The sequence below is a fragment of the Dictyoglomus sp. NZ13-RE01 genome (genome assembly GCA_002878375.1).
In the GTDB taxonomy this organism is placed as follows: Bacteria; Dictyoglomota; Dictyoglomia; order Dictyoglomales; family Dictyoglomaceae; genus NZ13-RE01.
This window is the reverse complement of sequence record NIRF01000003.1, coordinates 1-57,671: the sequence shown is the minus strand read 5'-3', so window position 1 is coordinate 57,671 and position 57,671 is coordinate 1. Positions and strand designations below refer to the sequence as shown.

The 57,671-nt window shown below is 32.9% G+C and carries 53 protein-coding genes and 1 pseudogene (1 of these 54 running past the window's edge); 36 read left to right on the top strand and 18 right to left on the bottom strand.

All coding sequences use genetic code 11. The features are described 5' to 3' along the window. The 17 genes from CBR30_03805 to CBR30_03725 all read left to right on the top strand — a co-directional run. Positions 1–270: the 3' portion of a hypothetical protein gene (locus CBR30_03805; GenBank protein ID PMQ01806.1), read on the top strand. The gene continues 195 nt to the left of window position 1, outside the view; only the last 270 of its 465 coding nucleotides appear in the window; its start codon lies off the left edge, out of view; the stop codon is at positions 268–270. 233 nt (positions 271–503) lie between these two features. Beyond that, complete coding sequence (locus CBR30_03800; protein ID PMQ01805.1) at positions 504–740, top strand: hypothetical protein; 237 nt, start codon at positions 504–506, stop codon at positions 738–740. Continuing rightward, positions 737–1,108, top strand: a complete 372-nt coding sequence (locus tag CBR30_03795) for a hypothetical protein (protein PMQ01804.1) — start codon at positions 737–739, stop codon at positions 1,106–1,108. Before CBR30_03800 ends, CBR30_03795 begins: the two co-directional genes overlap by 4 nt. Before the next feature lie 204 nt (positions 1,109–1,312). Beyond that, on the top strand, positions 1,313–2,716 hold the full coding sequence (locus CBR30_03790; protein PMQ01803.1) for a mannose-1-phosphate guanylyltransferase/mannose-6-phosphate isomerase: 1,404 nt from the start codon (positions 1,313–1,315) through the stop codon (positions 2,714–2,716). A gap of 116 nt (positions 2,717–2,832) precedes the next feature. Next, a complete protein-coding gene (locus CBR30_03785; protein PMQ01802.1) occupies positions 2,833–4,722 on the top strand; it encodes a capsule biosynthesis protein CapD in 1,890 nt (629 codons plus the stop codon). Then, positions 4,685–5,809, top strand: coding sequence for a UDP-N-acetylglucosamine 2-epimerase (non-hydrolyzing) (locus CBR30_03780; GenBank protein PMQ01801.1), 1,125 nt, complete (start codon positions 4,685–4,687; stop codon positions 5,807–5,809). Before CBR30_03785 ends, CBR30_03780 begins: the two co-directional genes overlap by 38 nt. Continuing rightward, complete coding sequence (locus tag CBR30_03775; GenBank protein PMQ01800.1) at positions 5,810–8,566, top strand: hypothetical protein; 2,757 nt, start codon at positions 5,810–5,812, stop codon at positions 8,564–8,566. 32 nt (positions 8,567–8,598) lie between these two features. Continuing rightward, complete coding sequence (locus CBR30_03770; protein ID PMQ01799.1) at positions 8,599–9,552, top strand: oxidoreductase; 954 nt, start codon at positions 8,599–8,601, stop codon at positions 9,550–9,552. Between the two features lie 221 nt (positions 9,553–9,773). Then, positions 9,774–10,355, top strand: a complete 582-nt coding sequence (locus CBR30_03765) for an N-acetyltransferase (protein ID PMQ01798.1) — start codon at positions 9,774–9,776, stop codon at positions 10,353–10,355. 191 nt (positions 10,356–10,546) lie between these two features. Further along, positions 10,547–11,776 carry a glycosyl transferase group 1 gene (locus tag CBR30_03760; GenBank protein ID PMQ01797.1) on the top strand — a complete coding sequence of 410 codons (1,230 nt, stop codon included), beginning with the start codon at positions 10,547–10,549 and terminating at the stop codon, positions 11,774–11,776. Between the two features lie 18 nt (positions 11,777–11,794). Next, positions 11,795–12,937 (top strand): glycosyl transferase, encoded by a 1,143-nt coding sequence (locus CBR30_03755; protein PMQ01796.1) that lies wholly within the window; start codon positions 11,795–11,797, stop codon positions 12,935–12,937. Positions 12,938–12,960: 23 nt separating this feature from the next. Continuing rightward, the gene (locus tag CBR30_03750) at positions 12,961–14,079 is read left to right on the top strand and encodes a glycosyltransferase WbuB (GenBank protein PMQ01795.1); all 1,119 of its coding nucleotides are present in this window, start codon (positions 12,961–12,963) and stop codon (positions 14,077–14,079) included. Continuing rightward, the gene (locus CBR30_03745; GenBank protein PMQ01794.1) at positions 14,069–15,322 is read left to right on the top strand and encodes a hypothetical protein; all 1,254 of its coding nucleotides are present in this window, start codon (positions 14,069–14,071) and stop codon (positions 15,320–15,322) included. Before CBR30_03750 ends, CBR30_03745 begins: the two co-directional genes overlap by 11 nt. An 8-nt stretch (positions 15,323–15,330) precedes the next feature. After that, complete coding sequence (locus tag CBR30_03740) at positions 15,331–16,521, top strand: galactosyltransferase (GenBank protein ID PMQ01793.1); 1,191 nt, start codon at positions 15,331–15,333, stop codon at positions 16,519–16,521. Then, positions 16,502–17,113 (top strand): UDP-galactose phosphate transferase, encoded by a 612-nt coding sequence (locus CBR30_03735; GenBank protein PMQ01792.1) that lies wholly within the window; start codon positions 16,502–16,504, stop codon positions 17,111–17,113. The genes CBR30_03740 and CBR30_03735 overlap by 20 nt, the downstream gene beginning before the upstream one ends. Beyond that, positions 17,114–17,749 carry a transferase gene (locus CBR30_03730; GenBank protein ID PMQ01791.1) on the top strand — a complete coding sequence of 212 codons (636 nt, stop codon included), beginning with the start codon at positions 17,114–17,116 and terminating at the stop codon, positions 17,747–17,749. A 67-nt stretch (positions 17,750–17,816) separates the two neighbouring features. Continuing rightward, on the top strand, positions 17,817–18,755 hold the full coding sequence (locus tag CBR30_03725) for a UDP-glucose 4-epimerase (GenBank protein PMQ01790.1): 939 nt from the start codon (positions 17,817–17,819) through the stop codon (positions 18,753–18,755). 576 nt (positions 18,756–19,331) lie between these two features. Here the strand turns inward: CBR30_03725 and CBR30_03720 are convergent. Together CBR30_03720 and CBR30_03715 are read right to left on the bottom strand one after the other, a co-directional pair. Further along, positions 19,332–19,643 (bottom strand): hypothetical protein, encoded by a 312-nt coding sequence (locus tag CBR30_03720; GenBank protein PMQ01789.1) that lies wholly within the window; start codon positions 19,641–19,643, stop codon positions 19,332–19,334. A gap of 8 nt (positions 19,644–19,651) precedes the next feature. Further along, the gene (locus tag CBR30_03715; GenBank protein ID PMQ01788.1) at positions 19,652–20,890 is read right to left on the bottom strand and encodes a hypothetical protein; all 1,239 of its coding nucleotides are present in this window, start codon (positions 20,888–20,890) and stop codon (positions 19,652–19,654) included. 313 nt (positions 20,891–21,203) lie between these two features. On the opposite strand from CBR30_03715, the gene CBR30_03710 reads away from it, so the two are divergent. From CBR30_03710 to CBR30_03695, 4 genes are all read left to right on the top strand, one after another. Beyond that, positions 21,204–21,512, top strand: a complete 309-nt coding sequence (locus CBR30_03710; protein ID PMQ01787.1) for a hypothetical protein — start codon at positions 21,204–21,206, stop codon at positions 21,510–21,512. Between the two features lie 304 nt (positions 21,513–21,816). After that, the gene (locus CBR30_03705) at positions 21,817–22,374 is read left to right on the top strand and encodes a hypothetical protein (protein PMQ01786.1); all 558 of its coding nucleotides are present in this window, start codon (positions 21,817–21,819) and stop codon (positions 22,372–22,374) included. Between the two features lie 10 nt (positions 22,375–22,384). Continuing rightward, positions 22,385–23,503: a polysaccharide biosynthesis protein gene (locus CBR30_03700; protein PMQ01785.1), complete on the top strand. Its 1,119-nt coding sequence runs from the start codon at positions 22,385–22,387 to the stop codon at positions 23,501–23,503. 38 nt (positions 23,504–23,541) lie between these two features. Continuing rightward, entirely contained in the window at positions 23,542–23,709 is a 168-nt protein-coding gene (locus CBR30_03695) for a hypothetical protein (protein PMQ01784.1), read from the top strand. A 13-nt stretch (positions 23,710–23,722) separates the two neighbouring features. Here the strand turns inward: CBR30_03695 and CBR30_03690 are convergent, their stop codons facing one another. Together CBR30_03690 and CBR30_03685 are read right to left on the bottom strand one after the other, a co-directional pair. After that, complete coding sequence (locus CBR30_03690; protein ID PMQ01783.1) at positions 23,723–24,091, bottom strand: hypothetical protein; 369 nt, start codon at positions 24,089–24,091, stop codon at positions 23,723–23,725. Continuing rightward, entirely contained in the window at positions 24,042–24,434 is a 393-nt protein-coding gene (locus CBR30_03685; protein ID PMQ01782.1) for a DNA-binding protein, read from the bottom strand. Before CBR30_03685 ends, CBR30_03690 begins: the two co-directional genes overlap by 50 nt. A gap of 56 nt (positions 24,435–24,490) precedes the next feature. Between CBR30_03685 and CBR30_03680 the strand changes: the two genes are divergently transcribed. The 6 genes from CBR30_03680 to CBR30_03655 all read left to right on the top strand — a co-directional run bounded on the left by CBR30_03680 (position 24,491) and on the right by CBR30_03655 (position 29,919). Next, positions 24,491–24,919, top strand: coding sequence for a hypothetical protein (locus CBR30_03680; protein ID PMQ01781.1), 429 nt, complete (start codon positions 24,491–24,493; stop codon positions 24,917–24,919). Between the two features lie 185 nt (positions 24,920–25,104). Beyond that, positions 25,105–25,215: a hypothetical protein gene (locus CBR30_03675; GenBank protein PMQ01780.1), complete on the top strand. Its 111-nt coding sequence runs from the start codon at positions 25,105–25,107 to the stop codon at positions 25,213–25,215. Between the two features lie 5 nt (positions 25,216–25,220). Further along, on the top strand, positions 25,221–26,726 hold the full coding sequence (locus CBR30_03670; GenBank protein PMQ01779.1) for an alpha-N-arabinofuranosidase: 1,506 nt from the start codon (positions 25,221–25,223) through the stop codon (positions 26,724–26,726). A gap of 19 nt (positions 26,727–26,745) precedes the next feature. Then, a complete protein-coding gene (locus tag CBR30_03665; protein PMQ01778.1) occupies positions 26,746–27,435 on the top strand; it encodes an L-ribulose-5-phosphate 4-epimerase in 690 nt (229 codons plus the stop codon). 23 nt (positions 27,436–27,458) lie between these two features. After that, positions 27,459–28,943 carry a fucose isomerase gene (locus tag CBR30_03660; protein PMQ01777.1) on the top strand — a complete coding sequence of 495 codons (1,485 nt, stop codon included), beginning with the start codon at positions 27,459–27,461 and terminating at the stop codon, positions 28,941–28,943. Positions 28,944–28,965: 22 nt separating this feature from the next. Then, the gene (locus CBR30_03655) at positions 28,966–29,919 is read left to right on the top strand and encodes an NGG1p interacting factor NIF3 (protein ID PMQ01776.1); all 954 of its coding nucleotides are present in this window, start codon (positions 28,966–28,968) and stop codon (positions 29,917–29,919) included. A gap of 24 nt (positions 29,920–29,943) precedes the next feature. Here CBR30_03655 and CBR30_03650 read toward each other — a convergent pair whose 3' ends face one another. The 13 genes from CBR30_03650 to CBR30_03590 all read right to left on the bottom strand — a co-directional run bounded on the left by CBR30_03650 (position 29,944) and on the right by CBR30_03590 (position 43,861). Next, the gene (locus CBR30_03650) at positions 29,944–30,516 is read right to left on the bottom strand and encodes a hypothetical protein (protein ID PMQ01775.1); all 573 of its coding nucleotides are present in this window, start codon (positions 30,514–30,516) and stop codon (positions 29,944–29,946) included. Next, entirely contained in the window at positions 30,517–31,905 is a 1,389-nt protein-coding gene (locus CBR30_03645) for a radical SAM protein (GenBank protein ID PMQ01774.1), read from the bottom strand. A 78-nt stretch (positions 31,906–31,983) separates the two neighbouring features. Then, positions 31,984–33,009, bottom strand: coding sequence for a TIGR00374 family protein (locus CBR30_03640; protein ID PMQ01773.1), 1,026 nt, complete (start codon positions 33,007–33,009; stop codon positions 31,984–31,986). Between the two features lie 2 nt (positions 33,010–33,011). Beyond that, the gene (gene tsaD, locus CBR30_03635; protein ID PMQ01772.1) at positions 33,012–34,013 is read right to left on the bottom strand and encodes a tRNA (adenosine(37)-N6)-threonylcarbamoyltransferase complex transferase subunit TsaD; all 1,002 of its coding nucleotides are present in this window, start codon (positions 34,011–34,013) and stop codon (positions 33,012–33,014) included. A gap of 12 nt (positions 34,014–34,025) precedes the next feature. Beyond that, a complete protein-coding gene (gene rimI, locus CBR30_03630) occupies positions 34,026–34,478 on the bottom strand; it encodes a ribosomal-protein-alanine N-acetyltransferase (protein ID PMQ01771.1) in 453 nt (150 codons plus the stop codon). Beyond that, entirely contained in the window at positions 34,456–35,151 is a 696-nt protein-coding gene (gene tsaB, locus CBR30_03625; GenBank protein ID PMQ01770.1) for a tRNA (adenosine(37)-N6)-threonylcarbamoyltransferase complex dimerization subunit type 1 TsaB, read from the bottom strand. The genes rimI and tsaB overlap by 23 nt, the downstream gene beginning before the upstream one ends. Beyond that, on the bottom strand, positions 35,148–35,609 hold the full coding sequence (locus CBR30_03620) for a tRNA (adenosine(37)-N6)-threonylcarbamoyltransferase complex ATPase subunit type 1 TsaE (GenBank protein ID PMQ01769.1): 462 nt from the start codon (positions 35,607–35,609) through the stop codon (positions 35,148–35,150). Before CBR30_03620 ends, tsaB begins: the two co-directional genes overlap by 4 nt. Beyond that, on the bottom strand, positions 35,597–36,898 hold the full coding sequence (locus CBR30_03615; protein ID PMQ01768.1) for an adenylosuccinate synthase: 1,302 nt from the start codon (positions 36,896–36,898) through the stop codon (positions 35,597–35,599). The genes CBR30_03620 and CBR30_03615 overlap by 13 nt, the downstream gene beginning before the upstream one ends. Further along, the gene (locus CBR30_03610) at positions 36,891–38,123 is read right to left on the bottom strand and encodes an NAD-dependent malic enzyme (GenBank protein ID PMQ01767.1); all 1,233 of its coding nucleotides are present in this window, start codon (positions 38,121–38,123) and stop codon (positions 36,891–36,893) included. Before CBR30_03610 ends, CBR30_03615 begins: the two co-directional genes overlap by 8 nt. A 15-nt stretch (positions 38,124–38,138) precedes the next feature. Continuing rightward, positions 38,139–39,893: an aspartate--tRNA ligase gene (locus CBR30_03605; GenBank protein PMQ01884.1), complete on the bottom strand. Its 1,755-nt coding sequence runs from the start codon at positions 39,891–39,893 to the stop codon at positions 38,139–38,141. 37 nt (positions 39,894–39,930) lie between these two features. Further along, positions 39,931–41,184, bottom strand: a complete 1,254-nt coding sequence (locus CBR30_03600) for a histidine--tRNA ligase (GenBank protein PMQ01766.1) — start codon at positions 41,182–41,184, stop codon at positions 39,931–39,933. Beyond that, positions 41,181–41,648: a D-tyrosyl-tRNA(Tyr) deacylase gene (locus CBR30_03595; GenBank protein ID PMQ01765.1), complete on the bottom strand. Its 468-nt coding sequence runs from the start codon at positions 41,646–41,648 to the stop codon at positions 41,181–41,183. Before CBR30_03595 ends, CBR30_03600 begins: the two co-directional genes overlap by 4 nt. Next, positions 41,648–43,861 (bottom strand): (p)ppGpp synthetase, encoded by a 2,214-nt coding sequence (locus tag CBR30_03590; GenBank protein PMQ01764.1) that lies wholly within the window; start codon positions 43,859–43,861, stop codon positions 41,648–41,650. The genes CBR30_03595 and CBR30_03590 overlap by 1 nt, the downstream gene beginning before the upstream one ends. Before the next feature lie 74 nt (positions 43,862–43,935). Here CBR30_03590 and CBR30_03585 point away from each other — a divergent pair, with 74 nt between their 5' ends. After that, on the top strand, positions 43,936–44,853 hold the full coding sequence (locus CBR30_03585) for a KaiC domain-containing protein (protein ID PMQ01763.1): 918 nt from the start codon (positions 43,936–43,938) through the stop codon (positions 44,851–44,853). Beyond that, positions 44,850–45,224 (top strand): regulatory domain protein, encoded by a 375-nt coding sequence (locus CBR30_03580; GenBank protein ID PMQ01762.1) that lies wholly within the window; start codon positions 44,850–44,852, stop codon positions 45,222–45,224. Before CBR30_03585 ends, CBR30_03580 begins: the two co-directional genes overlap by 4 nt. A 17-nt stretch (positions 45,225–45,241) precedes the next feature. Here CBR30_03580 and CBR30_03575 read toward each other — a convergent pair whose 3' ends face one another. Continuing rightward, complete coding sequence (locus CBR30_03575) at positions 45,242–46,405, bottom strand: MFS transporter (GenBank protein ID PMQ01761.1); 1,164 nt, start codon at positions 46,403–46,405, stop codon at positions 45,242–45,244. 79 nt (positions 46,406–46,484) lie between these two features. On the opposite strand from CBR30_03575, the gene CBR30_03570 reads away from it, so the two are divergent. The 7 genes and pseudogenes from CBR30_03570 (at position 46,485) to CBR30_03540 (ending at position 57,664) form a co-directional block, all read left to right on the top strand. Beyond that, positions 46,485–46,757: a hypothetical protein gene (locus tag CBR30_03570; GenBank protein ID PMQ01760.1), complete on the top strand. Its 273-nt coding sequence runs from the start codon at positions 46,485–46,487 to the stop codon at positions 46,755–46,757. 144 nt (positions 46,758–46,901) lie between these two features. Then, positions 46,902–50,096, top strand: coding sequence for a DNA-directed RNA polymerase subunit beta (locus CBR30_03565; GenBank protein ID PMQ01759.1), 3,195 nt, complete (start codon positions 46,902–46,904; stop codon positions 50,094–50,096). Positions 50,097–50,117: 21 nt separating this feature from the next. Next, positions 50,118–54,407, top strand: coding sequence for a DNA-directed RNA polymerase subunit beta' (locus CBR30_03560; GenBank protein PMQ01758.1), 4,290 nt, complete (start codon positions 50,118–50,120; stop codon positions 54,405–54,407). A gap of 83 nt (positions 54,408–54,490) precedes the next feature. Beyond that, positions 54,491–54,877, top strand: a complete 387-nt coding sequence (locus CBR30_03555) for a 30S ribosomal protein S12 (protein ID PMQ01757.1) — start codon at positions 54,491–54,493, stop codon at positions 54,875–54,877. Then, positions 54,877–55,347, top strand: a complete 471-nt coding sequence (locus CBR30_03550) for a 30S ribosomal protein S7 (GenBank protein ID PMQ01756.1) — start codon at positions 54,877–54,879, stop codon at positions 55,345–55,347. Before CBR30_03555 ends, CBR30_03550 begins: the two co-directional genes overlap by 1 nt. Before the next feature lie 17 nt (positions 55,348–55,364). Beyond that, positions 55,365–57,431: an elongation factor G gene (gene fusA / locus CBR30_03545; GenBank protein PMQ01883.1), complete on the top strand. Its 2,067-nt coding sequence runs from the start codon at positions 55,365–55,367 to the stop codon at positions 57,429–57,431. A 38-nt stretch (positions 57,432–57,469) separates the two neighbouring features. After that, positions 57,470–57,664, top strand: a pseudogene (locus CBR30_03540) (hypothetical protein). Positions 57,665–57,671: the final 7 nt, after the last annotated feature.

Below are 57,671 nucleotides of genomic sequence, written 5' to 3'. Positions count from 1 at the left end.
ATAGATGATCTGAAGCCCAAAAGTTCTCAGTGGCACAAAGATTTATTGAAACAAATGTCTTTAGAAATTCCTAATGTGAGACCAGCTGTTATATCCTTAGAACTTAGAGAGGTTCTTGATGAATATAGAGCATTTAGGCATTTGGTAAGAAATGTTTATTCATATCAGTTGAATACAGACAAAATGAGAAATCTGATAGAAAATTTAGATAAGGTGTATTATAAATTAGTAGAAGAGCTAGATGTCTTTTGTAAATTTTTGGAAGGATGAATTCTCTTAGTTTATCAATGAGGCACTTGGTATGGATATAGGTAACACCCTTAAGAAATATAGATAAATTTTTAGTAAATAAGCCATAAATGGAAAGAATATATTACTATACTGGTACCTATGTCCATACCTATTTAGTAGTGTGTAATAGGCTATTCTTTTCCCCATCACGCTTTATGTGTTAATATGTTATAATGAAAGGCGGTAAGTACAATAAAAGGGGGAAAGAAGGAATGGAAAAGTTAGATCGTATTACAATTAATCCTGATATTTGTTTAGGTCAACCTACGATTCGAGGAATGAGGATTACTGTAAGTGTTATTCTAAAGATGCTTGCAAGTGGCAAATCTATCCAAGAAATTCTTTCTGCATATCCTGAATTGGAAGAAGAGGATATTAGACAAGCAATCAAATACGCGGCTTGGGTAGTTTCAGATCAGATTTATATGGTTTCAACCAAAAAGCTATGAGGATCAAGTTTCTGGCTGATATGAATATTTCACCAAAAACAGTAAAAGCTTTGCAAGAATTTGGTTGGGATATTGTTAGAGTTTCACAGTTTTTACCAGTCAATGCTACAGATCAGGAAATTTTGGGGTTTGCTCGTCAGGAAGATAGAGTTGTTATAACTCAAGATCTGGATTTCTCGATACTTTTAGCATTAGGTGGTTATGACAGCCCCAGTTTGATTACTCTACGGCTTGCAGTGTCAGATCCAGAGATAATTACCAATAAGTTACTGGAAGTAATTCCTATCTTTGAACAGGAGCTTCAGAAAGGCTGTGTTTTAATATTTGAAGATATCGCTGTACGTGTTCGGAAACTACCTATCATATAAAAACATCCTTTCTATTGAGGTACTTTGAGAGAATTCTAGCAGATTTTATAGAAATGCCTATAGTGATAAAATCTTCATAAGAAATTTAGCTTGTAATTGCAGTAAGGATGTATAAATTTGAGATACAGATCCGCATAAACTTCTGTTAAACCCTAAAATTAAAATGTTATACTAAAATAATAAAATACATAAGTGGAGGAGAAAATGAAGGCTATAGTTTTAGCAGGTGGCAAGGGGACAAGGCTTTGGCCTCTTTCCAGGGGGAAGTTTTCAAAGCAATTTTTGAACCTCCTTCCAGGAAAATCTCTCTTGGAATCTACTTATGAAAGAATCCTTAAACTTATTGACCCAGAAAATATTATTACCATAACGAATAGGGATTATTTTTATTTTGTAAAAAGAATAGCGGAGAAATATTCAAAAATTATGGGAGAAAATATAATATTGGAACCTGTGGGAAGAAATACTGCGCCCGCTATTGCTCTCTCCTGCAAATATATATTAGAAAAATTAAAAGGAAAAGAGAATGAAGAAGTTTTTGTTTTTCCCTCAGACCATCTCATTGAGCCTGATGAGAAATTTATAGAATATTTGAAGTTGGGTCTTAATGCAGTAAAAAAGGGTTTCATTGTAACCTTTGGAATAAAACCTACAAAGCCTGAAACAGGCTATGGGTATATTAAGGTAGGGGAAGAAGTGGAAGTCTTTAGAAAAGTAGAAAAATTTACAGAAAAACCAAGTTTAGAATTAGCAAAAGAGTATATAAAGGATGAGTCTTTTCTTTGGAATGCAGGAATCTTTGCCTTTCAAATTTCTACAATAGTTGATGAATTTAAAAAATATGAACCCTCAATATATCTTGCCCTTTCAAGCTCTTATAAAGAAATGCTGGAAAACTTCGAAAAACTTCCATCCATATCCATTGATTATGCAGTAATAGAAAGATCAAATAAAGTAGTTGTAGTTCCTATGGATATTAAGTGGAGCGATCTCGGTTCTTGGGACTCTTTTTATGAAATAAAAGAAAAGGATGAAAATGGCAATGTCATAATTGGGGATGTGTACTCTTTAAATACAAAGAGTTCGTTAGTCTTTAGTAATAAGAGATTAGTTGCAGTTCTTGGACTTGAAGATACAATAGTAGTAGAGACTGATGATGCAATCTTTATAGGAAGAAGAGGCGATGGACAAGGTGTTAAAAAACTCTTAGAAATTCTTGAAAGGGATAAAAGGGAGGAAATAATATATCATACAGAAGTTTATCGTCCCTGGGGAATGTATAAAATATTGGAGAAAAACAAAGAATATACTATTAGAAAATTAGTGATAAATCCTGGAGCTTCTCTTACAACTCATCTTCATAGAAATAGGACAGAGCATTGGACAGTAATAAAAGGAGTTGCAGAGGTAGATATGGAGGATAGAAAGTATTATGTATATGAAGGAGAAAGCATTTTTGTGCCTAAGGGAAAAAAGCACCAGTTAAAAAATCCAAAAGATTTTCCTCTTGAGATTATTGAAGTACAAAGCGGAGAGTATATAGGAGAAGATGATATAGAAATATTCTCAAAAGATGAGGAAGATTTAGAGAAAAAATTGAAATTTTAGAATCAAATTAGTATTTTATCATAAAAATTGAAATTTTTCTATGATCTATATTATTGCAACGTATAAGAAATTATAATAAAATAATCTTACAAATTAAGATTCTTAGATGGTAGGCGATGAATTTTAGGAGGATATTGAATATTTATAAAAGCTTTTGGTTTCATGTTTTTCTTGATATCTCTTCTTATATATTGGGAGTAATTCTTGCCTTTTTTATAAGATTTGAATTCTCTCTACCCCCTCAGTATTTTAATATTATTCCTTTAGTTCTTTTAAGAGAAATTCCCATTTTTATAATATTTTATTATATTTTTAAAATCCATGCTTCTTTATGGGAGTATTTTAGCCTAGAAGCATTAAAGGACCTTACTCTTGCAGTAACCCTTGAAAAAATTACCTTCTATATATCTTATCTTGTTTTCCCTATAACTGGTTTCCCAAGATCTATTGTAATTATCTCTTATGTTTTATCCCTTCTTATGCTCTTTTCCTACCGTGCATTGGTAAGATGGATTTACGAAAAATATAGGACAAATTCTTTATATAAGACATCTTCTCCTAAAAGAGTGATTCTTGTTGGGGCGGGAGATGCAGGAGAGAAAATATTAAGAGAGATAAAAACCCATAGAGAACTAAATTATGAAGTTATAGGATTTTTGGATGATGATACAAGGAAAATAAAAAAGACTATTCATGGCGTTAAAGTTCTTGGATCTATATCTTCCCTTCCTCAAATTGCAAGAGAAAAGAAGATTGATGAGATTATAATCACTATTCCATCCGCTCCTCCCTCTCTTATTAAAAAGATTGTTAGCATGGCTTCTAAGATAAGGATTCCTGTAAAAACTCTTCCTGGTATTTGGGAATTAATTGATGGAAAGGTAAGCATAAGCAAAATAAGAAATGTGAAGATTGAGGACCTTTTATCAAGAGATGTGATTAATTTAAATTCCTATAAAATAAGAGAATATTTAAAAGGGAAAAGGGTTCTTGTAACGGGAGCTGGAGGATCTATTGGGGCGGAAATATGTAGACAAGTGGCAAGCTATGAACCAGAAAAATTGATTCTTTTAGGAAGAGGAGAAAACAGTATATTCAACATAGAGATGGAGCTAAAAATGAATTATCCCAATCTAAATATGAAATCCTACATTGCGGATATAAAGGATAGAGAAAAATTGTTTTATATTTTTTCTCAAGAAAAGCCCCATATTGTTTTTCATTCCGCCGCTCATAAACATGTGCCCCTTATGGAGGAAAATCCTGATGAGGCAGTGTTAAACAATATTTTTGGCACAATAAATGTGGTGGATGCAGCCTGTGAATTTAAAGCAGAAAAATTTATCTTTATATCTACAGATAAAGCGGTATATCCCAATAACATTATGGGAGCTACAAAAAGAGTGGGTGAAATGATTATTCAAAACTACAATGATAATACATATACAAAGCTTATAGCAGTAAGATTTGGAAATGTCTTGGGAAGTAGAGGAAGTGTTTTGGAAGTTTTCAAAAAACAATTAGAAAAAGGAGGACCAATCACTGTTACCCATGAGGATATGGAAAGATACTTTATGACAATTCCAGAAGCAGTGGGGCTTGTACTTCAGGCAGGAAGTATGGGAGATTCTGGAGACCTTTTTGTTCTTGATATGGGAGAGCCTGTAAAGATTATAGATCTTGCTAAAAACTTTATTGAGCTTTCTGGATATTCTTTGGATGATATAGAGATAAAGATAGTGGGTATGCGTCCTGGTGAAAAGTTAAGGGAGGAACTTTGGGAGGAAGATGAGGTGATAGAAAAAACTGATCATCCAAAGATTTATAAGATTAAAAGAAACAGTCATATTTCTAATTCTGCCCTTCAAAAATATATTACAAAGCTTCAATGGGCTGTAGAAAATAGAGATAGAAATGAAATAGAGAAAATCTTCAAAGAATTGATACCAACTTATAAGAAGCAATTGGATGAGAAAGTATATTCAGGAAAAATCCAAAAACAATAACAATTTAAAAGTACTTTCCATAGTAGGAGCCCGTCCTCAGTTTATAAAGCTTGCTCCTTTATCAATAGAGTTAAGGAAGAATGGAATAAAGGAAATTATTCTTCATACAGGTCAACACTATGATGAGAATATGAGTGAGTTTTTCTTCAAAGAGTTGGAAATTCCAGAGCCAGATTATAATTTAGGAATAGGTTCAGGCTCCCATGGTGAGCAAACAGGAAAAATGCTTATAGGAATAGAAGAAGTTTTGATAAAAGAAAAACCTGATGTAGTAATAGTATATGGAGATACTAATTCTACCTTAGCAGGAGCTTTAGCAGTATCCAAACTTCACATACCTTTAGCCCATGTAGAAGCAGGACTTAGAAGCTTTAATAAAAATATGCCTGAAGAGATAAATAGAATTGTGGCGGATCACGTTTCGGATATTCTTTTTGCACCCACAGAAACTGCAGTGGAAAATCTCAAAAGAGAAGGAATAGAAAAGGGAGTATATTTAGTAGGGGATATAATGTTTGATGCTCTTATACATTTTTCTAAATTAGCGGAAGAAAAGAGTAAGATTTTGGAAAATCTTTCTCTTAAAAGTCAGGATTATTACTTAGTTACAATTCATAGAGCGGAAAATACTGATGATCCTAAAAAGTTAAAAAATATTTTTTCTGCCCTTCAAGAATTGGATAAAGAAGTAATCTTTCCTATTCATCCAAGAACGAAAAATAGAGTAAAAGAATTTGGTTTAGAAGATTATTTAAAAGGGAAAGTTAGAATAATAGATGCGGTAGGATATCTTGATATGATAAAGCTTGAGAAGAATGCATATGCCATTTTAACAGACTCTGGTGGTGTCCAAAAAGAGGCTTTTTGGCTTAAAGTTCCATGTATTACCTTAAGGGAAGAAACAGAATGGGTAGAAACAGTAAAGTTTGGTTGGAATAGATTAGTTGGCACAGATAAGGAAAGGATATTGGAGGCTATAAGAAATATAAAAGGGGGAGAAGATGTAAATTTTGAAGAAAAATACTCAGCACCTAAAATGAGAGAAATTTTAATAAAAGAATTGGAAAAGAGAGGAGGAAAATTATAGATGGGCTTTAATAAGATCTCTATTGTGGGACTTGGATATGTAGGACTTCCCCTTGCTGTAGAATTTGCAAAAGCTGGACTTATAGTATATGGCATTGAGCAAAATCCTAAAAAGGTTGAGATGGTTAATAAAGGGATTTCATATATTGATGATATAAAAAGTGATGAACTTTTTGAGGTTGTAAATAATGGAAATCTTAAAGCTTTCATAGATTTTGAGCCAGTAAAAGATTCTGATGCAGTAGTTATTTGTGTACCTACACCTTTAGGTCCTCATAAAGAACCAGATATCTCGTATATTATAAATGTTACTACTGAAATTTCTAAATATTTAAAGAAAGGACAATTAGTAGTATTAGAAAGTACCACATATCCTGGAACTACAGAAGAAGTAGTGCTTCCAATTTTAGAAAAAAGTGGGCTTAAAGGTGGAGAAGACTTTTATCTTGCCTTTTCACCAGAAAGAGTTGACCCGGGGAATAAAAAGTTTACTACAAAAGATATTCCAAAAGTTGTAGGAGGAATAAATGAAATTTCCACAGAGAAGGCAGGAAAACTTTATTCTCTAATTTTTCCTATGGTGCATAAAGTATCCTCTCCAAAAGTGGCAGAAATGGAAAAACTTCTTGAGAATATCTTTCGTCTTGTGAATATTTCCTTTATAAATGAGCTTGCTATGTTATGTGAAAAGATGGGAATAGATATATGGGAAGTAATTTCTGCAGCATCCACAAAACCTTATGGATTTATGCCCTTTTATCCAGGACCAGGTTTAGGGGGACATTGTTTATTAGGAAGGGAGAAAATTTGGGTTAAAAATTCCAAAATATCAAATGTTTATTCTTTAGAAGAACTTTTCGAATTGGAGAGAAAAGAAAATAAAGTATACAAAATAGGGGATTTAGAATGTATAAAACCTAAAGAACTTTTTGTTAATAGTTTAGATAGTAGTGATTTAAGGTCTTCATGGATGCCTGTTTCTTATCTATTTAGAAGAAAATATAATGGAAATCTTGTAAAAATTATAACGAATGATAATAGAAAACTTATAGTGACGGATAAACACCCTATGTTACGTATTAATAAGGAGAATATTGAAGTAGTAGAAGCAAAAGATTTGAAAGTAGGAGATATGTTACCTATATTCAAAGAAGATGTTGATGAAAAAATAGAAAAAAAAGAAATTATTATTGATATTATTAAGGAGCTAAGTGAAGAATGGGAAAGTAGAGTTAGAGTAAAGATAATAAATGGTTCATGGAAAGATTATAAAGAAGAGATATATTCTGTATGTGAAACCGATAGAAGATATGATTATATAAAAGATGATTATATTCCTCTTGGTATTTTTAGAAAACTTGAGAAAGAAAAAAAGATAGATATCGATCATAATTCTTTATTACTATTAACAGGAAGGGGACCATCTACTACGAAGTTTCCAGCGGTAGTTAATATTGATAAGGATTGGGCAAGATTTATTGGATATTATCTTTCCGAAGGTTGTGCTACTAAAGAGAAAGGATGTTATAGGATAAGGATAACTATAAATAGAGATGAAACTGAATTATTTAATGACATAGAATTTATACTTAAGAAATTAGGAATAACTTATTCTTTGTATTTGTCTCCTAAATTTAAATCTAAGACTATTCGCATTAATTCACCGTTACTTGGATGGTTATTAGTAAGTAGACTTGGATGTGGTGAAGATTCGTACTCCATGAGAATACCAGATGAACTAATGTCTGCTTCTTTAGACTTAAAGAAGGAGCTATTGAAGGGTTTATTTAGAGGTGATGGAGATATTCATTATAGAACTGGTAAGAGAAGATATAGTAAAAATGGACGTGAATATAATCATAACGATAATTCTTTAGCAATTGGATATTTTTCAATTAGTGATGTACTTTTTCATCAAGTTATATATCTTCTTCAAGAAATGGGCATATATCCTTCTATTTCTAAGGATAAGAATCATTTAAGAATTACGGGATATGATAATTTGGAGAGATTTTCAGGATGGTTTTTAGATGAAAAAGGGAAAAAGTATAATAATTACTTTAAATTTAACTTGAAAAAAATAAATAAAAAAATCAATTCAGTAATTCCTTCAGTTATTGTTAAAAAGATCGAATTTGAAAACAGTGATAATATAGATGTATATTCGTTGGAGGTCGAAAATACACATACTTTTGCTGTTGGAAGTGGAATATATGTTCACAATTGTATTCCCATTGATCCCTTTTATCTTTCTTGGAAGGCTAAAGAATATGATTTTAATGTGAGATTTATAGAGCTTGCAGGAGAGATAAATGATAGTATGCCAAAATATATTGTTCAGCTTGTTATGGAAGCTCTAAATAAGCAGAAAAAGCCTGTAAATGGATCTAAAATACTTGTAATTGGTGTTGCCTACAAACCCAATATAGCGGACCCAAGAGAGTCGCCTGCTTTAAAAATTATTCCATTGCTTGAAGAACTTGGAGGAGAAGTAGAATTTTATGATCCTTACATACCTGAAATAAAAATTGAGAATAGTAAAACAAAAGAAGTAAAATACATGAAATCTTGTGTATTAGATGAAAATAGCATTAAAAATGCGGATTGCATTCTTATTATAACTGACCACGACAATATTGATTATGAAATGATATTTAAAGATGCAAAATTAATTGTAGATACAAGAAATGCATTGAGAAAAAGAGGGATAAAGGTGGATGATAGAGTGAGTATTTTGGGGGTGACAGGTGACAGGTGACGAGTGAGAGGTAAGAAGGGAGATAAGTGGAGATGGAAAGGTTTATTGGAGTTGTGGGACTTGGATATTGGGGAAAGAATATTTTGAGAAATTTTTACGAGCTTGGAGTAATTCATACCGCTTGTGATTTTAGTCAGGAGGTTATAGAGGAAAGGAAAAAACATTATCCAGATATAAATTATACTACAGATTTTAATGAGCTACTTAATAATCCTGAAATAAAAGCTATAGCTATAGCAACTCCAGCTATTACTCACTATGAACTTGCTAAAAAAGCTCTTTTATCTGGAAAAGACGTATTTATAGAAAAGCCAATGACTACTTCGGTGAGAGAGGGAGAAGAGCTTGTAAAAATGGCAGAAGAAAAAAATAGAATTATCATGGTAGGACATATATTGCAGTATCATCCAGGAGTGGTGAAACTGAAGGAGCTTATTTCTCAAGGATCAATAGGAGATATATTATATATTTATTCTCATAGAGTTAATGTAGGTAAAATAAGAACTGACGAAAATGTGTGGTGGAGTCTTGCCCCTCACGATATATCTTTAACTCTTATGTTAACTGAAGCAGAACCTAAAAAGATAAATTACCAAGGTGCCTCATTTATCACAAAAGGAATAGATGATATTGCTTTGGCATCTATTGAATTTAATAATGGAATCAAGGGACATATCTTTGTAAGCTGGTGGCATCCCTATAAAGAACAAAAATTAGTAGTGATAGGCTCAAGAGGAATGCTTGTTTTTGATGATACCACTGAAGAAAAATTATTCCTATATCCTCATAAGGTAGATTGGAATGGAAGTATACCTGTTGCCAAAAAGGAGGATAGGGAGATAATTCCTGTAGAGAGAAAGGAACCATTAAAAGAGGAACTTTTGCATTTCATTGAATGTGTAAGAGAAAGAAAAACTCCAAAAACAGATGGATATGAAGGGTTGAGGGTAATTAAAGTGCTTGAAAGGGTGACGAGTGAGGGGTAACGGGTGATGAGGAGAATGAGAGATGATTAGGACTCATAAGGATTTGGATGTATTGAAAGTTAGAAAACTCTTAATTGGTCTAATAAAATCTCTAAAAAGGAGAGAAAGAAATGAAAAATAGTCTCTTTCCTGTCACTCGTCCCCCGTCACGCGTCACCCATTTCCCTTTACCAGTCACCCATTATGCGTCACCCATCACTCATTATAATGGAGGTGTCTGAATGTCTGAAAACAAAAAATACTTTGTTCATGAAAGCTCCTATATAGATGATCCTGTAGAAATAGGAGAAGGGACCAAAATCTGGCACTTTTGCCATATTCTTCCCCATACAGTTATTGGTAAAAACTGTGTAATAGGGCAGAATGTAATGATAGGACCAAGGGTAAAAATTGGAAATAATGTGAAGATACAAAATAACGTAAGTGTTTATGAAGGAGTAGAAATAGAAGATGATGTTTTTTGTGGACCTTCCTGTGTATTTACCAACGTAATAAATCCAAGAGCATTTATAGAAAGAAAACATGAATTTAGAAAAACAATAGTTAAAAAAGGAGCAACTATAGGAGCAAATGCCACCATAGTATGTGGAGTAACTATAGGAGAATATGCCTTTGTAGGAGCAGGAGCAGTAGTAACAAAGGATGTACCACCCTATGCTCTTGTAATAGGAGTTCCAGCAAGACAAATTGGCTGGGTATGCAAATGTGGGGTAAGATTGGAGTTTGACGATAAAGGAGAAGCTACTTGTAAAGAGTGTGGCAAATCTTATAAAATTGAGGAAGGAAAAATAATAGAGATATAATTTTATGAAGTGATATATGATGGAAATTAATGCTATTGAATAATATATAATGAAAGAAAGAGTAATTAAGCTAAATTTTAAGTTGTTTATATTTTCGAAATTTAAGTTTTAGATTTTGAAAATAGTTATATATATGAGTACCAAGAATTGAAATATTTTTTGAAACTTATAAAGGAGCTGAAAAATAATATATGAGGATTCTATATTTAACTAATTTATATCCTTACAATGGAAATCCAGTATCTGGTATATTTATAACTCGTAGACTAGAAGAAATTGCACAAAGAAAAATTGACTTTAAAGTATATGCTACTGTTATTCAATATTGTAATTTTTTTAAATACTTTTATTATTTAAAAACTAGATCTTTTCCGTCACTTTATAAGGAATTAAAAAATAAAAATTTAGAGTATTATATGTATTATAAATATATATTTTGCCATTCAAATATTTATGATTGTTTTACTCGATTGTTTAGTAAAGATAAATATTATAAGTATCTACAAATGAAATTTTTCAATGTAATAGAGAATTCTGAGGATATATCGAAATTTGACATAATTCATGCACATCCTACTTATCCAACTGGATATATAGCTTTAATGTTTAAGAAAAAATATGGAATACCTTATGTAGTTACCGCACATGGGAGTGACATCCATACATATCCAAAATCAAATTTAGAAATTAGAAAAACTACATTAGAAATATTGAATCGTGCCGATAAAGTAATTTTTGTAAGTAAAAGATTATTAGATATAGCTGTCTCAGTTTTGGAATATAAAGGTAATAATTTTGTAATTATACCAAATGGTGTTGATGTAAGAAAGTTTACTCCAATGGATAAGTTTGAGATAAGAAGAAAATTACAATTATCAACAGATTATAAATATGTAGGTTTTGTAGGCAATTTAATTCCTATTAAAAACGCTCAATTACTTCCTGAAATTTTTAATTTAGTAAAAAAGAGTTATAATAATGTAAAGTTTATTGTTATTGGATTTGGAGAATTATATAGCTATATCCAGAGAGAGTGTCAAAAATATAATCTTGATGTTATTTTTACAGGCATAGTATCACACGATGATATACCATTTTGGCTTAATGCTTTAGATGTGTTAGTATTACCAAGTGCAGAAGAAGGATGGGGTAATGTAATTTTAGAAGCTTTAGCATGTGGGGTTCCAACTGTTGGCAGTAATGCAGGAGGTATACCAGAAGTTATAGGAAGCGAAGATTTTGGAAGAGTAGTTGAATTTAAAGAGAACTTTGTAAATATTTTCGCTAATAATATCGTAGAATTACTAAATCATCCCTTATCACCGGTAAAGCTTAGGGAAAGGGCTTTACAATATAGTTGGAAAAATATTATAGATAAAGAATTAGAGGTATATAAGTCTATATTGAATAAAATTTATTAAGAGAGTAGGTGAGGAATTGTGAGAGTAGCACTAGCATCAGTTGATAATCCTTATATTATAAAATCTGGTGGTAAACATGTACATTTATATCTTTTAGAGAAAGGATTACAATATAATGGAGTTTATGTTGATACTTACTATTATGTTCCTTCTAAAATAGCTTTTATTACAAAAATTTTTAAAAGATTTAGGAATAAATACTACCAATTCAAATCTGCGATAGATAAAATGATTAAATTTTATGAGAAAATAAATTTCAACTCCTATGAGATAGTAAATGCCCACGATGTTATATCGGCAGTTGGTATTAAAGGTAATATTATACTTACCTTACATGGGTATTTTGCTCGAGAGACTATTAACTATGGAAATTATAATGAAAAAGAAAAAACTAAAATTTTTGATTATGCTATGGAAATAGAAAAATTAGCTTTAAAAAAAGCTAAGGCTATTATTAAGGTAGATAGTAGACTAAGGGATTATGTAATAAATAGTTTCAATATTCCCGAAAATAGGATATTTGTAATTTACAATTCTATTGATACAGAAAATTTTAAACCAATAAATGAGCAAAAAAAGAAAGAATTACGTATGAGAAAAGGAATTCCTCCAGATAAATGTGTAATACTAATACCAAGAAGATATGTAAAAAAGAATGGAGTAGTTTTTGCAGCAAAAGCGCTCAGGTTAATGGATGATAATGATTTATTGATGATTTTTATTGGAAGAGGACCAGAAAGAGAAAATATCATTAATGAACTTGGTAGTGATAAAAGGGCTATTGTATTAGATGCTGTTCCTCATGAACAGATTGTTGAATATTACCAACTTGCAGATATTATACTTGTGCCTTCTGTTATTTCAGATGACATAGAAGAGGCTACATCATTATCAATGCTTGAAGGAATGGCATGTGGTAAAGTAGTTATATGTAGCAATATTGGTGGAATGAGAGAGGTTGTAAAAAATGGACAAACAGGTATTTTAGTTCCACAAAAATCTCCGGAGGATATTGCAAAGGCAATTAGAGATATTAAGAGGAATTCAGAATTAAGAGTAGAAATTGGCTATAATGCAAGAAAATATGTAGAAGAAAACCATGGTTATATTAGTCATGCTAAGAAGTTTATACAGATATATAAGTATTTTATTAATCACTAGATTATAATATAAGTTGATTGTGTATGAAATTAAAATATTTATGTTTACAAGCAACACAAGAAGGGCAGGCGAGTTATACTCATGTACATGAGATAATAAATGGATTGCAAAAAAGAGGGTGGGATGTGGAACTTTTTGAACCTTCTTACAGTAAAAAAAATTTTGCTCCTACTATTTTACAAAGGTTATTTGAATTTATATTTACCCAGCTTAAACTTTTAATAAAAATAAAAAAAGGCGATCTTATTTATATAAGATCCCACTTTGCAGCCTTTCCTACTTCTATAGTTGCTAAATTAAGGAAAATACCGGTCATTCAAGAAGTTAATGGTCCTTATGAAGATTTATTTATTGCTTGGCCATGGACAAGGCATTTTAAAGGCTTCTTCAAGTGGTTAATTAAGGTACAGTATAAAATATCTGATGCAATAATTGTGGTTACACCTCAATTAAAAGAATGGATAATGAGTGAAATTGGGGGCTCAAAAAGCACAAATATTTACGTGATTTCAAATGGAGCAAATACTAACTTGTTTACACCGAATGCTGAGTCAAAATATAAATTAGAAAAACCGTATGTAGTATTTTTTGGTGCACTTGCTCCATGGCAGGGGATAGATACTATGTTAGAAGCTGTCCAAGATTCTAATTGGCCTGAAAATGTAAAACTGGTAATAATGGGAGATGGTGTAGAACGGCCAAAGGTCGAAAAGGCAGTACAAGAAAATAACAGAATTATATATCTTGGCAAAATACCTTACAAAGAAGTGCCAGGGGTAGTATCTAATAGTATTGCTGGATTAAGTCCTAAAAATAATATTGGAGGACGATCTAATACGGGACTTTCACCGTTAAAGGTGTATGAAATTTTAGCTTGTGGGGTACCTGCTATTGTTACAGACTTCCCTGGACAGGCTGATATTATTAGAGAGCATCAATGCGGTATAGTAGTTTCACTAGATAGTCCGGAGGAAATTGCAAGGGCGGTAAGATATCTTTATGAAGACGAAAATAAAAGAAAAGAAATGGGGCGTAGAGGAAGGGAGGTTATTTTAAAAGAACATTCTTGGGATAGGAAGGCAGAATATACAGAAAAAGTCTTAAGAGAAATATTAAAGAAAAGAGTCAAGTATGAAAAATAGAAATTATTTTTTGATTAATTTTATTATATTTTGGTTATTTTTTTATACCCTCTTTGCAGAAAGATTTGTTTTAAAAATTGAAAGTGGAGGAAGAGGGATAATTCCTATTCTTGTATTAATAAATTTTTTATTGGTTTTCTACATATTGTTAAAATCCAGAGGTAAAGTATTAAAAGTATTTAAAAGCAGATTTTTTATGTTGTGGTGGCCTTTTTTATTATTGACACTTTTATTACCTATTTTAGGTATTCTTATAAATGGCTATCCAATTAGAACTATACTGAATTTAAATGTATTATCAGATATATTTTTTGTAATAATTGGCTACTGGATTGCTAAAGAAATGGATTTCTTGGAATCTATGTTTACAAAATATCTAGTGTTAGCAATAATTTTAGAGTTTTTATATTCATTTATTCAATTTCTCAATTTCCTAGGATACTTGAATGGAAACTTTATAGGAATTTTCTTATCATGGGATATATATACTCAACAATTATATTCTTTCCCTATTTTTGGAAGAAGTATAGGAACATTTATAAATCCTAATATACTTGGATTTTGGTCTGTAACTGTCTTTGGTCTTTCGCTTTATTTGATAAAAGGATGGTTAAAGTATTTAATGTTAATTTTGAGTTTTTTTACACTTATTTTGAGTCAATCTCGCGGTTGCTTATTCGGATTACTTTTTGCAATAGTAATCATGTTAATAATTAATTTGTTGGCATTTAAGAAAATAAATTTTATGCAATTTTTATCAGTTTATATTTTCTTGATACTTATTATGCTTATTATGATATTTTCTATAAACTTTGATTTGATTAAATATCTGCCTATTGAAAGGTTTAAAAATGGCTTTTCTATTTTTTTATATGGAGCTTCTGTAGATCAAAATTTTTTTACAAGAGTGGAAGTATGGAAACAAAGTATATGGTTATTTAAAAAATACCCTTTAGGGACTCTTGGGCCACCAGAGTTTGTTTTGAAAACAGCAGTGGATAATGATTGGATTAGATTATTACTTCAAGGTGGTATCATATATGTAGTAAGTTTTTTGATAATGGTTTTTGCAGGGATTTTAGTACCCAAATCTGCAGAAGATAAATTTGGTAAATTTTTGTTTTATGTTTCTCTAACTTTTCCTATTATAGCTATTTCTGAGACCCTTACAACATATAGGCCAATGGCAATATATTGGTATAGTCTCGGATTATTTTTACGAAAAAAGAGAAAATTGTATTAAGAATAAATATGGCTAAAATAGCTTTTCTATCTCATGTAGATTATAATTTATATTTATTTCGCTTACCAATTATGCTTCGACTTAAAAAATTGGGTTGGGAAGTCTATGCTGTATGTCCCAAAGGCAATATTTCAAACAAATTTAAAGATTTTGGAATAGAACATATAGAATATAATGTGGAAAGAAAGAGTTTAAATCCATTTAAGGAAATTGAAACCATATACGAATTATATAGGGTTTTGAGACCTTTAAATTTGGATATTTTACATACTTTTACCTATAAACCTAATATATATGGGACTATAGCTGGAAGATTAGCTAAAATACCAATCATAATTAATCTTGTAGAAGGATTAGGCTCTTTATATGTTGAAGATAGTCTAAAGAGTAGATCTATGAGAAAGATCATTGAAATTCTTTCAAGTATTACTTTTAGGTTATCTGATAGGTGTATAGTTATAAACTCTGATGACGTGAATTACTTAATCTCTAAGAAGATCTTACCTAAAGAAAAGGGAATATTAATTAAAAGTGTAGGGATAGATTCTGAAGAATATAATCCTAAGAAGATTGATTCTCAAAAAATTAACCAATTAAGAAGAGAATTAAACTTGAAAGATGATCAAGTTGTTATATTAATGCTTTCTCGACTACTTATTCATAAAGGGGTTTTGGAATATTTTAAATCTGCTGAAATTTTAAAAGAAAAATATGGAGATAAAATTGAATTTTTAATTGCAGGTAATTTTGACCCTGGAAATTTTTATAATATTTCAAAAGAGACCTTACAAAATTATATTGAGAGAAAGATTATAAAATTTTTAGGCTGGAGAAATGATATAAAAGAACTTTTAGCTATATCTGATATCTTTGTTTTACCTTCTTATAGAGAGGGAATACCAAGAACATTATTAGAAGCCGGATCTATGGGAAAGCCTATTATAACTGCAGATACAATAGGGTGTAAAGAAGTTGTAGAGCATGGGAGAAATGGCTTTTTAGTTCCGATTAAAGATTATATTTCTTTAGCTAAAAGTATTGAGATATTAATTAATAATGAAGGTATGAGGAAAGCTTTTGGGGAATATTCAAGAGAGAAAATAATAAGAGAATTTGATATTAGAAATATTGTAGAGCAATATTTAAGGCTGTATAATGATTTACTAAATGAGAAGAAATATGAGAAACCAAAAGCTTAAACGTGTGATAGACATAATAGGAGCTCTTGCGGGGTTGATTATTTCAGCTCCACTAATGTTCTTTGTTTCTTTTATTATCTACTTAACTATGGGAAGACCAATATTTTTTAAACAAGTTCGTCCAGGACTAAATGGAAAACCATTTGTTATTTATAAATTTAGAACTATGCTTGATTTAAGGGATGAGAATGGGAATCTTTTACCTGATGAGAAAAGATTAACAACTATAGGAAAGTTTTTAAGAAGTACCACATTAGATGAACTTCCTGAATTTTGGAATGTTTTAAAAGGAGATATGAGTTTAGTTGGTCCAAGACCCCTTCTTATGGAATATCTTGATCGATATACTTCAGAACAGGCAAGAAGACATGAGGTTAAGCCAGGTATGACAGGTTGGGCACAGATTAATGGAAGAAATGCTATATCTTGGGAAGAAAAATTTAAGCTTGACGTCTGGTATGTAGACAATTGGGATATTCTTTTGGATTTAAAAATTATATTCCTTACGATTTTAAAAGTGTTAAAAAGAGAAGGAATAAGTGCTGAAGGTCATGCTACAATGCCTGAGTTTAGGGGAGGAGGACAAAACTAATTGTCTAAAAAAGTAGTAATAATAGGTGCTGGTGGTCATGCTAAAGTTGTAGCTTCTACTCTTTTGATTTGTGGATATAATGTGATAGGTTTTTTAGATGATGATGAGAAAAAAATAGGTACAAAATTACTTGATATTCCAGTTATTGGTAATATTGAGCTTTTGAAAGAAGGAAATTTTGATTTTTCTATCATAGCTATAGGAGATAATAGTATCCGAAGAAAAATCTATTACTTGTATAAAGAATATACTAATTTTGTAAGTATAATACATCCTTTTTCATATGTTCATTCAAGCGTAGAAATAGGAGAAGGTAGTGTTATTTTTGCTGGGGTAGTTATTCAGCCTGATGTAAGAATAGGAAATAATGTTATAGTTAATACAAGTGTTTCTATTGATCATGACTGTGTTATAGGAGATTTTGTTCATCTTGCTCCGGGAGTTCATTTGGCAGGTGGAGTTATTGTAGAAGAGGGAGCATTTTTAGGAATAGGAAGTTCGGTTATTCAATATAGAAAAGTAGGAAAGTGGAGTATTTTGGGAGCTGGAGGATGTGTTATTAAAGATATTCCAGAATTTACTATTGCTGTAGGAGTTCCTGCTATTCCAGTGAAAGAAAATAAGATTTCTATTTGATTTATTATTAATCTATTTTAAATTTTTATGCTATTTAGTTAAGATAATTTGGTGAGGAAAATATGTTATGAAAATTTTAGTTACAGGTGGAGCTGGGTTTATAGGCTCGCATATTGTAGATTTACTGGTTGAAAATGGATATGAAGTTGTAATTATAGATAATCTTTCAACAGGAAAAGAAGGGTTTATTAATAAAAAAGCAGTTTTTTATAAAAAAGACATCACAGATGATGATTTATATGAAATTTTTGAGAAAGAAAAACCTAATTATGTAATTCATCAGGCAGCACAAATAGATGTTCAAAAATCAATTAATGACCCTATGTTTGATTTAAAAGTAAATGTGCTTGGCACAGTGAATTTATTAGAATGTTGTAGAAAATTTAATATTAAAAAGATTGTTTATGCATCTTCTGCAGCAGTATATGGAGATCCTGAATATCTTCCTATAGATGAGAATCATAAAGTAAATCCTATATCTTTCTATGGAGTATCAAAGCATACCCCAGAGCATTATCTTGATGTATACAGCAAACTATATGGCTTGAAATATACAATTTTACGCTATGCTAATGTATATGGAATAAGGCAAGATCCAAAAGGAGAAGGTGGAGTAATATCTATTTTTATAGATAGAATGCTTAGAGGGGAAAGACCTATTATTTTTGGAGATGGAAATCAGACGAGGGATTTTGTTTATGTGAAAGATGTTGCTAAAGCTAATCTTTTAGCTTTAGAAAGAGGAGATAATGAGATTTTGAATATAAGTACAGGTAAGCCTACAAGTATAAATGAGCTTGTTGAGATAATGAATAAAATAATGAATACATCCTTGAAACCTATTTATTCAGACCCTCGAAAAGGAGACATAGTGCATAGTTATCTTGATAATAGAAAAGCTTTAAAAGTACTTGGATGGAGACCAGAATATAGTTTAGAAGATGGATTAAGAGAAGCAGTTGAATATTATAAAGAAAAGTATAGAGATTTGGGATTACTTTTTTGATATTTAGAATGTGTATACATGAATTTAGAGGGATAGAGAAAGAGAGATTTTTATTAGCTATAATAACAACTGTAAAGTTTTAAGGAAAAATTGGATGATGAGTGGAAGATGATAAAAAATCTATGAGGACAATACATTGTGACCAGAGAAGGGAAAAAGATAGCAGTAATAATCCCTATAGAAGAACTTGAAGAATTATTGAAAGATTTACACGATCTTGCAATTATTTCAGGATGTAAAGCAAACCTACGATATCTTTAGAAGACCTACAAGAGAAATTAGCCAAAGATGGAATTTTATTGCGAGAGGGTTAATGCCACCTGTTACGCGTCACGTATCACGCATCACGGCCTTTTTCCCGTCACGTGTCACTCATCACCCGTCACGTTCTTTCTCTGTTACCTGTTACGTGTCACCTGTCACGGCCTTTAAGATGTGATACAATATAATTTGTAATAAAAATAGAGGTGAGATGATGCTTAAAGAAATAATAGATGAGGTACCTAAGATGGTCTCAAGCCTTCTTGCTCTGAGCCTCTTCCTGGATTCCAGTTAACAAGCCAAATCTCAAATCTCTTAGGGTTTTTCATCGGCAAAGATTATCTCTTTTTGTGCTATAGATGCATATTCTACATCTTCTTCTCCTAATATGCTAAATGCCTCAAAAAGCAACTTTTCTTCTTTCTCTTTTAACCAATTTTTTGTGAGTTCTCTTATCAATTCATTGAGAGATTTGTTTTCCTTTTTAGAAAGTTCTTTTATTCTCTTATAGAGAGATTGAGGGATTCTTACTGTAAGACTTACTGTTTTTTCCATATGTGCCTCCTTTATATGAAGTCTAATTTTAATACTAAAATTAGACATCAATTTATTAATCCTGTAAAGCATATAAGTCTTTATAGCCACCACCAGGGAATGGCAAGTATTTTTGAATGCAGGTATCTTATTGAATTCCCGCTGTAAATCAAAATCCCTCTTATGGTATTAGGATTTTCCTCTATAAATTCTAATAAATTCTTAATATCTTTTTGGGTTGGTTTTTCTGTGAACTTGACTTCGAAGGCAAGAGTCTTTCTTCCCCATTCAATTATGAAATCTACCTCTTTTCCTGATGTGGTTCTATAATAGCAGACTTTTCCTCTTGGAGTGAGGAGTTCCGAATAAACTTGTAGATGAAGAAAAACAATAGTTTCAAAGAAATTGCCCAATTCACGTGCATTAATTAAACTTTCTTCTCCATAATAGCCCGATAAGTAACTGCAAAGGGCAGGGTCAATAAAGAATAATTTTGGAGATTTTATTATTCTTTTAAGAATATTAGAAAAATAAGGAGGTACTCTTTTAATTATGTTTAAGACTTCTAATAATTTTAGATACCTGTATACTGTTGGCTGGCTAATCCCAACTTCCCTTGCTATTTCTGACTGATTAATTACATTTCCACTCCTTGGAGCTAAGGCTGTCATCAATCTTCTAAAATCAATTATGCTCTCTATCTGAGAAAGTTCTCTTAAATCTCTCTCCAAGTAAGTTCTTATATATCCTTCCCACCATAAAAGTATTGCGTCTAAATCATCCATATATAGAAGAGGAGGCATAAATCCTTTTAGAAGAAAAGTTATAGAATTAACCTTCTCAATTGTTTCCTCCTTTATAATTTCATCCTGCCATAATTTTAAAAAGTTATTCTCTTGAATATCTCCTTTAATTTCTCTATACGTCATAGGAAACATTTCAAAATATACAGCTCTTCCTGCAAGACTCTCGCCAACCTCTTTCATAAGTAGTAGATTTGATGACCCTGAAAGGATAAATCTCACTTTTCTTTTTGTTTTATCTACAGTATCTTTTATAGCCAAAAGAACTTCTGGAGCCTTTTGAACTTCATCTATAATAATCTTTTCTTCTCCAATCCATAGAGAATAGGGGTCTATCTTTACTTGCTCTAATATAGAAAAGTCATCTAAGTTTAAGTATTTAAAATCTGGGAATTCATTTTGAAGAAAAGTACTCTTGCCTACCTGTCTTGCTCCAGTTATAACCACAACAGGAAAGTTCTCTATTGCCCTTTTAACTTTTTCTCCTAGCAGTCTCTTTTTATATTTTAATTCAAAACCTGAATGATTTTCATTCATACATTGAATAATAATACAAAAATTATAAAAAAGCAAGAGGATATTAGGAATGAGTCTGGAACACGGAAGGGAGATGGTATCCCCTAATTTTATTAGATTTCATAGAAGATAATCTAAGTATTAAAGGAAAGGAGTGAAAAAAGAACATGGCATTTTTCTATTTTTATGGTATCCTTATTCAGAATGCAATAAAGAAAGAGAATGTCTAAGTACAATATAAATTGTTCAGTATTTCTTATATATCGGCTAAAGACTTGCTTATGGTATACTTAATAAAGAAACACTTAGCCTAAATTAATGAGGTGATAGAGATATGAGTATTGTGAAATTGCCAGAAGATATAAAAGAGCTTTTGGACATAATTCAGGGAGAGAGTTATGAAGAGAAGATAAAAGTACTTGCTATAGAAAAGATCAGGTCTAATCTGGAGGAATGTAACAAAAATATCTTAAGATATGAGACAAAGTATGGAATGACTTTTGAAGAATTTAAAAAATTATGGGATGAAGACAAGATAGAGAATAAATTTTCCCATGAAGTTGAGACAGATTATATTGAATGGGAAGCTTTAGAGATGGAAAAGAAACACTGGTTATCTTTGTTAAGAAGGATAAAAATATAATAGGTTATGACAATCTTAAAGAATGGCACAAGCATCCCTTTGAAAATCCAAATGACCATTTAGAATGTGAAGAGCCGAGTATTGAAAAGATCTTTAGAGAAGTGGTAGAAGTATTAAAGAAACTCTAGTTAAAGAATTATTATTAATTCTCTTGGAAGAATATATAAATAGATCCTATAAATAAGGGTTATAGGGCAAGTTAAAATATCATATGTCACGGCTTGTAAAATGTGATACAATCTTAAAAAAGGCATTAGTGAAAGTGTTGCTATCTGAGGAGAATAAATGTCTAAAACAGTTGAAAATGACAAAAAGATTAGAGAGTATATTGAGTCAATTTATTGTAAATACTGATGTGGCTCTAAGAAGATTAGAGACATCTTTGGAAGAATTCAAGGATGAGATGAAGGCTTTTAAGGATGAAATGAACAAACGCTGGGGAGATCTTGCCAATAAAATGGGAACATTAGTAGAGGATATTGTAGCTCCAAATATAGGAGGGGTCGCTAAGAAGTATTTTGGATGTGAAGATTTTGATTTCTTTGCAGTAAGAGTAAGGAGAAGGAATACCAAAGATCGAAGCAAGTTTAGAGAATTTGATGTCATTGCGATCTGGAATGATAATGTAATAATAAATGAGACAAAGTCTAATCCAAGGATGGAGTATATAAATGAATTCATAGACGTTCTAAAGGAGATATATGATTACTTTCCTGAATATAAAGATAAGAAAATAATACCAATATTTTCATCTTTATATCTTCCTGAAGAAGTAGTAGTATACTTAACAAAGAAAAAGATTTATGCTATGGCTATGAAAGATGATAATATGGACATTTTAAACTTTGATAAGGTTAAATAAGGGGGCATTTATGGAAAAAATACCTATGTCTTCACCTGATATTGATGAGTCTGATATTCAGGCGGTAGTTGAGGTTTTAAAATCTGGGAGGTTATCTTTAGGACCAAAAACAAAGGAATTTGAAGAGCTTATGGCGAAATATGTTGGGGTAAAATATGCAGTTGCAGTTAGCTCTGGAACAACCGCTCTTCATACAATTGTTAGAGCCTTAGGGATAGGGGAAGGGGATGAGGTTTTAGTTCCTTCTTTTACCTTTTGTGCCAGTGTGAATGTTATTCTTTATGAGAGAGCTATTCCTGTTTTTGTAGATATAGAGTCAGAGACATATAATCTTGATCCAGAAGATTTAGAGAGAAAGATTACAAAAAGGACAAAAGCAATAATGGTGGTAGATGTTTTTGGTCATCCTGCAGAGTGGGATGAAATATTAAGGATTGCGGATAAATACAATTTAAAAGTTATAGATGATTCCTGTGAGGCATTAGGAGCAGAGTATAAGGGAAAAAAGATTGGGCAATTTGGATCTGCAGGTGCTTTTGCCTTTTATCCGAATAAGCAGATAACAACAGGTGAAGGTGGAATAATAGTAACAGATGATGAAAATATAGCTAAGATGGCAAGAAGTTTGAGAAATCAGGGAAGGGGAGAGATGGGCGCATGGCTTCATCATGAAAGGTTAGGATATAATTACAGGATGGACGAAATGTCTGCCGCTCTTGGAGTGTCCCAATTAAAAAGAATTGAGAGTTTTTTACAAAAGAGAGAAAAAGTTGCTCAAATGTATACAGAAAAGCTTAAAAAATTTTCTTGGGTAAGACCTCCTAAGGTAAAGCCATATGTTCGTATGAGCTGGTTTGTGTACGTAATTACTTTGGAAAATGGGATTGATAGAGATAAAGTTATTGAAGAGATGGCAAAAGAGGGAATTCCAGCACGGGGATATTTTTCACCAATACATTTACAGCCATATATGAGAGAGATGTTTGGATATAAAGGAGGAGAACTTCCTGTAACAGAAAATATTGCAAAGAGGACTTTGGCTTTGCCCTTTCACAATAATTTGACTGAGGAAGAGATAGATGAGGTAATAAGAGTTTTGGAAAAGGCAGTAATGTCAGTAGTAAGTTGAGCGTAATATAGTTGGTTTTACTAAGGAGGAAGCATAGTATGGATTGGAGAGAAAGAATTATTGTTGATCCTAAAATATGCCATGGAAAGGCATGTATCAAAGGGACGAGGATTTTGGTCTCTGTTATTTTGGATAACTTGGCGGAGGGGGCAACGATTGATGATATTAAATCTGCAATTGCTTATGCGGAAGAGCTCATGAAGTAAAAGAATTTACCCGTCACTCGTCACTTTCAAACACCCAAACAATTTCTCTACTTACTTTTTTGTAGAAGGGAGAGTTTTCTTCTTCAAGCTTTTTCCATTCATCTATTGTATATATTAAAAGATCTACGGGGACGGAAAATTTTGTTGTATCCCAATCTATTCCTCTTTTTTCAAAAGGAAGGGAAGAACTCTCTAAGATTATAATTAAGTCAAGATCGCTTCCTACTCCATAGTCTCCTCGAGCATAAGACCCAAAATATCCTATTTTTATTATCCCCCTTTTTTCCCTCACAACATTATTTATCCAATTTTTTAACTCTTCTTCTATCTTCTTATGATCCGCCCATTTTAGAACTGACGAATTCAAGGATCTCACTGGCATATTCTATTGCCTCCTTACTTTGTATAGGTCCATAATGTTCAAAAGGTGCTCCCTCGGGATGCCCATTAGGATATCTTGTAGGTATATAAAAATTGTCTAATACTTTTGCTTTTTCAATTAGCTCCTGAGGGACAGAAATTTCTTCAGGAAGTTCTGCCAGAAGTTTTGCAATAACATGCCCCCATGCTTCCTGTTTTAAAAAAAGATGAAGTGCCTTTACCGCTTTTTCTGCTGATTGCTGTGCAGAGAAGCATGCCCATTCATGTCTTCCTGCCTTTTGCGAATCTATTGCCTGCTCCAAGTCTCTTTTTGCTTGTCTTAACCAATCAAAAGCCCTATTCATACTTTTATTATAACATGATTGACTAAAAAACTTTAGAATTATAAATTATAGTAGAAATGAGAATTGGTAAAAGAGTTTTACCTGAAAATATAGAAGAGCTTATTTTAAGGGCTAAGAATATCCTTGAAAAGCATCATAATGTTGTGTTTGCATATTTATTTGGGGGTTTAGCTAAGGGAAGAATTTCTCCTATAAGCGATATAGATATAGCCATATATCTTTTAGAAACAGAAAATATATTAGAAACAAAGTTGGAAATTCTCTCTTTATTAATTGATGCTCTAAATACAGATGAGATTGATTTAGTTATTCTTAATACCGCCCCATTATCCCTAAAAGCAAGAATTATACAGAATAAGAAAGTTCTTGTTGATAAAGATCCTTCATTAAGATATTCTTTTGAATCTTTAACATTAAGAGAATATTTTGATTTCTCTGTAAAAGAGAGAGCTATTTTTAAAAGGAGATACAATATTGGTAGATAAGAATTTGATATTAAGAAAAATATCAGAATTAGAAGAGTATATATCTCAGTTAGTAGATTTCCAAAATGGATTAGAAGCCATATTATCGCAGTGAATTCCTAAGATTGATCGTAGTAAAGAATCTTATTTGACATACATTTAAAATTATAGTATATACTTTAGTAAAAAATTTGGTGAATGAGGCTATGAGACATATAACAATAAAAGATGTAACCAGGTTGGCAGAGGTTGGAACTTCCACAGCATCCCGTGCTTTAAATAATAAAGGCTCTGTAAACCCTAAAAGGAGGTTATAAATGTTATGAAAAAAGCCAGAGTTTTATTTGACAGGGAATTTGTTATCTCTCATGTGGATAAAAGGATTTATGGCTCTTTTATAGAACATTTGGGAAGAGCTATTTACACAGGAATATATGAACCTAATCATTCTACTGCAGATGAGCATGGCTTTAGAAAGGATGTAATAGAGCTTGTCAAAGATTTGAATGTGCCTATTATAAGATATCCTGGGGGAAATTTTGTATCTGGATACAATTGGGAAGATGGTGTAGGTCCTAAGGAGCAAAGACCTAAGAAATTGGAGCTTGCTTGGAGAAGTATAGAACCTAATGAAGTTGGTATTAATGAATTTGTTTTATGGAGTAAAAAAGTTAACTCTGAGGTTATGATGGCAATAAATTTGGGAACTAAAGGAATAGATTCTGCAAGAAATTTGGTAGAATACTGCAATTTTCCAGGTGGAACCTATTATAGTGATCTGAGAATAAAACATGGATACAAAGAACCCCATAAAATAAGGGTTTGGAATCTTGGAAATGAGATGGATGGAGAATGGCAGATAGGTCATAAACTTGCCCACGAATATGGAAGATTAGCAAGAGAAACGGCAAAAGTAATGAAGATGGTAGATGATAAAATTGAACTTGTAGTCTGTGGAAGCTCCTCTCCTTTTATGAGTACATTCCCAGAATGGGAAAGGATAGTTTTGGAGCATACCTATGATGTTGTAGATTATGTCTCTTTACATTATTATGCAAATTATCCAGGAGAACTGGAAAGCTTTTTGGCAAAAAACTTAGAGATGGACAATTTTATTTATACAGTGGTATCTACCATAGATTACGTAAAGGCATTGAAAAGAAGTAATAAAAAATTGAATATCTCTTTTGATGAATGGAACGTGTGGTATCATTCTCATGAAAAGGATAAAAATGTGGAGCCTTGGCAAATTGCACCTCCTATATTGGAAGAAGATTACAATTTTGCAGATGCATTATTAGTAGGACTTATGCTAATTACACTTTTGAAACATTCAGATAGGGTCAAAATTGCATGTTTGGCTCAACTTGTAAATGTACTTGCTCCCATAACAACTGTTAAAGGTGGAATTGCCTATAGACAAACCATATACTATCCATTTATGCATGCTTCAAAATTTGGTCATGGATTAGCACTGCTACCTAAAATAGAATCACCAAAATATGATTGTAAAAACTTTACGGATGTTCCTGTTTTGGATGTAATAGGAATATATAATGAGGAAGAAGAAACAATAAATATTTTTGCAGTCAATAGAAGTACAACTGATGATCTAACGGTAGAATTTAAGTTTAATGGTTTTGAAAAACTTATGCTTCTTGATCATATAGTTTATACTGCTTTTGATCCGTTTGTTGGAAATACTCCTCAGGAACCTAATAAGGTTACTCCATTTTCCCAGAGGGAAAACTCAAAAGTTGATAATAACATTTTGGAGAGTAATTTAAAGAAACTTTCGTGGAATGTTATAAGACTAAAAAAGGCTTAAATGAAATGGGGGATTAAAGATGATCTTAGAAAGGTTGAGAAAAGAAGTTTATGAGATGAATATGGAGCTTCCTAAGAATAACTTAGTAGTTATGACTAGTGGAAATGTGAGTGGCAGAGATCCTGAGACAAATCTTGTGGTAATAAAGCCAAGTGGGGTAAAATATGAGGATCTTTCTCCTGAAAAGATGGTGGTAGTTGATTTAGAAGGAAATATTGTAGAAGGAGATTTAAAACCATCAGTTGATACTCTTTCTCATATTATAGTCTACAGAAAGAGGAAGGAGATTTGTGGTATTGTCCATACTCATTCTCCTTATGCCACAAGCTTTGCCATATTAGGAAAGCCTATTCCTGTTTATTTAACTTCCCATGCAGATTATTTTGGGGAAGAAATTCCTGTAGCAAGATATGCTTCACCTATCCCTTTAGAGGATGTTGGAAATGCAATTTTAGAAACAATGGAGACTATAAATAGACCTGAGTGGGTAAAAAGTAATACTTTTTTTGTCCCAGTGATACTTCTGAAAAATCATGGTGTTTTTACTTTTGGAAAGAGTCCTACAGAAGCTTTAAAATATGCTGTTATGGTAGAGGAAATTGCTAAAACTTGTTATTTGGCAATCACAATGGGACAGCCTTCTGCTATTCCGATGGAAGAGGTTAGAAAATGGTATGAGAGATTCCATAATATTTATGGTCAAAGATAAATTTTGTAGGAGGTGAATTTTAAATGAAAAATATTCCAGAGGTAAAATTGGGGATTGTAGCGGTAAGTAGAGATTGCTTCCCTATTGAGCTATCGAGAAATAGAAGAAATAAGGTAGTTGAGGAATGTAATAAAAAAGGTATTCCAATAATAAATTTGGAAACTATCGTTGAGAAAGAAGCGGATGTAGGAAAAGCATTACAAGAGATAAAGGATAAAGGTGTTAATAGTTTAGTCATATATCTTGGTAATTTTGGTCCTGAAGGACCTACTTCTCTTCTTGCCCAAAAATTTGATGGTCCTGTGATGGCATGTGCAGCTGGGGAGGAAACGGGAAGAGATCTTTTTAATGGAAGAGGAGACGCATACTGTGGCTTCTTAAGTCTTTCATACAATTTAGGCTTGAGAAATAGAAGGGTTTATATCCCCACATATCCAGTAGGTATACCTTCTGAAATTGCGGATATGATTAAGGAATTTATACCAATAGCAAGGGTTTTATTGGCATTGAAAAAACTTAAGATCTTTTCTTTTGGACCTCGACCAGAAGATTTTGTTACTATGCATACTCCAATTAAGCCTCTATATGATCTTGGAATATCTATAATGGAAAATAGTGAATTAGATTTATTAGATATATATAGAAGTGCAGAAAATCATCCTAAAATTCCTGAAATAATGGAGGATATGTCAAAAGAGCTTGGAGTTGGAAACAAATATCCTGAGCTACTAAGAAAATTAGCCCAGTATGAAGTGGCACTAACAGAATTTTTAGAGAAAAATTTAGGTATGGCGGAGTTTGCTATATTTGCAAATAAATGCTGGCCAGCCTTTGAGAAATTCTTTGGCTTTGTTCCTTGCTATGTGAATTCACGTCTTGCTACACGTGGTATTCCTGTTGCTTGTGAGGTTGATGTTTACGGAGCTCTTAGTGAATATATGATATATACAGCCAGTGAAGTACCTGCAACACTACTAGATATAAATAATACTGTTCCTTATGATTTAATAGAGGAATCAAAGGACAAAATTAAAGATTATAAGGCAACAGACCTATTTATGGGATTTCATTGTGGAAATACACCATCATGCTGTTTGTTAGATTATTCAATGAAATATCAGTTAATAATGCATAGACTAATGGAACCTGGGAAAGAACCTGATATTACAAGAGGTACTTTAGAGGGTAGAATAAGACCTGGTGAAATAATTCTCTTTAGACTGCAGAGTACACCATCAACAAACTTGAGAGCATACATAGCGGAAGGAGAAGTCTTAGACATAGATCCTAAGTCTTTTGGTTGTATAGGTGTATTTGCAGTAAAAGAAATGGGAAGATTTTATAGGTATGTGTTGTTAGAAAAGAAGTTTCCACATCACTCTGCAGTTGGTTTTAAACATGTAGGAAAAACCTTATTTGAAGTTCTTAAGGTTTTGGGAATAGAGGAGATTTACTATCCTTTACCAGCAGGAACTCTTTATCCAGATGAAAATCCGTTTTTAAAATAAACGATGTAGGGGAGGAAATTACATGAAAATACAGGAAATATATGAACTCTTTGTGGAGATTGGCATGAAGAATGATCCCAGAGGTTGGGATGAGGTACAAAAGTTATTAGAAAGAACTAGAAGAGAATATGAGAAGATGAATGATAAAGAAAGGGAAAGATTTGACTTAGAAAAGCTAAAAAACCCATATGCTGACACAAGAATTCTTTATGGTGATCCAGAAAGAGAGGTTAAAAGAGTTTTAGTAGGTATAGATATTGATACATCGGAATTACTACTTGCAAAAGAATTGGAAAGGCAAAACAGAAAGGTTGATCTTGTAATATCCCATCATCCTCAGGGAAAGGCATATGCCAATTTCTACGAGGTTATGCATCTTCAAGAAGACCTTTTATATAAATGGGGCATTCCTATAAATATTGCAGAAGGATTAATGTATCCTCGTATTGGAGAGGTGGAAAGAAGAGTTCTCCCTGCTAATCATTATAAGTCTGTAGATTCTGCAAGAATATTAGATATTCCTTTTATGTGCTGTCATACTCCTGCAGACAACTGTGTAGCTACTTATTTACAAAGATTGTTTGACGAGAAAACTCCATATACCTTAGGAGAAGTCTTAGAAATCTTGGAGGAAATTCCTGAGTATAAAGAGGCAATTAAGAGGAATAATCCACCAAAAATATTAGTTGGAAACCCTAAAAATAGGGCTGGAAAAATCTTTGTAGATATGACAGGAGGAACGGAAGGAGCTGTAGAGCTGATAGAAAAAATGGCACAAGCTGGAATAGGAACCATAGTAGGGATGCATATGAGTGAAGACCATAGAAAAGAGGCAGAAAAGCATCATATAAATGTGGTGATAGCAGGGCATATGGCTTCTGATTCTTTAGGGATGAACATTATACTAGATAATATTGAGAAAAATGGAGTAGAAATAATAAATGCGTCAGGATTTATAAGAGTTTCAAGAGTGTGAGGGGGGAAAGATTCCCCCCTCTTTTTATATGCTTTTTACAGTGGATATAATTAGATTGAAAAGTGCTCTTTTTTCCTCATCCGCTAAACTTGTTAGTGATCTCCAGTAATCCTCTAATGTACTTCTAATTCTTTCTCTATCTATTCCTTCAAATATACTTTTACCAATATAGCCAATGATTAAAAGAGGTATAGCTAAAAGGATATAATCTATATTAATTTTTAGATTACTTCCTAATAAGAAAAGAACATAATTTTTTAAATCTTCACTCCATTTTAATTTTTTGATAAGAAAAAGCAGAAAACTTGTGCAAAGAAGAAGAGCGTTTGTTCTGTCTATATTAATCTCAAAGAGATCGCCTTTTTCCTCCTTTGGCCTAAAAAATACCTTTTTTCTTCCCCTTTTTCTTAAACTATCCTCTTCATATATGGTTTCAACATACCCTTCTTTGTATAGAAGTTGGAGAATATCATAGGCAGTTGCAGGGCTAACTTTTACTTTTTTAGCTATCTCATAGTAATGAATAGGTCTATTTTTCTCCTTGTAAAGCTCATGGAGGACTTGTAAAAACTGTCTTCTTCTTTCTGTTATTGCCATTTATACCTTCACCCCTTTATCTTCTTCTACAGGAACTTTCCCTCCAAATTCTTCTACCCATATTGGATTCAAAACTCTTCTTACTTCTTCCGCATATTTATCCATTTCTGGTGCAAACTTGGTTATTATATCATCTGCTCCAGGATGGGTGGGATGAGCTCCAGTTTTTGCAACTATCTCTCTTAATATCCATGGAGAGTCTATTATCATACAAGGAAGAAGTAGATTTTCATGGAATGGCTGTCGAGATCGAATTTCTCTAAAGAAAGGAGATCTTAAAGCATCAACTAAAGATTTTTCCTTAATGTTATCTACAGCAAAGTGGGCAAATATACAAGGTTCTACTTCACCTTTATGATTTATATGAAGATATCTTCTACCACCTGCAATACACCCACCTACATAAGGCGCATCATTCCAAAAGTCCATTGGATAAATAGGAAGTTTTCCTCTTATTTTTCTAATGAACTTTCCGTATTCTGCTCTCTGCTCTGGAGTTGGCATTAAAGATGGATCATCGTCTCTACCTACAGGCATATATAGGAAGGTCCATCCAAAGAAGGCTCCTTTATCTGAAAGCCATTGATAAAATTCTGGTCTTGTTACCTTTTCGTAATTATATCTTGTTAAAGTTATAGAATATCCAAAAGGAATTCCTTCTTTCTTTAACATATCCATGGCTTCTACCACTTTAGCATAAACCCCATTTCCTCTTCTCTTGTCAGTTTCTTCCTCATCTCCTTCTATAGAAAGAACAGGTACTACATTTTTACTTTTCCAGAATCTTTCAATGATTTTCTCATTCAATAATGTTGAATTTGTGAAGATTTGAAATACTGAGTTTGGATGCTTATTTACTATATCTAATAGTTTAGGATATACAAAAGGCTCTCCTCCTAAAATTGTATAGAAGTAGCATCCAATATCTTCGCCTTCTCTTATTATTCTATCAACAATCTCAGGAGGAAGATCATCATCTTTTGAATAATTTCCTGCATAACATCCTATGCATCTCAGATTGCATCTCATGGTAGGACTTATGAGAATGGTGTAAGGTGTGGCTATATCTCCAAACTTTTCTCTATTAAGTTTATCATAGTGAATCCAGAAGAATCCAACATTTATAATAACCAATGCTAATATTTTACCTACATATTCAGGATCATAATCAGTAAATACTTTATTAATTAATCTCTGTACATCAGGATTATTGTAAAAATTGTCTTCTACTATTTTAATTATTTTATCTGTTCCTTCATCAGGGCTAAATTTCTTTACAAGATTTATAAGTTGAGGAATTCTTTTTTGGTAATCTTTGGCGACATATCGGAATACTTTCTCGAAAGTCCAACTTGCTGTATGCATCTTTAATTTGGTTAATTCATACATGTTTACACCCCCAAAATAACCAAAATTTTTGATATTATTATAATGCTCTCTTACCTAAAATTCAAATCAATATATAAATTACTCACCCCAATTTTTAATGCCTAAAATATAGAAGAGGATAAATCCTCCTACAATGAGGGTAAAGTAGTGGGTGAGGGTTCTCCAAATTATTATAAATATACCTAAGATATACTTAGGGACATAAGGTGCAAATACCAAAGAAAAGAGTAATTCTGATGCTCCACTTCCTCCTGGAGTGGGAACATAAAATAGTAGAAAGAGAACAGGTATTTGGACTAAAACCATTTCAACCCAGCGTACTTTAAGACCAAAGCCTAAAAGAATAGTGGGAGCAATCAGAAAGTACGTTATCCATGCTAATATGTTTAACAAAATAAATTGAAAGAGAGCAAGTTTTTTATCTTTTAAAAAGCTCCATAGGGTGGAATGAAAATCGTCCACAGTCTTAAATACAATTCTAATTATTTTATAGGGATGAAGGTTTTTTAATAAGGGAAGATTTTTAAATTTTAGCAGTAATCTTGCAATCAATCTTTTTATGGGTCTTGGTTTGTATAAACTTATAAGAAATAATCCAATAATGATCCCTAATAAAACAGCTCCATATTTAATTAAATCTCTAACTATCTTATTAGGAAATAAGTACGAATAAAAATAGATCACAATAGGTGTTGCTACTGCAAAAGTTAAAGTATTTGTCATATACCTCAGGAGGCTAAATGCCGTTGCCTGTCCAAGAGGTATGTTTTTTTTAGAAAGAAGGTACATTTCTAATGGTTCTCCGCCTGCAGACGTGGGTGTTATACCAGATGCAAAGTAATAGGATAGATGAATTTGTAATGCCTCAACAAAACTTATTTTATTACTAAAACTGTTAACTAATGTTTTATATCTTAATGCGGAGATAAACCAACTAAGTATATTTAAAGATATTGCGCAGACTATAGCGGAGAAGTTTATTTTTTTAAGAGCAGTAAAGGTTTTATCTTCGGTTGTAAAGATTAAAAGAATTATAATAACAAGTATGGTTAGACTTATTGAGTATCTCAGTCCTTTTTTCAAAGTACTATTAATATTTTTCATTATTAAACTCCTAAGGTCAAAGAGGGATTTGCGGAAATATATAAATTATCAATTTTCCCCTTTTTGAATAAATAATATCCAGCACTAGCAATCATAGCAGCATTATCAGTACATAAGATTGGAGGAGGCATATATATTTTGAAACCCTCTTCCTTAGATGCCTTATAGAATCTCTCTTGTAGATATTTATTTGCAACTACTCCTCCTGCCAGAACCAATGTGGATATATTAAATTTATTAAGAGCTAAAAGTGCCCTTTCCAGAAGTTCTTCTACAATTCTATGCTGAAAAGAAAATGCTATATCCGCAATAGGTATTGCTTTCCCTTCTTTTTGGAGATTTCTAATTAAGTATAAAACAGAAGTTTTGAGTCCGCTAAAACTTATATCAAGATCTCTATCACATTTTACTTTTGGAAAATCAAAGGTTAATTTCCCATCCTTTGCAACTTTCTCAATAGCAGGACCACCAGGATATTCTAACCCTAATAGTCTTGCTACTTTATCAAAAGCTTCCCCAGCTGCATCATCTAAGGTTTGTCCCAATAATTTATATTTATCATAATCTTCTACTAAAATGAGTTCTGTGTGACCTCCAGAAATTATATAGGAAATAAAAGGAAACTCTGGTGGATCTTCTCTTAAGAAGTTAGCAAATATGTGTCCCACTAAGTGATTTACTCCTATTAAAGGCTTGTTAAGGGCAAGAGATATGGTTTTTGCCATAGTTATACCGACCCATAAAGCTCCAACTAATCCAGGTCCATAGGTGACGCTTATCAGATCTATATCTTTAAATCTAATATGGGCTGAGTCCAAAGCTAATTTTAGGAGAGAATTAATTCTTTCTGCATGGAGACGTGAGGCAATTTCTGGAACTACTCCTCCATAAATTTTGTGTATATCTACCTGGGAAGATATTATGTTTGACAATATTTCTTTACCTTCTTTTACAAGCGCAATACTGGTTTCATCACAAGATGTTTCTATACCTAATACTATCATTGATTATCACCCTCATAGTTTTTTTACCATGACTAAAGCATCTTCCCCATCTTTGTAATACCATTTTCTAATACCAACTTTTTTAAAACCTTTTTTGTAATACAAATTTTGAGCTATTGTATTCGAAACTCTCACTTCCAGAATGATTTCTTTTATATAATTCTGCTCACATAGATTTATTATATAATCCAAAAGTGCTTCACCAATTCCCATCCTTCTATAATCTGGATGTACCGCTATAGCAGTTATTTGGGCTTCTTGAAATATTTGCCATATTCCTATGTATCCTACTATTTTTTCATCTAATAATGCCACAAAATAATGAGCAATTTTATTACTTATAAGTTCTCTTTCAAAACTCTCTTTACTCCATGGGGATGAAAAAGAAAGTCTATTTATTTCATACACATCATCAATATCTTTTAATTCCATGGGGCGAATTTCAATATTTTTTTTGACTTCCATAGATTTTCTCCCAATTAATTTCTGCACTGGATTTTTGTCCATAATAAGGATATAGATCTAAATAGGTTGTTGATTCTCCGTTTTTGAACATTATTAAGCCCAATTCTGCTAATGCTGATCCTTTCAAAGTAGAATGGCAAACTGCAGGCTTTAATTCCTCTGGTAATAAATCTTCCAACTCTTTTGTTATTTCTCCAACTATAAGAATATTACTTGTATAATTAATTTTTTTAATTAACTCATTTTTCTCATAAACCTTTTCAGGCTCTATTTTAGAGAATTCATCCCAATTTTTGTAAATGGATACATGGAATTCATTTTTTCTCGCAGGAATAATACTAAATATCAAACCTGGAAATTTATTCTGATACGCAAGTACATCTAAATAGGTTGGAGCGGAGATTGGTTTTTCGTAAATTTGTGCCAAAGTTTTTATAGTAACTATACCTATTCTTAATCCAGTAAAGGAGCCTGGACCTTTTGTTACCACAAAGAGGTCTATATCCTCTAAGCTCCAATGGCTCTTTGAAAGTAAAGTTTGCAGATTGGGAATAAGCAATTCTCCAAAGGATCTATTGTCTGTAGTATATGAAAGTTCCCAAATCTCTCCTTTATCTTCCCATAAAGTTATATTTGCTTGTTTTGATGCTGTATTAATCGCTAATATTCTCATATATGGAGTTCCCTCAAAAGCTCCTCGTATTTTTCCCCATTAGCTTTAAATATTAATTTTCTTATATTTAATTCTTCATGAAAAAATGTTATCTGTAAATACTCTTCAGGGCATATTTCTAATATTTTCTCTCCCCATTCTACCGCTATAATCTTTGTGCCATTTAAATATTCTTCCCATCCTATGTTTATAAGCTCTAAAGGGGAAGTTAGTCTGTAGGCATCTACATGTATAAAAGGATACTTTCCTTCATATTCTTTTATGATTAAAAAAGAAGGACTTGTTATAGGAATATTAATATCTAAGGCTTTTGCAATTCCTTTTATAAATGTAGTCTTTCCACTCCCTAATTCACCAGTTAGTATTAAGAAAGCTCCAGGTTTTAATTTCTCCCCCAATTTTGCACCTAAATTTATTGTATCTTCAGGAGATAAAGATGTAAAAATTACATTTCCCATGGGTCTCTCGTTATAATAATTTGGTCCCTTTCCTCTCCTGTACCTATTATTGTTACAGGAACTTTTAACTCATTTTCAATATATTTTATGTAATTTTCAGCATTTTGGGAAATTTCTTCTCTGCTTTTTATTTTTGAAAAAGAATCGTTCCAGCCTGGTAAGGTTTCTAAAACAGGCTCACAAGCACTAAGTTCATGCATAGTTGTTGGAAATTCTGTTATTATTTTGCCTTTATATTTATATTCCTTTGCAATTTTTATCTCTTTTAAACCAGTTAGCACATCAATCTTAGTCAGCGCTATATCTGTGAAAGAGTTTATTCTATTTGCGTATTTTAAGGCAGGTATGTCAAGCCATCCTATCCTCCTTGGTCTTCTTGTAACTGTGCCAAATTCTCTACCTTTTTCCCTAATATAATCCGCTAACTCTCCGAAGATTTCGCTTGGAAAGGGTCCTTCTCCAACTCTTGATGTATATGCCTTTACAACTCCTATAATCTTATTAATTTTTGTAGGACTTACTCCAGCTCCTACGCAAACACTTCCTGAAATAGTATTTGATGAGGTGACATAAGGATAGGTCCCAAAGTTTACATCAAGTAAAGTGCCTTGTGCTCCCTCAAATAATACTTTGTACCCATTGTCAATATATTGATTAATCAATAATGATGTATCCGTTACACTTATATTTCTTTTTGAAATCTCTTCAAAAGTAGAAAATTGTGAGGATAGTACTTCCTCTAAAGGAGGAAAGGGAAATTCTGAGGATAGAATCTGCTTTTTAAGGGAGTAAATATCTCTTAATTTTTCAGCAAAAACATTTTTATCTAAGATATCTCCTAAGAATATTGCCTCTCGAGAAACCTTATCTGTGTAAGCTGGGCCAATTCCTCTTGCTGTAGTACCAATCTTTTTACTGCCTCTTTTCTCCTCAATAAATTTATCCATTTCAATATGATATGGCAGTATTAAAGTGGCTTGACTACTTAGATATAGCTTGTTAATCTTAACCCCCAATTTTTCTACCTCTTTAATCTCTTCCAGCAGTGCATTTAGGTTTATTACTACTCCATTAGCAATAACATTTACTGTACTTTCTGAAATAATCCCAGAGGGAAGAAGTCTAAATTTGAAGGTTTTACCGTTAACAACTACAGTATGACCTGCATTATTTCCTCCATTAAATCGAACTACCATATCCGCCTTCTGGGCAATATAGTCTATTATTTTGCCTTTACCTTCATCTCCCCATTGAGCTCCTACAATTACCAAGGTTTTGTATTTATTCATATTCACCTCCCACATATCTTTCTATCTCTTTTTTAAGTTCGTCCCTGGATTTATTTATTCTTGCAACCCCAGTTTTTATGGCAGTTTCTGCAACTCTTAAGGCTACAGCAGGGACAACTCTCTTATCTAATGGAGATGGGATGAAATAATCTTCTGTAGGATTTTCTATTAATTCTGAAATAGCAAAGGAAGCGGAGATTTTCATCTCTAAGTTTATATCTCTTGCTCTTACTAACAAAGCACCACGGAATACTCCTGGAAAAGCAAGAAGATTATTTATTTGATTTGGATAATCAGATCTTCCGGTACCAATAATCTTTACTCCCTCTTTTTTAGCCTCTTCTGGCATTATTTCAGGAATTGGATTTGCCATAGCAAAAATTATTGGATTTTTATTCATTTTTCGAATCATTTCTCTTGTTACTAAATTTCCTTGGGAGACTCCAATGAGTACATCTTTTCCTTCTAACGCCTTTTCTAAATCTCCAGATATGCCTTCAGGATTTGTTTTTAAAGCAAACTTTTCTTTTTCTTCATTCATCCCTTCTTTTCTGCCAGGATAAATTATGCCATGTTTATCTACAATTTTGACCTCTTTTGCTCCCATATGAAGAAGCATGTCCGCTATAGCAAGCCCTGCTGCTCCAGCTCCTATTATTACTATACCAATTTCATCTATTCTTGAACCTCTAATTTTTAAAGCATTTAGTAATCCTGCTAAAGTGACTATTGCTGTCCCATGCTGATCATCATGGAAAACAGGAATATCTAATAACTTTTTTAGTTCTCTTTCAATATAAAAGCACCTTGGTGCGGAAATATCTTCTAAGTTTATTCCACCGAAAACAGGAGATAGTAAATATATAGTTTCTATAATTTTTTCTGGATCTTGGGTATTGAGACAAATAGGGAAAGCATCTATACCTGCAAATTTTTTAAATAATATTGCCTTTCCTTCCATAACTGGAATTGCAGAAAGAGGACCAATGTTCCCTAAACCTAATACTGCAGATCCATCACTTACAACTGCAACTGAGTTTGATTTAATTGTTAAATCGTAAACATTATTTGGATCTTCGTAAATTTTTTTGCAAACCTCTGCAACTCCAGGAGTATAAGCTAAAGATAGATCTTTTTTATCTTTTAGTGGAACCTTACTTTTGATCTCTAATTTGCCACAGAATTTCTTATGTAAGTCTATAGCTAATTTATTTAACTCCTCCATTGAAACTCTCCTTTTTCATTCAGGTATTATACAAATATGAACTTCTTTTAGTTGTTGTTCATCAACTTCTGATGGTGCTCCTGTTAGTGGGCATGTACCACTCTGGGTTTTTGGAAAAGCTATCACATCTCTTAAGGAAGTGGAATTGGTTAATATTGCAACAATTCTGTCTAAACCTAAGGCAATCCCTCCGTGAGGTGGTGCTCCATACTCAAAGGCTTCTAATAGAAATCCAAATCTTTTTTCTATATCTTCTTTAGAAAGTTGTAAAATTCTAAATATTTTTTCTTGAATATCCCTTTTATGGATTCTAATGCTTCCACTTCCAAGCTCTACTCCATTTAAAACAAGATCATAGCATTCCGCTCTCACTTTTAATGGATCTTTATCCAATAATTCTAAATCCTCTGCTTTAGGTGATGTAAAGGGATGGTGTTCTGCTGTAATCCTTCCTGTTTCCTTTTCTAATTCGAAAAGAGGAAAGTCCACAACCCAGAGGAAATGTAAGCCCTCTTTAGGAGGGATATTAAACATATCACAAATATCTAATCTGATTCTTCCTAAGATTTTCAATATTTCTTCATCTTCTCCTGCAATAGCAATTATAGATCCTCCCTCTTGAGAGGGTAATAGCTCTTTAATTTTGTATTTGAACTCCTCATCTATATACTTGTTTATAGAGGAGCGAATGTCTTCTTGATAAGTAAGCCATATGATTCCATTAGCTCCATAGCTTTTAGCTTTTTCTTCTAATATCTCCCATTCTTTACGAGAAGGCTTGATATTCTTTAGAATGATTCCTCTAATTTTCCCATTTTTTGCAAGAGTATCTTGTATAAAGTTTAGCTTAACATCTTTAAAGATTTCTGTGAGATCTGAAATGGTTAGATCGTATCTTAAATCTGGTTTGTCACTCCCATATTTTTCCATTGCTTCTTTATAGGTTATTTTAGGGAATGGCGTCTCTATTTTTATATTTAAAACATTATAGAGCACATTAGAGAATAACTCTTCTATAAGATTAAAAATATCTTCTTTTTCAACGAATGACATTTCTAAATCAAGTTGTGTAAATTCAGGCTGTCTATCCGCTCTTAAATCTTCATCTCTAAAACAGCGAGCAATCTGAAAATATTTATCAAAACCAGCAACCATTAATAGTTGTTTGAACAATTGAGGAGATTGTGGGAGTGCATAAAACTTTCCTGGCTGAAGTCTACTCGGTATTATAAAATCTCTTGCCCCTTCCGGAGTACTAACTATTAGATTGGGAGTTTCAACCTCTATAAATCCTTTGCTATCTAAAAACTTTCTGATCTCCAAAAATAACTTATGTCTTATGGCAAAGTTTCTATACATCTTTTCTCTTCTTAGATCTAAATATCTGTATTTTAGCCTAATGTTTTCATCAATTTCTTTGTTATCCCAAAGGTTAAAAGGTAGAGGTTTAGAAGGGTTTTCTACTTCTATTTTGTAAACTTCTACCTCAATATCACCAGTCTTGATTTTTGGGTTTTTCATCCCTTCCGGTCTTTCTTTAACGACCCCTTCTATACTAATAACCCACTCTAAGCCTAAGTTATCCGCAATATCATAAGTTTCTTTTGAGATAGAAGGATCTACTACAAGCTGTACAATTCCACTTCTATCTCTTAAATCAATGAAAATTATGCCTCCATGATGTCTTATCCTATGTACCCAACCTGAAAGATAAACTTTCTTTCCTACATATGATAAGTTAATCTCACCGCAATAATTAGTTCTTTTCAAGTCCATTTCCCACCCTTCTTTTGAAAAATCTTTGTAATTATAACATATCTTTTATCTCTTTAATTATGCCATTATAATTTATAAGTTTTTCTTCGCCAGACAAAAGATCTTTTATCTTTAACTTACCATTCTTAATCTGATCATCAATAAAAACAACTATTCTTGCACCCAACTTATCCGCCATTTTTAACTGATTTTTTAAAGAGAGAGAAGGTATACCTAATTCAATTCTGAATTCGTTTTTCAAGTTTTTTGATAGCTCTATAAGGGAATTAATAAAGTTTTCGTCTACTATTGCAAAGTAAATAAGAGGTTTTTCATTTTTTATTTGGTAGTTTGATTTTGATAATAATAAAATTAATCTCTCCATACCTAATGCAAATCCAAGACCTGGAATAGATGGTCCCCCATAAGTTTCTACTAAATTATCGTATCTTCCACCCCCAACAATGGCATTTTGTGATCCTAAAAGATTAGTTGTTATTTCAAATACAGTTTTGGTATAGTAATCTAATCCTCTTACTAATTTGGGATTTAATTTAAAATTAATATTGGCAATTCTTAAATAATTTTTTACTTTATCAAAATGATTTATACAATCATCACAAAGATAATCCAAGGAGGATGGAGCATTTTCTTTTAAACTCTCCATATACTCTTCCTTTGAATCTAATAATCTTAGTGGATTTTTTTCAAGTCTTTCTCTATCCACATCTGAGAGCATATCTTTGTATTTTGTAAAGTAGTTAATAAGAGCCTTTCTATAGTTTGGTCGACATTTATCACATCCTAAGGAGTTTAACTCAACCTCAACGTTAGGAAGATTTAGTTTTTGCAAGAACTCTACAGCCACATTTATAACTTCAAAATCTGCTATAGGATCTGCAATACCTAAAACCTCAACTCCTAATTGGTGGAATTGTCTATATCTTCCTGCTTGTGGTCTTTCATATCTAAACATAGGTCCAATATAATATACTTTCCAAGGTATATTTTGGGCATATACCTTTTGCATTAAATATGCTCTTACAACACCTGGTGTTCCTTCTGGTCTTAGTGTCAGCGATCTGCCCTTTTTATCATAGAATGTATACATCTCTTTTGTTACAATATCTGTTGTTTCTCCTGTTCCTTTAATAAACAATTCTGTAAATTCAAATATGGGTGTTCTTATCTCTTGAAAATTATAGCTTTCAAATAAATTCCTGGCTAAGTTCTCAATATATTGCCAAAGTCTTGATTCTTGAGGGAGTATATCTTGAACTCCCCTTGGTAGTCCAAGATTTTTCATTTCTGCCTCCTTGGTCTTTTTAGATCTTCAGAATCAATAATTAAAGTAACAGGACCATCATTTGATAATTCAACATTCATATAAGCTTGAAAAATTCCAGTTTTTACTCTCTCTCCCTTTTCAGAAAGATAATTTATAAATTTTTCGTATAGATCTTTTGCTCTTTCAGGTGGTGCAGCTGAGGAAAAGCTTGGTCTTCTTCCTTTTCTACAATCTCCATAAAGTGTAAATTGTGACACCACCATTATCTCTCCATTTATATCTTGAAGGGATAGATTCATAAGGTGGTTCTCATCATCAAAAATTCTTAGATTTCTTATCTTCTCTGCTAATAAATAGACATCGTCTTCTTTATCATCGTTCCCAATACCTAACAATATTAGGAGACCTTTATCTATTTTACTTATAAGTTTTCCATCAACATATACCTTAGCATAATTTACTCTCTGAATTACGCATCTCATTATATTTTTACCATTCTTCTGACATTTATTATGTCACTTAGTTGGGATATTTCTTCCATAAGATATTTGAAAATTGTGTCGTTGTCAATCTCAACTACAACTTTTATATGGGCTATCCCATCTTTTACTTTTGTAGATAAATCTATTATATTTATTTTGGCTTGTGATATTTTATCCGTTATATCTCTTAGTAAACCTACTCTATCTATGGCATCTATTTCTAATCCTACCTTAAAAGGACCCCTTAAGGTTCTTTCCATTGATACTTCTACAATTCTTTCGGGGAATTTTTTCCTCAAATTTTTAATATTGGGGCAGTCCTCTCGGTGAATAACAATGCCTTTTCCTTTGCTAATATAACCCAATACTTTATCCCCTGGAATTGGTTTACAGCATTCTGCTAATCTAATCATAAGATTATCTAAACCATCTACATTTATATCTAAGATTTTGGAAGGTGTTTTTGGGGGTATGATTATAGTTCTTTCCTCTTGATATTCTCTTCTTAGTCTATCAAAGATTTTTTGAGGAGTTATTTCCCCTGATCCTACTGCAGCAAGGAACGATGATACATCTTTTTCTTTAAAACCTAATTCCTGTAAAATGTTTTTTAAATATTCGCTTTCTAATAATTCATTTAAAGATATATTTTCTTTCTTATTTAATAGCTTCTTAACCCAATCTTCATTTCTTTTTAGTTCCTCTTCAAGAGCTTTCTTCCCCTCTTCAATTCTTTCTTCTCTTAATAATTTTTTAAAATATTGTTTTATTTTGGTTTTGGCTTGGGATGTTTTTACAATATTTAACCAATCTCTACTTGGTTTTCCTTCCTCTTTACTGGTTATTATTTCTACTATATCTCCATTTTGTAAAACATAATCAAGCGGTACAATCTTACCATTTACTTTTGCTTGCTTACATCTATGTCCTATTTCTGTATGGATGGCATATGCAAAATCTATAGGAGTAGATCCTTGAGGTAAAGAAATAATCTCTCCTTTTGGAGTAAATACATAGATTTCTTTTCCAAATAAATCGTTCTTTACTAACTCAACAAATACATCCGATGGGAGATCTTTTTGCCATTCTAATATTTGTCTTAGCCATGACAATTTGAGTTCAAAATAATCAATTTGTTTCATATCTTCTTTATATCTCCAGTGAGCAGCAACTCCATATTCTGCAATTCTATGCATCTCCCATGTCCTGATCTGAATTTCTAATGGTTTACCATTTTCACCAATAACAGTGGTATGTAGGGATTGATAATTATTGCTTTTCTTATTTGCGATATAATCTTTAAATCTTCCAGGAATTGGTACCCATATATTATGCACTATTCCTAAAACTTCATAGCATTCTTTTACTTCATTAACAATAATTCTTATGCCAAGGAGATCATACATCTCTTCAATATCAATATTTTTCTTCTCCATTTTTTGATATATACTGTATAAGTGTTTAGCTCTGCCTGTAACCTCCGCTTTAATATTTGCTTCTTCTAAAGCTTTTTTGATTTTTTCAATAGCTTTTTGTACTGATTCTTCTCTTTCTTTTCTTGTTTCAGTAACTTTTCGTGCAATTTCTCTATATTTTTCAGGCTCTAAGAATTTAAAAGCCAAATCCTCCAATTGCCATTTTATTTCCCAAACTCCTAATCTGTGAGCAAGGGGAGCATATATTTCTAATGTTTCTTTGGCTATTCTTTTTTGCTTTTCAGGATCATGAAACTCAAGAGTACGCATATTATGTAGTCTGTCTGCAAGCTTTATAATAACTACCCTTACATCATTTGCTATTGATAAGAACATTTTTTTAATATTTTTAGCTCTATAGAAATCTGCGGGAAATTCTTTAGGGTAGAAATTTAATTTTTCTAATTTGGTTACAGATTCTACTAATGATAAAACATCACTGTTAAATTCTTTTTCAATCGTTTCTGGAGTTACGTCTGTATCTTCAAGAACATCATGAAGCAAACCAGCTATAACACTATTTTCATCCATTCCTAAATCTATGAGAATTTTGGCTACTTCTAAAGGGTGAATTATGTATGGATCTCCAGATTTTCTAAATTGACCAGCATGGGCTTTTTGGGCAAAACGGAAGGCTTTCTCCAAGTTTTCTATTGAATACTTGTTAGTATCTGAGATTTTATTTATTAACTCCCTAAATAACTCTTCTTCTATATTTATCAATTTTTCAACTGCCATATTTTTTTGTTTAATATTATAACAGAAAAAAGTAAAATAGTTTATGATATAATTTAATTGGGGAGGTGAGATAAATGGAGAGTAATATGGAAGAATTATCAGAAGAAAAGTTAGAGGATGTTAAAGAGAAATTTATAGTTTCGTTAAAAGATTTAGAGAAGAAAACTATTAAATTATATGGCATTCCAACAGGGGTTGAAGGGCTCGATGATTTATTTTTTACAACAAGAATTGTCAATGGAAAGCCTCATAAGGAAAGTTTAAAAGGATATCCAGCTTATTCTGTTATTAACCTTACAGGCATTTCTGATACAGGTAAAAGCTTGATGGTTGAGCAATTTACCGTTAAGCAGGCATCCTTAGGAAATTCTGTCTTGTTTATTACTGTTGAGTCTCCAGCACCTTTTATTGCCTTATCTTTAAGAGAAAGAGCTAAAGCAATGGGTATAAATTATGAAAATATTGAAGACAAGATATTTATAATTGATGCAAGTACTAATTCTGAATTAAGGGAAAGTTTTTTAACTTTACAAAAAACTATAATTTCAGCAATTAAAGATTATAATATAAAATGCACAGTTATAGACTCAATAACTGGGTTTTTTGAAGAAAAGGAGATGTTGGCAAGAGGGGTTGTAAGAAGATTTTTTAATCTGATGAAAAAGTGGCACCAAACTGCTATTTTTGTTTCTCAAAAGAGATCGGGACATGAGGAACTATCTGCTGAAGCAGCAGGAGGATATGCAGTCTCCCATATCGTAGATTGTTCTATAGTTCTTACTAAGTATGTTATAACTAAAAAGTATGAGGAGAGCATATTCAAGAAGCCAATAGGTGAAATTGTACGCTTATTTAGGATTGATGGATGTAGATTGTGCGGACATGATACGTCAACTCGCATCATGGAAATATCAGAGACTGGACTTGTTAAAATAGGACCTCCTTTGAGTAAATTATCAAGTGGTAGTAAAGTCGAGGTGACGGAAGAATGAGAGAAATATCACCTAAGAAGGTTAATATTGACGAACTTGCTATGAAAGTCTTTTTGAAGACGTTAGAGATAGCAGGCGGTCCAAGAAAGTTAATTGAGCTTAGAAATTTGACATGGGTTCCATCTCTTCTTTCTGCTTCTTATGCGATTGTACTACATGAGGAAGAGAAGAAGACTTCTGATGAAATTGCAAGTTTTTTGGGAATTGGTAAGCAAAGTGTTAGGAACATGTTAAGAGCAGATGTTGAAGCTGTAAAGAAGCGACTAAGTGAAGGGTTTTCGGAGAATGAAAAGATAGAAACCCATGTGGCTGGAGCCTTAGCTAAATTAGCTTATGAGGAGATAAAGAAGGAGATGGGGGATACTCTTTAGTATCCCCCTATCTTTAATTACAATATAATAGCCAAACCAATTGAGGCTAAGATTCCAAGTATACCTCCAAAATAAAAAGGAGCAGAAGCCCCTAAGTAAGACCATAGCAAACCTGCAATCAGTGATGCTGGGAAAAGTCCTACGCCTACTAAGGTTGCATGTAATCCAATGGTGGTTGCTCTAATATCAGGGGATGCCAAATCAGAGATTAAAGCCTTCTCAACGCCTTCAGTGAATGCTATGTATAATCCGTAAAGAAAGAATAGTCCCCATAAAGTATTAACACTTTTTGCAACAGCAAAACCTAAATAAACTAAACCATAAAATAAGTACCCAAAAATTAATAGCCTCTTTCTTCCGATTTTATCAGAAAGGTATCCTGCAGGATAGGAAAATAGCGCATAAATAATGTTATAAAATAGATATAAAGTTAAAACTTGGATTAAATCTCCTCCTAAATCTCTTGTCCTTAAAAGTAGGAATTGATTGGAGGAATTTCCAAGGGTGAAAAGAAAAGAAAAAATTAAGAAGGATTTCAGTTTACGATCAAGCCTTTTCCATTCAAAACGAGGTGCATTTTTATTTGATGATGATACTTTGCCTGTCTCTTTTAGAAGAAATAAAACTGCTACTCCTAAAAAGGCTGGAATTAGACTATATAAGATTACCTTTTTAAATATAGGAATATAGTTTTTAAGATCTAATGTCTCAGAAAAGGAGAAATTTTTTATTATAAGTATGGCAATTAATACTCCTAAGGTTGCTCCTAAAGTGTCCATAGCTCTGTGAAGACCAAAAGATTTTCCTCTTTCTTTCTCTTTTGAGGATTCAGCAATTAGGGCATCTCTTGGGGCTGTTCTTATTCCTTTTCCAAACCTATCGATAAATCTGCCTGTAAAGATCCAGACCCAATTTTGGGCGACGTAAAGAAAAATTTTCCCGATGAAAGAAAAGGAATAGCCTAAAATAGCAAGAGGCTTTCTTTTCTTTATTTTGTCAGAAATATATCCTGAGTATACCTTTAATAGAGAAGCAAGACTTTCTGCTATCCCTTCAATTAATCCTAAAATAGCAGGTCCAGCACCTAATGCGGACAGATAAAAAGATATTAAGGGGTAAAACATTTCAGTACTTATATCGGTGAAGAAACTTCCAAGTCCGGCTATGATAACATTCCACATTTAAAAAACCTCCTTTACTTTTTGATATGTTTAATGTTAAATAACATTATACTACTTTTTTATTGAAGGAGGATAAACTATGGATTTATCAAATTTTTTATTAGCCTTTCTAACAATATTTTTGGCAGAATTGGGAGATAAGACTCAACTTGCAGTTATCTCTTTGTCTGTAAAAACAAAATCTCCTCTTGCTATTTTCTTAGGAGCTTCATTGGCATTATCTTTATTAAGTTTCTTAGGGGCTTATTTAGGAGACTTCCTTGTAAGATATATACTAAGAGATTTGATTGAAAAAATTGCAGGTCTTTTATTTATAATTATTGGAATTTTTATGATTATAAAGAAAAATTGATTTTTTTTGTAATTTTTCTTAGATTTTCTTTTATTTTCTCTAAGTTTTATAACTTGTTTTTAGGAAATTGTATTATATAATGAAACTTTGTCTAAACTTAAAGGAGGATAAAAAAATCTAAGAAAAAATAAGGAGTTTAGGGATATGATGGAGAAGGAATTCAAAAAGGAGATTTTTTGGTCTCAAAGACTTAGTGTAAATAACCTACCTAACTTGTTAAAAATTCAGTATGAATCTTTTGAATGGTTTTTAAAGGAAGGATTAAGAGAAGTTTTAGAGGAGTTTAACCCTATAGAGTCCTCAAGACAGGGACTTTCTTTGGAATTTTTAACAGGTCCTGACAATATAAAAATTTATGATCCTGTAAAATCTCCTGAGGAGTGTTTGGAAAAAGGTTTAACTTATGAATCTCCTTTATATGTAGATGTAAAATTGACTAAAAAAGATGTTGATAATCATATTACTCAGCCTGTATTTTTTGGAAACATACCAAGGATGACTGAAAGAGCAACCTTTATTATTAATGGGACAGAAAGGGTAATTGTAAATCAAATAACAAGGTCTCCAGGAGTTTATTTCCAAGAAGAAGGACATAGTGTTATAGCTACGTTAATACCTACAAGGGGCGGATGGATAGAATTTGAAATAGATGGAAATGGACTAATGTATATCCATCCAAATGGAATGAAAAAATTCCTCTTGTCTTTATTATTAAAGGCATTAGGGTATGATCTTGAATTCTTTAGAAATCTTATGGATGAAGATGATTTAAAGTATTTGAAGGACACTTTTGAAAAAGACGGTGGGCTTTCCAGAACGGAGGCAATTTTTGAAACTTGTGCTCGTTTAAGACCAAGTGATGTTCCCAGTAAGGAGAAAGATGCATTAGATATTATTAGACAGCTTTTATTTGATGAGAAGAGATATAATTTAGGAAGGGTAGGAAGATATAAACTAAATCAAAAACTTAAGCTGAATATTTCTTTAGATAATCATGCTTTCACAGAGGAAGATCTTATTAATATTGTAATTCACCTTATTAGAGTGAAAAACGGAAAAGAGGAAGAGGATGATATAGATCATTTAGGCAATAGAAGAATAAGATCCGTAGGTGAGCTTTTGCAAATGCAATTTAGAGCTGGACTTGCAAGGGTGGAGAAAATAATTAAGGAGAGAATGGCTCTGCAAGGTCCTGAGGAATCAACACCCCAAAATTTAGTTAGTACTCGTCCGTTAAATTCCGCTATTAAAGAGTTCTTTAATAGGAATCCTCTCTCACAATTTATGGATCAAACAAACCCTCTATCTGAATTAGCTCATAAGAGAAGAATTAGTGCTTTAGGGCCTGGTGGGTTAACAAGAGAAAGAGCAAGTTTTGAGGTAAGGGACATCCATCCATCCTACTATGGAAGGGTTTGTCCTATTGAAACACCAGAAGGTCCAAATGCTGGCTTAATTAACTACTTAGCTACGTTGGCTATTGTTGATGAATATGGGTTTTTAAGAACACCATATTTTAAAGTGGTTAATGGTAAAGTTACAGATCAGATAGAATATCTTTCTGCATCTGAGGAGGAAAATTATACAATTGCATCTTTTGATGTACATTTAAATGAAAATTATGAGATTACTGATAAATTAGTTAATGCTCGGAGAAAAGGTAAATTTATACTATGTACACCTAAGGAAGTTCAATATATTGGGGTTTCACCTTATCAAACTGTTAGTGTTTCTACAGCATTAATTCCATTCTTGGAACATGATGATGCAAACAGGGCATTGATGGGCGCAAACATGCAAAGACAGGCCGTGCCATTAATTAATACGGAACCTCCGCTTGTTGGTACTGGTATAGAAGAAACTGTTGCAAGAAATACTGGTGTTCTTGTAATTTCAGATGTTGATGGCGTAGTTAAAAAAGTAACTTCAGATGAGATTGTAGTAGAAACAGATGATAAAAATATTAAGACTTTCCACTTAGTAAAATACAGAAGAACAAACCAGGGTACCTGTTGGAATCAAAAACCCATTGTAAAAGAGGGTCAAAGGATTAAGAAAGGTGATGTACTCGCGGATGGATCTGCTACATCTAATGGGTCTTTAGCTTTAGGAAGGAATGTATTAGTTGCCTTCTTGCCATGGAGTGGATACAATTACGAGGATGCAATAATAATAAGTGAGAGATTAGTGAAAGAAGATATTTTTACCTCTATTCATATTGAAGAGTATGAGGTTAGAGCAAGGGATACAAAATTAGGACCAGAAGAAATTACAAGGGATATTCCTAATATTAGCGAAGATGCCATAAGATACTTAGACAAAGACGGCATCATTATGATAGGAGCAGAGGTTGGTCCCAATGATATATTAGTTGGGAAGGTTACACCAAAAGGAGAAACAGAGCTAACTCCTGAAGAAAGGCTTTTGAGAGCAATATTTGGTGAGAAATCTAAAGAAATAAGAGATACTTCTCTAAGAATGCCTCATGGTGAGTGGGGTAAGGTTATTGATGTGCAAGTTTTAACCAGGGATAAGGACGAACTTCCTCCAGGAGTAAATAAAATTGTTAAGGTAAAGGTAGCTCAAATTAGAAAAATATCTGTAGGTGACAAGTTGGCAGGTAGACATGGAAATAAGGGAGTAATTGCAACAATTCTTCCTGAAGAGGATATGCCGTACTTAGCGGACGGAACACCAGTAGATATTATTCTCAATCCATTAGGAGTTCCATCAAGAATGAATGTAGGACAAATATTAGAAACTCATTTAGGGTGGGCTGCTAAAGAATTAGGGATTTATGCAATTGTTCCACCCTTCGATGAGGTGATAGAGGAAAATAGATCTGCAAAGTTAGTAAAGGAGATGTTAAGAAAAGCAGGATTGCCTGAAGACGGTAAAGTCACATTATATGATGGTAGAACAGGTGAACCTTTTGATCAGAAGGTTACTGTAGGATATATGTATATAATGAAACTAATTCATTTGGCTGACGATAAGATTCATGCTCGTTCCGTTGGACCTTACTCTTTGGTTACACAACAGCCTCTTGGAGGTAGAGCGCAGTTTGGTGGACAAAGATTCGGTGAAATGGAAGTTTGGGCTCTTGAGGCTTTTGGTGCAGCTCATACCTTAGAGGAAATGCTTACTTATAAATCTGATGATATTAAAGGAAGAACTGAGGTTTATAATGCTATTGTTAATGGTTCTAATATTAAAGAACCTGGAATTCCCGAGTCCTTTAAAGTATTAGTAAGGGAATTGCAAGGTTTAGGTATTAAAGTAGTTGCATATATAGGTGGAAGACAAATCAATCTATACAAAACAGAGGATGATTCTTAAAGAAAAGGGGGAGATTTTATCTTGAAGATAAAAGACTTTGATAAATTAGTTTTTAGTCTTGCTTCTCCAGAAGATATATTGAGCTGGTCTTACGGAGAGGTTAAAAAGCCAGAAACTATTAACTATAGAACTTTAAGACCTGAGAGAGATGGCTTGTTCTGTGAAAAGATTTTTGGTCCTGTAAAGGACTATGAATGTCATTGTGGAAAATATAAGGGGCAGAAATATGAGGGTATTACATGTGACCGATGTGGTGTGACTGTTACAAGAAGCTCTGTGAGAAGAGAAAGAATGGGACACATAAAATTGGCAGTCCCTGTGGTTCACATATGGTATTTCAAAAATGTACCTAATTATATTGCTCTTCTTCTAAATATAAGTAGTAAATCTTTAGAAGAGGTCATATATTTCCATAGTTACATTGTTTTAGATCCAGAAGATACGGAACTTCAAAAGATGCAGACACTAACAGAAGAGGAATATGAACAGGCCCTCAAAAAGTATGGTAACTCCTTTAGAGTAGGGATGGGGGCTGAGGCTATAAAATATTTGTTAAGGGAACTGGATTTGGAAAAACTTTCTTTTGAATTAAAGAAACAGATTAATGAGGTTCAAGGACAAAAAAAGGCAAAACTAATAAAAAGACTCGAAATTGTTGAAAGTTTCAGACTGTCTGGAAATAAACCAGAATGGATGGTATTGGAAGTGCTACCTGTAATACCTCCTGATCTAAGACCTATGGTAGAGCTTGAAGGAGGAAAATTTGCAACCTCTGATTTAAATGACTTATATAGAAGGGTAATAAATAGAAACAATCGCTTACAGAAATTGTTAGAAATTAATGCTCCTGAAATTATTGTAAGGAATGAAAAAAGAATGTTGCAAGAAGCTGTTGATGCGCTTATTGATAATGGAAGAAGGGGTAAACCAGTAACTAATGCAAGTGGCAGAGCATTAAGATCGCTTTCCGATATATTAGAAGGAAAACAAGGTAGATTTAGACAAAATCTCCTTGGAAAGAGAGTAGATTATTCTGGAAGAGCTGTTATTGTGGTTGGTCCCGATTTAAAGTTGCATGAATGTGGGCTGCCAAAGAAAATGGCTTTGGAACTTTTTAAACCATTTGTTATCAATAAGCTCATTGAGAAAGGTTTTGCAGCAAATGTTAAAAACGCAAAGAAGAAAGTAGAGAGAGAAAGTTCAGAGGTTTGGGACGTATTAGATGAGGTTATTAGTGAAAAATTAGTTCTTTTAAATAGAGCTCCAACCCTTCATAGGGTAAGTATTCAAGCATTTAAACCTAAATTGATTGATGGAAATGCTATACAATTACATCCTTTGGTATGTCCTCCATTTAATGCTGATTTTGATGGAGACCAGATGGCTGTACACGTTCCATTATCAACTGAAGCACAAACCGAAGCTCGAATTTTAATGTTATCATCTTATAACTTGATATCTCCTGCTCATGGAAAACCATTAACGCTTCCTGCTCAAGATATTGTTATTGGTTTATATTATTTAACTCTTAATGTGCCTGGAGCAAAAGGGGAAGGACGAATATTCTCAACTCCTGAAGAAGTACTAATGGCTTTGGAAAATAAGGAAATAGATATGCATGCAAGGATTAAAGTATATGCAAAAAGCATGGAAGAAACTTATCAAGTAAGTTTTGGAGAAGAAAAACTTGTGGAAACTACTGCAGGTAGGATCATACTAAATGAGATAGTTCCTCAAAAACTTAGGTATTACAATGGAACTTTGAATAGAAAAGAGATAAGAAAAATTGTTGAGAAATGCTTCCAAGAATATGGATGGACTAAAACTGCAGAATTTCTTGATGAACTGAAGGCAATTGGATTTAAGTATGCAACCAAAGCAGGAGTTAGCTTTTCTATTGTAGATATAGAGATTCCTTCAGAGGCAAAGGAGAGAGTAATAAATAAGGCGGAAGAGGAATCTGAGAGATTACAAAGAGCTTATGAGTCTGGAAAATACACAGAGGAAGAAAGATACAATAGAAGTATTGAAATATGGAGTAAGGCAAGCGAAGAAGTAAAAGAAATAATGTTGTCTAATTTTGACTTACTAAATTCTGTTTACATGATGGCATTTTCTGGTGCAAGAGGTAATGTTGATCAGGTTAGACAATTAGCTGCGATGAGAGGATTAATGGCAGATCCATCTGGAAGAATAATGGATATTCCAATTAAATCAAGCTTCTATGAGGGATTAACTGTATCAGAACACTTTATTTCATCCTATGGGGCAAGAAAGGGTGTTGTTGATACTGCTTTAAGAACCTCTGATTCTGGTTATTTAACCAGAAGATTAGTGGATGTGGCACAAAGTCTTGTAATTAGAATGGATGATTGTGGTACTGATGATGGAATATATGTGGAAGCTTTAGTAGATGAAGGTAGAGTATTATTGTCTTTAAAGGATAGAATTATAGGTAGGTTTGCTGCTGAAGATGTATATTCTCCATCTGGTGAATTATTAGTAAGGAAAAATGAATATATTAGTGTAGAGAAGGCGAAAGAGATAGAAAAGGCTGGAGTACAAAGGGTAAAAATTCGTTCTCCAATGACCTGTAAGGCAGAGAAAGGTATTTGCCAGAAGTGTTATGGTGAAGATTTATCTACCCACAGATTAGTTAATATTGGAGAAGCAGTTGGTATTATAGCTGCTCAGTCTATTGGTGAGCCAGGAACTCAGTTAACAATGAGAACATTCCATACAGGTGGAGTTGCTCTCACTTCTCTAAACTACAAATTGATAAAAGCAAAAATTTCTGGAAAAGTTTTGATTGATGAATCCGCATTAAGGATATATAGAAAGAAAGATATATTAGGTATTGAGCACAATATTGCAAGAAACAATGGAAAGATCATTCTACAGAATGGAAACGAAAAGAGAGAAGTAGATATACCTTTTGGAGCTATGATTAATGTGGAGAATAATGAAGAAATTATAAAAGGAACAGTATTAGCATCGTTAGATCCTGCATTAAGATATTTGCGTTCACCTTACAGTGGGAAGATTGTGGAAGTGATTAAGGAAAAGGATGAAGTAGATAGAAAGTTTTATCTCAATTTGATCAGATATGAAGAGGGGCTTGAGAAGGCTGAAGTAAGTTTGGTGGAAGAAACACTTCCTTCTTCATACAAAGTAATCTTAGAGAGTAAAGATGGTATTAGGAAAGAGTTTTACATCCCTCAAGGCTCTTACCTCCTTTTTGATATTGGAGATGAGATCTCTGAGGGTGATGTAGTAGCGGAATTTGATAGAGAGAATTTGAAGATTCAATCTTGTTCAAAAGGGAAAGTGGTTAGGATTGACGATTCTAAGGGAGAAATTATTGAGAAAGTAGTCGCAACAGGTGAGGCATATATTTATGTTCAAACATATAATGGAGAAGAAATCTATAGAATTCCAAGAGGATTGAGATTAAATGTAGAAGAAGGAGAGGAAGTAGAGTTCAAAACTGTTCTTGCATATTACCCCAGTTACATGCAAAAAACTGCTAAAACAGAAGATATTATTCAAGGTTTACCAAGAGTTGAGGAACTTTTTGAGGCAAGAAAGCCTAAAGGAAGATCTATTATCGCACCAATAAGTGGAATTGTAAGGATTGTAAGAACAAAGACAGGAGAAAAAATAGTAATTGAAGGACAAGAAGAAAAAAGAGATATCATACTTCCTGCTGGAGCTCAACTTCTTGTTAGAGATGGAGAGAGTGTAGAAGCTGGACAAGAATTAACAAAGGGTTATAAGAATCCTGCAGAAATATTGATTAATGAGGGAATTTATGCAGTTCAACGTTACATTGTAGATGAAGTTCAGAAGGTTTATTGCAAGCAGGGTGTAGAAATTAATGATAAACACATTGAAGTGATAGTTAGACAAATGACTAATAAAGTAAGAATAGAAGATCCTGGAGATAGTAATTTTATCTTAGGTCAGTTAGTAAACAGGGTTACATTCGAAAAGGTACAAAAAGAATTATTAGAACAAGGGAAGAGACCACCTGAAGGAAGAGCAGTTGTCTTAGGTATAACAAAGGCTGCTTTAACTACTGAAAGTGTAATATCTGCAGCATCATTCCAAGAAACGACAAGAGTTTTATCTGAGGCAGCTGTAAAAGGAAAAGAAGATACTTTAGAGGGACTAAAGGAAAATGTGATCATTGGTAGATTGATCCCAGCTGGTACAGGGCTCTTTAAGAATGTAGTTCCAAAGAAAATTTTACCTAAGGAAGTTGCAGAAATTTTGGAGAATGGTGGAAGTGAAGTTGAAGAAGAGTCTTGACAAAGGTATAATTTAAATGATAAAATTTCACGCCTGTCATCATTAAAAAGTATCTTTTATAGTAAAGAATAGGAGGTGTAATTTTGCCAACTGTTAATCAGTTAGTAAGGAAAGGTAGGACGCCAAAGAAGAGAAAAAGTAAGTCTCCTGCTTTGATGGGTAATCCCCAGAAAAGAGGGGTTTGTTTACGTGTAACTACTCAAACCCCAAAAAAGCCTAACTCTGCTTTAAGAAAGGTGGCGAGGGTAAGGCTAACTAATGGGGTTGAGGTATGGGCTTACATTCCTGGAATTGGGCATAATCTACAAGAACACTCTGTAGTCCTTGTAAGAGGGGGACGTGTAAAGGATTTACCTGGTGTTCGTTATCATATTATAAGAGGAGCTTTGGATGCTGCAGGGGTTGAGGGTAGAAGACAAGGAAGATCTAAATATGGAGCAAAGAGACCTAAAGAAGGAGGTAAGAAATAATGCCACGTAGAGGTCCAGTTACTCCAAGGGAAATACCTCCTGATCCTGTTTATAATAGTGTTTTAATTGCAAAGTTGATAAATAAGGTTATGTTGGATGGAAAAAAAAGTAAAGCAGAAAAAATTGTTTATGGGGCAATGGACATAATAAGAGATAGGACAAAACAAGATCCATTAGAGGTTATTGAGAAGGCTGTACAAAATGTAACGCCCCTCTTGGAAGTTAGACCAAGAAGGGTAGGAGGAGCTACTTATCAGGTTCCTGTGGAGGTTCCTCCAAGAAGAGGGCTTTCCTTGGCTTTAAGGTGGATTGTTAGATCTGCCAGGGAAAGAAGTGGTAAATCTATGCAGGAAAAATTAGCAAATGAGATATTGGATGCTCTTAATAATACTGGAGGAGCAATAAAGAAGAGAGATGAAATGCATCGTATGGCAGAGGCTAATAGAGCCTTTGCTCATTATAGATGGTAAAAGAGGAGGAAAGTAAAGTGCCAAGAGTTCCATTACAAAAATTAAGAAATATAGGTATTGCAGCTCACATAGATGCAGGTAAGACAACTCTTACCGAGAGGATACTTTTTTACACTGGAAAAACATATAAGTTAGGAGAAGTACATGAAGGAACTGCAGTTATGGATTGGATGGAGCAGGAAAGAGAAAGAGGTATCACCATAACTGCAGCAACAACAACTTGTAGCTGGAAAGATCATGTAATTAACATAATTGATACTCCAGGGCACGTTGATTTTACTGTAGAAGTAGAAAGATCGATGAGGGTTTTAGATGGTTTAATTGTTGTCTTTTGTGGAGTTGCAGGAGTTCAGCCCCAATCAGAAACTGTTTGGAGACAAGCCTCTAAATATAATGTTCCTCGCTTAATATTTGTTAATAAGATGGATAGAGTGGGGGCTGATTATTATCGTGTTATTGAAATGATAAAGGATAAATTAGGAGTTAAAGTCATACCTATAAATATCCCTATTGGAAGTGAGGATAGTTTCAAAGGTGTTATTGATTTATTAGAAGAAAAAGCGGTTGTTTATTATGATGATTTAGGTATAAAATGGGAAATTTTACCCGTTCCCGAAGAATATAAGGAAAAAGTAAGTGAGTACAGAAGAAAACTCATAGAAGATGTAGTTGAGTTAGATGATGAATTGTTGATGAAATACTTAGAGGGAGAAGAAATTACTATTGAAGATCTAAAAAGAGTTATAAGAAGAGCTACAATAGAGGGGAAAATCTTCCCTGCATTATGTGGTTCTGCTTTTAAAAATAAAGGGGTACAACCTCTTTTGGATGCTGTTATAGATTATCTTCCATCACCATTAGATCTTCCTCCAGCTAAAGGTGTAAATCCCTTAACTAATGAGGAAGAGGTTAGATACCCATCTGAGGATGAACCTTTCTGTGCTTTAGCTTTCAAAATAATGACTGACCCTTACGTGGGTAGATTAACATACTTTAGGGTTTATTCTGGTAAATTAGAAAAAGGAAGTTATGTATATAATGCTTCAAAAGGTAAAAAGGAAAGAATAGGTAGACTTTTACAAATGCATGCTAACCATAGAGAAGATATAGATGTAGTTACAGCTGGAGATATTGCAGCTGTGGTAGGATTGAAATACACTACTACTGGCGATACATTATGTGATGAGTCAAGACCCATAGTTTTAGAAGCAATGACTTTCCCAGAGCCTGTAATATCTGTGGCTATAGAGCCTAAGAGTTCTGAGGAGCAAGATAAATTGAGCTTAGCTCTGCAAAAGTTAGCAGAGGAAGATCCAACCTTTAAAGTAACATACGACGTAGAAACAGGACAAACCCTTATTCACGGTATGGGAGAATTACACTTAGAGATCATTGTTGATAGATTAAAAAGAGAATTTAAGGTTTCTGCAAATGTTGGTAAGCCTCAAGTCTCCTATAGAGAGACTATTAAGAAACCTGTAAAAGTGGAAGGTAAATATATAAGGCAGTCTGGTGGTAGAGGACAATATGGTCATGTATGGTTATTGTTAGAGCCACTACCTCGTGGGAGTGGTTTAGAGTTTGTTAATAAGATTGTCGGAGGAGTAATACCTCAACAATTTATTCCAGCCGTTGAGGCAGGGGTAAGAGAAGCAGCGGAAAGAGGGGTTATAGCTGGCTATTCAGTTACAGATATTAGAGTAACCCTCTTTGATGGTTCATCCCATGAAGTAGACTCATCAGACATGGCTTTTAAAATTGCTGCTGCTCAAGCCTTTAAGGATGGAGTACTTAAAGGTGATCCAGTTATTTTAGAACCAATAATGAAGTTAGAAATTATTGTGCCTGAAGAGTATATGGGAGAAGTGTTAGGTGATCTTAATAGTAGAAGAGGACATATTGAAAATATTGAATTTATGGAGAATTCAAGAGTTATAAAGGCGAAAGTTCCACTCGCAGAGATCTTTGGTTATGCTACAGTCTTAAGATCTCTTACACAAGGAAGAGGACTGTTCTCTATGGAATTTTCTCACTACGAAGAGACGCCTTTAAATATTCAGGAAAAAATTCTTTCAGCAAAATAATATAAAATAAAAAATTTTGAATAGGAGGAAGGAAGAGGATGGCGAAGGAGAAATTTGTAAGGACGAAACCACATGTAAATATAGGGACAATAGGTCACGTAGACCATGGTAAGACGACATTAACTTCTGCGATAACGAAGGTACTAGCTGCGGAGGGATTAGCTAAGCCCTTAAAGTATGAAGACATAGACAAAGCGCCAGAGGAGAGGGCGAGAGGAGTAACTATTAACTTATATCATG

What these genes read in the sequence shown, in the direction of transcription:
- CBR30_03800 (PMQ01805.1), top strand. Translation starts at nt 504, where the DNA reads ATGGAAAAGTTAGATCGTATTACAATTAATCCTGATATTTGTTTAGGT.
- CBR30_03795 (PMQ01804.1), top strand. Translation starts at nt 737, where the DNA reads ATGAGGATCAAGTTTCTGGCTGATATGAATATTTCACCAAAAACAGTA.
- CBR30_03790 (PMQ01803.1), top strand. Translation starts at nt 1,313, where the DNA reads ATGAAGGCTATAGTTTTAGCAGGTGGCAAGGGGACAAGGCTTTGGCCT.
- CBR30_03785 (PMQ01802.1), top strand. Translation starts at nt 2,833, where the DNA reads ATGAATTTTAGGAGGATATTGAATATTTATAAAAGCTTTTGGTTTCAT.
- CBR30_03780 (PMQ01801.1), top strand. Translation starts at nt 4,685, where the DNA reads ATGAGAAAGTATATTCAGGAAAAATCCAAAAACAATAACAATTTAAAA.
- CBR30_03775 (PMQ01800.1), top strand. Translation starts at nt 5,810, where the DNA reads ATGGGCTTTAATAAGATCTCTATTGTGGGACTTGGATATGTAGGACTT.
- CBR30_03770 (PMQ01799.1), top strand. Translation starts at nt 8,599, where the DNA reads ATGGAAAGGTTTATTGGAGTTGTGGGACTTGGATATTGGGGAAAGAAT.
- CBR30_03765 (PMQ01798.1), top strand. Translation starts at nt 9,774, where the DNA reads ATGTCTGAAAACAAAAAATACTTTGTTCATGAAAGCTCCTATATAGAT.
- CBR30_03760 (PMQ01797.1), top strand. Translation starts at nt 10,547, where the DNA reads ATGAGGATTCTATATTTAACTAATTTATATCCTTACAATGGAAATCCA.
- CBR30_03750 (PMQ01795.1), top strand. Translation starts at nt 12,961, where the DNA reads ATGAAATTAAAATATTTATGTTTACAAGCAACACAAGAAGGGCAGGCG.
- CBR30_03745 (PMQ01794.1), top strand. Translation starts at nt 14,069, where the DNA reads ATGAAAAATAGAAATTATTTTTTGATTAATTTTATTATATTTTGGTTA.
- CBR30_03740 (PMQ01793.1), top strand. Translation starts at nt 15,331, where the DNA reads ATGGCTAAAATAGCTTTTCTATCTCATGTAGATTATAATTTATATTTA.
- CBR30_03735 (PMQ01792.1), top strand. Translation starts at nt 16,502, where the DNA reads ATGAGAAACCAAAAGCTTAAACGTGTGATAGACATAATAGGAGCTCTT.
- CBR30_03725 (PMQ01790.1), top strand. Translation starts at nt 17,817, where the DNA reads ATGAAAATTTTAGTTACAGGTGGAGCTGGGTTTATAGGCTCGCATATT.
- CBR30_03720 (PMQ01789.1), bottom strand. Translation starts at nt 19,643, where the DNA reads ATGCTTTACAGGATTAATAAATTGATGTCTAATTTTAGTATTAAAATT.
- CBR30_03715 (PMQ01788.1), bottom strand. Translation starts at nt 20,890, where the DNA reads ATGAATGAAAATCATTCAGGTTTTGAATTAAAATATAAAAAGAGACTG.
- CBR30_03710 (PMQ01787.1), top strand. Translation starts at nt 21,204, where the DNA reads ATGAGTATTGTGAAATTGCCAGAAGATATAAAAGAGCTTTTGGACATA.
- CBR30_03705 (PMQ01786.1), top strand. Translation starts at nt 21,817, where the DNA reads ATGACAAAAAGATTAGAGAGTATATTGAGTCAATTTATTGTAAATACT.
- CBR30_03700 (PMQ01785.1), top strand. Translation starts at nt 22,385, where the DNA reads ATGGAAAAAATACCTATGTCTTCACCTGATATTGATGAGTCTGATATT.
- CBR30_03695 (PMQ01784.1), top strand. Translation starts at nt 23,542, where the DNA reads ATGGATTGGAGAGAAAGAATTATTGTTGATCCTAAAATATGCCATGGA.
- CBR30_03690 (PMQ01783.1), bottom strand. Translation starts at nt 24,091, where the DNA reads ATGCCAGTGAGATCCTTGAATTCGTCAGTTCTAAAATGGGCGGATCAT.
- CBR30_03685 (PMQ01782.1), bottom strand. Translation starts at nt 24,434, where the DNA reads ATGAATAGGGCTTTTGATTGGTTAAGACAAGCAAAAAGAGACTTGGAG.
- CBR30_03680 (PMQ01781.1), top strand. Translation starts at nt 24,491, where the DNA reads ATGAGAATTGGTAAAAGAGTTTTACCTGAAAATATAGAAGAGCTTATT.
- CBR30_03675 (PMQ01780.1), top strand. Translation starts at nt 25,105, where the DNA reads ATGAGACATATAACAATAAAAGATGTAACCAGGTTGGCAGAGGTTGGA.
- CBR30_03670 (PMQ01779.1), top strand. Translation starts at nt 25,221, where the DNA reads ATGAAAAAAGCCAGAGTTTTATTTGACAGGGAATTTGTTATCTCTCAT.
- CBR30_03665 (PMQ01778.1), top strand. Translation starts at nt 26,746, where the DNA reads ATGATCTTAGAAAGGTTGAGAAAAGAAGTTTATGAGATGAATATGGAG.
- CBR30_03660 (PMQ01777.1), top strand. Translation starts at nt 27,459, where the DNA reads ATGAAAAATATTCCAGAGGTAAAATTGGGGATTGTAGCGGTAAGTAGA.
- CBR30_03655 (PMQ01776.1), top strand. Translation starts at nt 28,966, where the DNA reads ATGAAAATACAGGAAATATATGAACTCTTTGTGGAGATTGGCATGAAG.
- CBR30_03650 (PMQ01775.1), bottom strand. Translation starts at nt 30,516, where the DNA reads ATGGCAATAACAGAAAGAAGAAGACAGTTTTTACAAGTCCTCCATGAG.
- CBR30_03645 (PMQ01774.1), bottom strand. Translation starts at nt 31,905, where the DNA reads ATGTATGAATTAACCAAATTAAAGATGCATACAGCAAGTTGGACTTTC.
- CBR30_03640 (PMQ01773.1), bottom strand. Translation starts at nt 33,009, where the DNA reads ATGAAAAATATTAATAGTACTTTGAAAAAAGGACTGAGATACTCAATA.
- tsaD (PMQ01772.1), bottom strand. Translation starts at nt 34,013, where the DNA reads ATGATAGTATTAGGTATAGAAACATCTTGTGATGAAACCAGTATTGCG.
- rimI (PMQ01771.1), bottom strand. Translation starts at nt 34,478, where the DNA reads ATGGAAGTCAAAAAAAATATTGAAATTCGCCCCATGGAATTAAAAGAT.
- tsaB (PMQ01770.1), bottom strand. Translation starts at nt 35,151, where the DNA reads ATGAGAATATTAGCGATTAATACAGCATCAAAACAAGCAAATATAACT.
- CBR30_03620 (PMQ01769.1), bottom strand. Translation starts at nt 35,609, where the DNA reads ATGGGAAATGTAATTTTTACATCTTTATCTCCTGAAGATACAATAAAT.
- CBR30_03615 (PMQ01768.1), bottom strand. Translation starts at nt 36,898, where the DNA reads ATGAATAAATACAAAACCTTGGTAATTGTAGGAGCTCAATGGGGAGAT.
- CBR30_03610 (PMQ01767.1), bottom strand. Translation starts at nt 38,123, where the DNA reads ATGGAGGAGTTAAATAAATTAGCTATAGACTTACATAAGAAATTCTGT.
- CBR30_03600 (PMQ01766.1), bottom strand. Translation starts at nt 41,184, where the DNA reads ATGAAAAATCTTGGACTACCAAGGGGAGTTCAAGATATACTCCCTCAA.
- CBR30_03595 (PMQ01765.1), bottom strand. Translation starts at nt 41,648, where the DNA reads ATGAGATGCGTAATTCAGAGAGTAAATTATGCTAAGGTATATGTTGAT.
- CBR30_03590 (PMQ01764.1), bottom strand. Translation starts at nt 43,861, where the DNA reads ATGGCAGTTGAAAAATTGATAAATATAGAAGAAGAGTTATTTAGGGAG.
- CBR30_03585 (PMQ01763.1), top strand. Translation starts at nt 43,936, where the DNA reads ATGGAGAGTAATATGGAAGAATTATCAGAAGAAAAGTTAGAGGATGTT.
- CBR30_03580 (PMQ01762.1), top strand. Translation starts at nt 44,850, where the DNA reads ATGAGAGAAATATCACCTAAGAAGGTTAATATTGACGAACTTGCTATG.
- CBR30_03575 (PMQ01761.1), bottom strand. Translation starts at nt 46,405, where the DNA reads ATGTGGAATGTTATCATAGCCGGACTTGGAAGTTTCTTCACCGATATA.
- CBR30_03570 (PMQ01760.1), top strand. Translation starts at nt 46,485, where the DNA reads ATGGATTTATCAAATTTTTTATTAGCCTTTCTAACAATATTTTTGGCA.
- CBR30_03565 (PMQ01759.1), top strand. Translation starts at nt 46,902, where the DNA reads ATGATGGAGAAGGAATTCAAAAAGGAGATTTTTTGGTCTCAAAGACTT.
- CBR30_03550 (PMQ01756.1), top strand. Translation starts at nt 54,877, where the DNA reads ATGCCACGTAGAGGTCCAGTTACTCCAAGGGAAATACCTCCTGATCCT.